Raw genomic sequence first — 57,671 nt, 5'->3', positions numbered from 1 at the left:
ACCACAGCTCCAGATCCTCGAATTCCTCATCCACTAGGGCGATAACCTTTTTTCCAGCAAGTCTTGACATCCAACCATCCTTTCGTGCGTCACATGATGACACCTCTGTTTTGTAATCTGTACTTTTACATCTTAAGAAAAAGAACGCTCGAAGTCCATTCCTTCGCAGATTCTTATGTTAGTAGTCTGCTCTTTGACAGCAATTGTCGTCATTTTCTGACCCTCCAAAGCTTTGGTAATTTGTTCATAGCTGCAATCTGTGGAAGGATTTGAGGTCCCATAGTCGAAATAAAACAAGGTATGATAGATCTAATGGAGTTAACAAATATTTATTAGACTAGTAAATAGATATATTTGGATTCTGATGAGATCCTCGTATAGTTTGATCCTACGTAATGAGGTGGTTAAATGCATAAGCAATGTCAATGTGGCAAACCGATGGGACTGGAACTGCGAAAGGTAATCTATGCGGACAAGGTTGAAATTTTGCACGTCCCTGTATTCTCATGCTCGTCATGCTTTTCCAGTGAGGTTTTGCAGCATGTGACAAAGGATATTAAGGCACTATTACAAAGTTTAGGGAGCAAACCTACGGCACGGAGAATATCTTTTGCTCGCAACAATGAACTGGCAGAAATAATTCGCAAGCTTGTATTGGAGGAAGCGGACAATCCCAATGTGGATTGGCAATCTGCTTTGGAGGAGCGCATGGAGCTTCGAATTAATCTCTTACTGGATCTTTATCGCTATGCGAGAAGTCTGGGAGACGAAGATTGGATGAATGATGTAGAGAAAAAATTGGTTCAATTATCCGGTTTTACCAGTGAATCGGTATTTACGAATACAAAAAACTAAAAAATATGAAAATTTTCATGGTCACCATTGGATTTTACATGTTCTTTTTGTTACGATGTGAATAGGCCATACGACAAGACACAGAAAGGAATGTATATCCAATGGCGACGATGACAAAAATGACTACTGTTCAACAATTAAATACGGCTCTGGAAGCGTCATCAGACAAGCCGGTGCTTCTCTTTAAACATAGCACACGTTGTCCGATAAGTGCAGGCGCATATCAGGAAGTGGAGTCCTATTTGCATGGCGCTCCTAACGAAAATATTGAATACGGTATCATTTATGTAGTAGAAGATCGGCCGGTGTCCAATGAAACCGCGGACAGGCTTCAGGTGAAGCATGAATCCCCGCAGGCCATTTTAATCAAGGGCGGAGAGGCTGTTTGGCATACATCCCATTCGAATATTACAGCCCGTGCACTCCACGATCATCTCACATAGATAGAATGTGTGCTGTCGTTGCATAAAGTAGTATTTTGTCGTATCATGGTTCTAATTAGTTGATCTAGGATTCGGTTGAAAATTTATTGGCAATGGAGAGAAGGAATGTGACGGTAACGATCTATGATGTAGCTCGCGAAGCTGGTGTCTCAATGGCCACAGTGTCCCGCGTAGTTAACAATAATCCTAATGTGAAACCTCAGACCCGCAAGAAAGTGTACGAAGCGATTGAACAATTGGGATATCGCCCAAATGCGGTTGCTAGAGGTCTGGCCAGCAAGAAGACAACGACCGTCGGCGTGGTTATACCGGATATATCGAACTCAATTTTTGCAGAAATTGCGCGCGGTATTGAGGATATAGCGAATATGTATCACTATAATATTATTTTGTGTAATGCCGACAAGCGAAAAGAAAAAGAGATTCGTGTCATCAACACATTGCTTGAAAAGCAAGTGGATGGTCTTCTGTTCATGGGTGGTACAGTAACGGACGAGCATATTCAGGCGTTCCATACAGCTGCGGTCCCTATCGTTCTATGTGCAACGAGTGATGAAAAAGGAAGCTATCCTTCGGTCGATATCGACCATGAAGCCGCTGCTTTTGATGCAGTAAACACGTTGATCCGCCATGGACACCGTCAAATCGCAATGATCAGTGGTACGCTTCAAGACCCTGCAAACGGCTATGCACGTTTCCAAGGTTACAAGAGAGCACTGGAAACAGCCGGGATTGATTATCAGGAGGATCTCGTGCGAATCGGGAACTACCGTTATGAATCCGGTGTCGAAGCAATGAAATATTTTCTCGGCCTGAAGAAGAAGCCAAGTGCGATTTTTGCTGCTACGGATGAAATGGCAATTGGTGCGATCCACAGTATTCAGGATGAGGGATTGAAAGTTCCTGATGATTTTTCGGTAATCAGTGTTGACAATATTCGTATGGCCTCTATGGTTCGTCCTCAGCTGACAACCGTCGCGCAACCGATGTACGATTTGGGTGCGGTAGCGATGCGTTTGCTGACCAAGCTGATGAAAAAGGAAAACGTGGAGAATCCTCGCGTTATTTTGCCGCATGAAACAATTTTGCGGTTGTCAGTTAATTATTTAGACTAGACGCAGTGCTGAATAGGATATACCTTCGATGAAAGCTCCTTTGATGGAGCTTTTTTCGCGGATATAAAGCTTCTTATGGACATCATCATCAAACCAAGAATAGAGGGATGCGTAATGAGCCGACTTTATGGATTAATGGGTGCTATGGATGAAGAAATTGAATTGCTGCTGGCAGCGATGACGGAAGCGAGCAAGACGGTCAAGGCTGGAATCACGTACACTACAGGAATCATTCACGGGCAAAGAGTCGTTGTCTGCAAATCCGGTGTAGGCAAGGTTAATGCTGCGGTAACAACACAAATCCTGATTGATCATTTTGGTGTAGAACAGATTATATTTACGGGAGTGGCAGGGGCAGTTCATCCCGATTTAAACATTGGGGATATTGTCATCTCATCAACATGTATGCAGCATGATATGGATGTAACGCCTTTGGGTTATGCCAGAGGGGTCATTCCTTATCAGGACACCTCAGAGTTTGTGGCTGATCCCGAGCTTGTAAGTCTAGCTGAGCAAGCCTGCAAATCGTTTGGCGATCGGTATATTGTCGGCAAGGTACTTTCTGGCGATCAATTTGTTGCAAATCGTGAGTTAGTGACTGCATTACATCAGGAAATGGACGGTGCTTGTACCGAAATGGAGGGTGCAGCTGTGGCTCAGACAGCTCATATGAACGCTGTGCCTTATGTTGTCCTACGATCTATGTCAGATAAGGCTGATGGATCGGCTCACGTTAATTATGCTGAATTTACGGTAGAAGCTTCACATCGTTCGCATCGTATTGTGGAGTTCATGCTCAAGCATTTGGGCTAAGGGTATAATTTTTTAATACATGAATCTTCGGACAAACCGGATATGGTCAAACTGCTCCTGTGATGCGAGGGGCACATCCTTTCCCATTCGTACCATCAGACAGTTAGCAGGATGTGAGCATATTTCAGGATCATCCGTGGCGTACCAGACCATATCTACAGTTTTCATCAGACGTTCCATCATGCGGCGGTATTCCCATACGGAGAGACCGCTGCCTTTTAAATCCCAATGCCAATAGTATTCGGTCGTAAAAATAATATAGGATTCAAGCTGTCCGTCCTCAAAGGCAATCCGAATCATTCGGCTACCCAGGCCCAGACCACGATAGTCATCGGCTACCTCAACAGCTCCAAGTTCCAGTAAATCCTTCATACCAGCTTCCGACCAGCGCTCCATCTCATCTGGGTAATGAAAAGTAACATATCCCAGAAGGGTATCCCCGTTGTGGGCAATGATAATTCTGCCTTCTGGCAGTTCCGAAATATCCACCAACGCGTCGAACTGTTCCTTTGGTTTGCGAAAGGCATCTAATTGCTTGTGCATTTGAAATGAACGCAGATGATCCGCGGATACGGGGCCTTCTACATAGATTGTTTGTCCCTTATGATCCAGCGTGTCCAAGTGGTACAGTTTTAAATGCTGCATGTGTACGCCCTCCTTGTTCGCCATGAGCTCGTTCCTCATATCCCCTACTTATAGCAAAAAAACAATTAAATGAAAAGGATGGTCGTCACATCCTGACCTATGATATACTGTTTTAGACATAAAATGTTCACAATTAAGTGCTTAAATCAACCAGTACACCAAAGGACTTCATCTGCTTTATTGATTTTGTAAGCGTTATCTTGTTCTGTGTGATTCTCATTAATCCATTGTGAGGAGGCTTAACGCATGAAGATTGAAGAACTCCAGACTGTAGTTCCCACATCCAACATGGGCCCGTATGAACAAGCTTACAACAACTTTCAGTGGGAGGATGCAGAGCGTCATTTTACGTGGTATGAAACAGGCAGGGTGAATATGGCACATGAAGCCATTGATCGACATGTACAGGAAGGACGAGGTGAGAAAGCGGCACTATTGTATTGTGACGCAAACCGTCACGAAACCTACACCTTCTCTCAGCTTCGTGCTAGCTCTAACAAGTTCGGAAATGTGCTGCGGAAATACGGTATTGGTAAAGGGGAGCGGGTATTTATTTTCATGCCACGTTCACCCGAGCTGGTTATTAGTTTACTTGGTGTTCTAAAGGTTGGGGCTGTTGTCGGTCCATTGTTTGAGGCGTTTATGGAAACTGCGGTTAAAGATCGATTGGAGGATAGTGGGGCGGTGGCATTAGTGACCACACCTGCGCTTCTGCCACGGGTAAAACGTGAGGAGCTTCCTGAGCTGCGACATATTTTTGTGGTTGGTGATATGGATGCACGTGAGCAGGGAATTATCGATTTCGAGACAGAAATGCTTATGTCCTCAGAGGAACTTGAGCCAGAATGGTTGAATCGTGAAGATGGATTAATTATTCACTATACATCAGGCTCAACAGGCAAGCCCAAAGGCGTGTATCATGTGCAAAATGCAATGATTCAGCATTACTATACTGGCAAAATGGTACTGGATTTGCGGGAAGATGATGTGTATTGGTGTACTGCTGATCCTGGCTGGGTCACGGGAACATCATACGGTATTTTTGCTCCATGGCTAAATGGAGCGACGAATGTCATTCGTGGGGGGCGTTTCAGCCCGGAAGACTGGTACCGCACGATTGAGCGTCACGAAGTGACCATATGGTATAGTGCTCCTACAGCGTTTCGAATGCTGATGAGCGCAGGGGAGCAGGTTGTTTCCAAATATGATCTCAGCAGCCTGCGGCATGTATTATCCGTCGGGGAACCGTTGAATCCAGAAGTGGTGCGATGGGGATGGCAAGTGTATACACAGCGCATTCATGATACTTGGTGGATGACGGAAACAGGAGCACAGTTGATCTGTAATTACCCTGAGCTGCCAATTAAGCCGGGTTCGATGGGAAAGCCACTCCCAGGTATTCAGGCTGCTATTTTGGACGACAGAGGGCAGGTGTTGCCTCCTAACCGGATGGGCCACTTGGCGATCCGTACACCATGGCCATCCATGATGAATCGTATATGGAACAATCCGAACAAGTTTCAGGAATATTTCCGCTTTCCCGGTTGGTATGTATCGGGTGATTCAGCTTACATGGATGAGGACGGATATTTCTGGTTTCAGGGTAGGATTGATGATGTCATTAACTCCTCCGGGGAGCGAATCGGCCCTTTTGAGGTGGAGAGCAAGCTTCTGGAGCATCCTGCTGTAGCGGAAGCCGGAGTCATTGGAAAACCAGATATCGTGCGGGGAGAGATTATCAAGGCTTTTGTTGCACTGCGTGAAGGCTATGCACCGTCTGAAGCTTTACAGCAGGACATCTATCGCTTCGTTAAGGAAGGGCTGTCTGCTCATGCTGCTCCACGCGAAATTGAGTTTAAGGAAAAGCTACCCAAAACCCGTTCCGGTAAAATTATGAGACGCGTGTTGAAAGCCTGGGAGCTTAACCTTCCTACAGGTGACTTATCTACCATAGAGGATTGAAGTGCTGTGCATATTAGAATTAAAAAAGGGAGTCTCCAAAGCCTTAACGGCTAAGGGGACTCCCTTTTTGTTAGGGTGAATCTCATATTCACCCAACCTATCACTTTCTGCTTTTGTCTTCAGTTATGGACGGACCGCTCCGGAAGGAGCCGATTCCCCCATGGCATTCATGGAGGTGACACGAAACCAGCCTTTTGGCTTTTTCCCCGACTTATATTCAAAGCTGGTAGATGCGGTAGAGCCTATGTTTGTAAAAGGCTCCGCACCGCTTTCGCTGTAATACACCTTATAGCCTGTAATAGCGTCCGCAGACTTACCTGCGCTCCATTGGAGCGCTACGGATGAGCCAGCGGCTTTAGCTTGGGGCTGTCCAGGGGCAGTAGGAACCTCTGTAGGCTGCACACCTGTTCCATCTCCCTCGCCCGGAACGTCTGGAGACTCAGAATCTGCAGGTGGCACCACAGGTGCTGCGCTTGCTTTCGGGCTTGGACCGGACTCATGGCCGCCTACATCAACGGCGGTCACGTAGTAGCTGGAGCTGCTGCCCCCAGGGCTGTCAGAGAACACCTTGGAGCCGTCAGCCATAACAACCTTGCCAAGCCGTTGGAAGCTACCCCCATCTGTAGAACGATACAGACGGTATCCTACGACGTCGCTGTTTCCGCTTGGGCTAAAGCTGATTATGGCTTTGCCGTCACTATAGCTTACGTTGACGCTAGATGGTGCGTTAGGGGCTACTCCATCGTCCTTGCGTGGATCAATCTGAGTAGGAGCTTCCTTATCTGCATCCTGAGGCAGATAGTAGGACAACGAATTATGTCGTCTCATCACCTTAAAAGCTTGCTGAAGCTCTTTAATCAATTCTGAGATGGGCTTTTCCCGTTTCCTAACGGTCCGTTCAAATAACATATCATCCGGTGTACCCTCACGTGGAATATAATTCACACCTTGATAGGTAATATATTTCGCACGGCTCACACCATTTTCACTGTTTTTAGGTGGATACTTACTGTTATAAATGTCCGAACCATACGCGGATGCTGTACGGCTTACAATGCCGTCAGGTCTCTTGAAGCTGTCCGTTTGGAACAGCTGAGCATCTTTAGCTGTTACTTCATTCATGATTAGAGCCCATAGGCGACGAGCCCGCTCTTTTTGGACTTTCGTTTCAAGCTTATTGACAGGTTGCTTGTAACCAACCCATACACCCAGCGTGACGTCAGGTGTAAAGCCCTCGAACCAAACATCAGTGTAGGATTGCGTAGTGCCTGTCTTGCCGGCAATCGGAATCTTGCCGGATTGATCAAAGTTCCGCTTCACCAGTCTGCCTGTGCCTTCCGACACGGCTGTACGCAACATATCTGTCATCAGGTAGGCGGTTTGCGGTGAGAAGGCCTGCACAGGATTAGCCTGATGCTTATATACAATATTGCCTTGCGAATCCACAATCTTTTCGATCATATAGGCGTCATTAAACACACCGCCGTTTGGAATGGCTCCATATGCATTCGTGAGTTCCTCGACGGTCACCCCATGGGCCAAGCCGCCAAGTACACCCGTTTGGGCGTTGTTATCACTGGATTCCAAGGTGGTGATACCCAGTTTTTTAGCAAAAGCCCAAGCATTGCTAATCCCTACTTTTTCGTTAAACAGCTTGAGTGCTATCGTATTTAGCGATTGATTCAGTGCATAACGCGCGGTAACCAATCCTTGATAGCGGTTGTTAGCATTTTTCGGAATATGATATCCATTACTGCCATCTTTCAAAATAATAGGGGCATCATCCACGATACTACCAGGCTGCACAAGACCGCTGTCCAATGCAGGGAGATAGGCAGCAATCGGTTTCATTGCCGAACCTGGTTGACGTACCATCTGCGTGGCATAATTCATCTGCTCCTTTTGGAAGTCCCGCCCTTCCATCATTCCAAGAATGGCGCCTGTTTTATGCTGAATCAGAATAGCCGCTGCTTGTTCGTCACCCTTGGTTTTACTAGTGGCAGAGAAGTTGTTTTTATTTTCTGCAATTTGACGCATAGATTTGTAGACGCTCTTATCAATGGTGGTGTACACCATATAACCGCCTGTGCGAAGCTGCTGTTCGGCTTCTTTGAGTAAATCGTTATCGTCCTTGGTCTTGGCATCTGCACTGGCATTAGCTGCTTGGCCCGGATTGGTGACAGACATGAGTGCCTGCGCAGCCTGTCGTTCTGTTTCCATCATAAGGTATGGATAGGTGTTATAAGCTTTAACAGTGCGTGGTGCGAGAGATTTTTTGATATCAAAAGCCATCGCTTCATCATACTGTGCTTTATTGATTTTGTTCTCCTCCAGCATTCGACTGAGCACCAGGTGCTGGCGGTTGATGGCTCTTTTAAAGCCAGCTTCATTAAACTCGCCCTTACCGTTGTAAGCAGAATAAGAAGAAGGAAGCTGTGGCAAACCTGCCAGATAGGCGGCCTGGGCTACATTAATCTCATTCAGATCATTCTCATTAAAAATACCTTTGGCCGCTGCTTTAATGCCAAAGACGTTGTAACCGCTTGAACCGTTACCAAAAGGTACTTTATTGAGATAGGCTGTAATAATTTGTTGCTTGCTCAGAAAGCGCTCAAGGCGCAGGGACAGCAAAATTTCTTTGACCTTGCGGTCATCCGTGCGATCGAGATTTAGAAAGACACGACGCGCAAGCTGCTGGGTGAGGGTACTCCCCCCGGTTTGTACGGATTCATGCAGCGCCTTTTGCTTCACAGCACGCAGCGTTCCCGACAGATCGACACCTTTATGCTCATAAAAATGATTATCTTCAATGGCAATGACTGCGTCAATGACGAGTTGTGGAATCTCCTTAAACGTGACAGGTCTTCGATCTTCTTCTGTTCGAAGTTGTCCGATGGGAGAGCCATCATTGAAATAAGCGAAGCCTGTAATTGCATTCTTATCTACTTCCTGTAAGATCATGGATCTGGAACGCACGGGTTCGCTTTTTACAATAGAAGCAACATAGCCGGCGGCGGCCCCTCCTGCAAATAGTGCCCCCATAAAACCGATGATGATGACCCACTTTATGACACGGCCGAGCCTTCGCATGGTTGTCCTCAAGCGGGAAGGCTTTGGCGCTGATACATTGTTTTTTTCTTCAACCATTAAGTCTTCCTCCTTTATAACAGCCATTATTATAGCATAAAATTACAAAATGAACCCATATGCTAAAAAGCCTGTCTTTTGATGTCGTTGACTACATAAAAGCAGTGTGTTATAAATAGGTCAAAGTAAATATCGTGAAAAGCAGAGAAAGACTTCAGTAGAAGGCGGAATCACGTTGTGCAGAGAGCCGATGGGTGGTGTGAATCGGTAGCGTCCCTCCTTTGAATTACCGTCTGGAGCTGTCTGGATGAATGGAAAGCATTTGCAGGTTTGCGAAGCTACCATAGTAATCCAGTACCGGGTGTAGGCCCGTTATAGGAATGAAGTGAAAGAAATGTCTGTCTTTGACATGCGTTTCTTTAATTAGGGTGGTAACGCGAGTAGCTCCTTCTCGTCCCTTGGGATGAAAGGGGCTTTTTGGTTTGTCTAATATGTAATATTTTGGATGAAAAATAGGAGGTATACAGGATGAAGTGGGAAGAATTGAAGCCGGAGCAACAGGTAGAGGTCGAGCGACAGCTAGAGGTGATACAGCGGGGTGTGGCGGAGATTGTACCGGAGGATGAGCTGAAGCGTAAGGTAATTAAGTCGGTCGTTAGCGGCGAGCCGCTCAAAATTAAGCTGGGTCTTGATCCATCTGCGCCAGACATTCACATCGGACATACGGTTGTTATGCACAAACTGCGCCAGTTCCAGGAATTAGGCCATCAAGTGCAACTGATTATCGGAGATTTTACAGGCAGAATTGGTGATCCGACAGGTAAATCGGAGACTCGTAAGCAACTGACTGAGGAAGATGTACAGCGTAATGCACAAACGTACAAGGAACAAATTTTTAAAATTCTCGATCCTGAAAAAACAAAGGTATTCTACAATTCCGAATGGTTAGGGCCAATGTCTTTTGCTGATGTAGTAACCCTGTCGGCCAAAGTAACGGTTGCCCGTATGTTGGAACGAGATGATTTTACAAAAAGGTACCAAAACGGATTGCCGATCAGCATCCATGAGTTCTTTTACCCGCTGATGCAGGGCATGGATTCCGTGGCTCTCCAAAGCGATATTGAATTGGGGGGGACGGATCAGAAGTTTAATCTGCTGATGGGCAGAACCCTGCAAAAAGAATACGGAGTTGAGCCGCAGGCTACTATTACATTACCATTGCTTGAAGGACTGGATGGCGTCCAGAAGATGAGCAAAAGTTTGGGGAACTACATTGGTGTTGATGAGGAGCCAAACGAAATATACGGGAAATCCATGTCCGTTCCTGACGAGCTGATGCTGAAATATTTTGAGCTTGCAACGGATATCAACAACGAGGAGCTGGCAGAGCTGGCGAAAGGTGTTAAGGACGGCTCAGTACATCCACGTGATGCCAAAATGAAGCTGGCTGGAACGTTAGTGCGCATGTACCACGGCGAAGAAGCAGAGGAAGCAGCGAAGCAGCATTTTGTGACCGTATTCCAGCAACGTGCGCTGCCTGACGATATTGAAGAGTTCACCTTGACGGCTGATCAGTTAGAAGAAGGTGGCATTCGTGTGATGCAGTTGCTGACTCATCTGGGCTTTGCAGCATCAAATGGTGAAGCCAAGCGCAGTATTCAGCAGGGTTCGGTCAAAATTAACGAAGAGAAATGGACCGATGTGAACGAAGCATACACGCCGAAGGAAGGCGACATTGTGCAGGTAGGTAAACGGAAATTTGCTAAAATCAAGCTTGGATAATGAAAATATATTCAAAAGCAGCACTGAGATTGTATCGATCTCAGCGTTGCTTTTTTATTTCTGCCAAGTGAAAAGTCATGGTAAACTTAGCACAAATAATCAAACATGTAGGTAAAGAGTTATACATAATGAAAACGTGGGTTGCACAATTTGGGTGTAGGATAGATAACCAAAACAATTACAAGTGCGGGGAAGGATTATATGGACTACTTTAAACGAATTCAGTGTGCGATTGAGTTTATTGAATTGAATCTCCGGGAGGATTTAAAAATTGCCGAGATTGCTTCACAGGCATGCTTTTCAGCTTTTCATTTCCAACGGGTTTTTCAGGCCATTTCGGGTTTTACGGTTCAACAATATATAAGAAGGAGAAGATTGTCCGAGGCGGCTGAACAGCTAAAACAATCCAATCAAAAAGTGTTGGACATTGCTATTGAGTATCAGTACAACTCACAAGAAGCTTTTACCCGCGCTTTTGAAAAGAACTTTGGGATCACTCCTGGGAAGTATCGTAACGGTAATATTGAGCTTCCTGCGCAAAGTAAAATCAATTTTCTAGATTACCAAAAAAATACGATGGGGGATTTGGATGTGAATAAGCCGGTGATATTGCAGCTCGAAACGGTCAAAATTGTAGGGTATGAATATAAAACAAATCTGAACAATGAGCAGCACTATAAAGAAATCCCAGGGTTTTATGAGCACTTTGGAGCAAATGAATATTTTATGTATATCCCGAACAAAATTGCACCGGGAATGTCATATGGGGTTGCCTGTCGATTTGAAGACAACGGTGCATTTTCATTTGTGGTGGGCGAGGCAGTTGAAAAAGAGTCAAAAGAACTGGCAGAGGGTTTTATATATATGGAGATTCCAGCAGGGAAGTATGCTGAGTTTGACGCTTCGGGTTCAGATGGACGGGTTCAGAATATACGAGATTTTATCTATGGCACATGGCTTCCTAATTCTAATTTTGAACGGAGGGAGGGGCCTGATTTTGAAATTACGGACGTGATGAATTCCTCCTATCCAGATCATTTGAGTATGAAGGTATACATCCCCATTGAATAATACCCTCAGGCTCGATGCATAGGGAATATAAAAAAGCACCCGAATAAATTCGGGTGCTTTTTGGTGCTAATGCAAGGATTAGCGGTTGTAGAATTCGACGATTTGTTTTTCATCGATATCTTGGGACAATTCGCCACGCTCAGGCAAACGAATGAATTTACCTTCCAGAGCTGCGTCATTGTACTCCAGGTAAGCTGCCAAGTGGTTGCGGTTTTCCAAAGCTTCTTTAATGGAAGACAGGGAACGACTTCTTTCACGAAGACCGATCACGTCGCCAAGACTTACTTGGTAAGAAGCGATGTCAACTTTTTTACCGTTCACAGTAACGTGACCGTGAGCTACCAATTGACGTGCGCCTGCACGGGAATTAGCAAAGCCAAGACGGAACACAAGGTTGTCCAGGCGGCTTTCCAGCAAGAACATAAAGTTTTCACCAGCGATACCGTGCATGTGTTGAGCTTTGTTGAACAGGGTACGGAATTGTTTTTCACCCAAGCCGTACATGTGACGCAGCTTTTGTTTCTCTTGAAGCTGCATACCGTAGTTGCTGATTTTTCTCCGTTGGTTTGCACCATGTTGTCCCGGAGGGAAAGGGCGTTTCAATTCTTTACCTGTGCCGCTCAGGGAAATACCGAGACGACGGCTCAATTTAAATTTAGGACCAGTGTAACGTGCCATTATAGAGTTAACTCCTTCATAATTAAAATTTGAGTTGGGGCTCTCTTTGCGCTCCAATTTGTTCGGCGCTACCAGTTAAGGTAAGACGCACTACTGACAGAAAAGTTCAGCCGCTGTCCTGTCAGCAACAAAAAAGATGAGGGTGACACAAACTGTTACGCCCAAAATTTAAGATCCGCACAGTAGATAGTTCTGCCGTACAGTCTTTTTCATTAATATATACTATATGTAAAAGTGGGTCAATGTCAAGAAAAGAAAAAGAATGAAAACGTCAGATTTTGTCGATAGGGCTTAAGAACTAAAAAAGTGGGACGAATTTCTGAAAAATGGATGCAAATTTCTAGAGTTGAGAGTAAAATAGATCATATTATGAGCTATAGTGGTGTATAGCCGCTGTCTTGGTACAGCTAATTTTGCTGTGAAGGAGCGCCTTAATATGTCGGAATTTTCAACAACGGATCAGCAAATGCTTGACAGTAAAACAGTCCAGGCTGGCGGTGCTCCGCTGTTTGATGATAAAGGATATACGTCTTTTGCCTGGCTCCAGAACATGGATATGACACCCTATGATTTCCCCTATATTAACCAGCTGCTTGTCCAAGGATATCGGAGTTGGTTACAGCAGAGCAATGGTATATCCTGGATTAACGAAGAATATACTGCTGTTTTTAATTTTATAGGTGTTCGTGTTGCTGGTAGGCAAGAAGATGATGACGAGGATTTGGATTTGGTCGAACGTTGTTGCATATCTAGAGAGATGGAAGTGAGTCAGCGCAAACTTCGTGATGGAAGCCTTGCGGTTGTATATATGGTTCCCATACTATGTCGTAATTACAAGAGGGAGCCCTTTGCCGCTCTTCGTTTTACACGGCCTGCTCAACATTCTATCTCAAATCAGGACACATTGTTAGCAGCTGCTTTACATTTTAAATCCTGCTTTTACTCGAAGTTTGAGTATATATTTATGGAAGATATCCTTGGGATGCAGAATCGAAGCGATCGTGAAGGTAGACGGCGTTCTATTTTATTTCAGATTGTAAAACGGATGCATGACAAAATTGACGTGGAAGGCGTGCTGGATGAGGTATTCGGGAGCATCGCCTATTTGTTTCCCCATGTAGATATCACCTTGTATATGAGTCAGGATCGACACAGTCGCAATCCGCAGGTCAAACCTTTGCTGCTGCATGAACGGGACGAAGATGTATGCGTCCGTGCATTTATGAAAGGGCAAATGGCTGTGAATGAGCCTGTCGGTGCACAAGATGAAATGACTGAAATTGCGATCCCATTACGTGGCAAGCAGGGTGTATACGGTGTTTTCCATATGATCCTTCCATCGGGTGCGGATAGTATGAAAAAAGTGGATGTAGAGCTGATTGCCATGATGGCGGATACGGCTGGCACTGCATTTGAAAATGCGAAGCTGCTTGAGCAATCGAATGTACTTATCCATGAATTGCGTCTCATTAATGAACTGGTTCAGCGCTTGAATCAGAGCCTGAAGTTAAATGAAATATTTGAATTTGCCGTGCAGGAGTTATTAAAAATGTTCATGGCGGACTTTTGTTGTATTGTACAGCTTGATCAGGATGGAGACTGTTTTAAGGTCATGTCGAGCAATGTGGAAAGCTTAAGATTGGAAAGTTACCCTCTTGAAGATGGATTTGCTGGACTGATACGCTTAACAGGAGAACCAGTGATTGTGTCGGACTATAGAAAGGATGGGAAGATAACCTCTCATTTTATGGATGCGACGGACTCCCAGTCTTTGATGGCTGTACCTATGAAGACCAGCGGTACTCCTAAAGGGGTTATACTATTGTCCAGCAAGCTTCCACACTTTTTCTCTTACGATAATTACAAAATGCTGCAAATGCTAGCCCCTCATATCGGGTTAGCGGTAACCAATGCTATGCTGCACGCTGAGGTGCGGCGGCTGGCTAATATGGATATGTTAACAGGTCTGTATGTACGTCATTATGTGGACCAAATCATTCAGCAACATCAGGAAAAGGATTTCTGTGGATCTCTTATTTTGGTTGATATTGATCAATTCAAACAGGTGAATGATACGCATGGGCATCAGACGGGCGACGAAATTTTGAAAAGCGTCAGCAATATTGTTCGTTCGGCGACTCGCGATGAGGATGTATGTGCCAGATGGGGCGGCGAGGAGCTTGCCATTTATTTACCGCAGCTGGGGGTGCAGCAGGCGCTCGGATATGCCGAAAAAATACGTTACCGTGTACAGCATGAAACCGAGCCTCAGGTGACTGTTTCTTGCGGGATTGCTGAATGGAACTGGCTGGACGAGCAGATCAGTATTGAATCTTTATTTTATAGGGCTGATATGGCCTTGTACGAAGCGAAAAATGAAGGACGCAATCGAATAGTTGTTGATCATGTAGCCAATGTGTAGAGAATATTCCTTAGGGAATGTTCTCTTTTTGTCTTGCATAACCCATTGCAGACAGGTAATCCTAAACGTAGCTATACATCGTGTGTATGATTGAACTATAGGGATAACACGATGAAGTGAACCAGGTAGCATAACTGCCTTAAAGCAGGATTTTGCTTATGAGTACAGTTATGTTCAGGATAGGATGGATGATGGGATGCATTGGAGAAAGCAATGGGTGATGCAGGTTTGTGGTGTGTTCCTTGTAATAGGTGTGTTAAGTGGTTGTGCACTGGATCGACAATATACTCCTGAACAGATTTTTAAGAGATCTGTTGCAGGAATGGCCGGCAAAGAGATGGTAATGTTTACTGGACGGACTGCAATTAGAGCTGACAGTGGTCTGCCAACGAATAAGCAGTTTGAATATCGCGGCAGGCTAAGAAATCACGATGAATTGATCATGGATTGGGGCTCTGCAGAAGCTTTTCGTAAGCAAGGTGGCTACGTAGCCCTGCAACAAGGTAAGTCCGAGCATGATGTTACACAAGAGCGTTTTCTTCGTCAGAGTGGAAAATGGGTTGCACTGACATCCGGTTACCCCCCTCTGGTTGGAAATGGTATGTTAAATCGCTTCAATCCGATTCAGGAGCTTGAGGAATTAAATACACTGAATAAGAGCATTCGAATGGAAACGGGAGCTGCCCGGGGAACTTGGGTATTGAGGATTGAACCGGAATCTGCTTCGGCAAAGCGCTGGTTGAAAGATCGTTTAATAAAAGAAATGAATACTATAAACCCTCAAATCGGGATATTAAAAACGCAGCATACAGGAACGAATCGAGAACTGCAAAAGAAGCTGACTCAAATATGGGCACAAAGTTGTGAGGATATGAGCAACCAGCTGGAGCAATCTATTGTGCGTACTGTGTATCATCTGACCATAGATCGCCAAACGGGTTTACCCTTAAAGCTTTCATCGGAATGCCGAATTTCCCGACAGGGAGTAAATGAAGAGCTACATCAAGAGGCTTTGATAACCCGAGTTACTTTTGAGGACTACAAGTAACGGAGCGGGCGTGATACAATGAATTTTGAATTAACCATTGTTCAAAAAGAATGAAATAAAGAAGGAGAGACACTACATGAAAGATCCTAGAATACTTAAGCTGGCGGAAAATTTGGTAGGTTACTCTGTTGAAGTGCAGCCTGGAGAAAATGTATTGATCGAAATGATCGGTACAGAGCGCGACTTGCTTAACGCCATCATTCATGAAGTTGGTAAAAAAGGTGGAAATGTTTTTGTGCAGCTTACAGACCGTAAGGTACAGAGCGCCATGCTTCGTCACGCGACAAAGGAGATGCTGGAGACCTGGGCTGAGATTGACCTTAACCGGATGAAGCAAATGCACTGCTACATCGGAATTCGTGCAGGTGAAAATGTAAATGATCTGTCAGATGTGCCGGAAGATAAAATGAAAATGTATAATTCCATTTATCAGCATGCGGTACATAGTGAACAACGGGTGAAACACACCAAATGGGTAGTGCTGCGTTATCCGAATGACAGCATGGCTCAATTGGCGAATATCAGCACAGAAGCATTCGAAGATTTTTATTTCGATGTGTGTAATCTGGATTATGCAAAAATGGACAAAGCTCAAGATGCATTGGCAGACCTGATGAATCGGACGGACAAGGTACGGATCAGCGGACCGGGTACGGATTTGAATTTCTCTATTAAGCAAATCGGAGCTATCAAGTGTTCAGGTCAATGCAATATCCCGGATGGCGAAGTATACAGCGCGCCTGTACGTGATTCCGTTAACGGAACTATCAGCTACAATGCACAAACCCTGTATAATGGCATTACTTTTGAAAATGTTAAATTCCGTTTTGAAAATGGTAAGATCGTGGAAGCGACGAGTAACGATACGAAGCGGCTGAATGATATTCTCGATTCTGACGAGGGAGCACGTTATATTGGCGAGTTTGCCATCGGGTTTAATCCGCACATTTTACATCCAATGAAGGATATTTTGTTTGACGAGAAAATCGCCGGCAGCTTACATTTTACACCAGGTCAAGCTTATGAAACAGCGGATAACGGTAATCGTTCATCCATCCACTGGGATTTGGTGTTGATTCAGCGTCCAGAATATGGCGGTGGTGAAATTTATTTTGACGATGTTTTGATTCGTAAAGACGGCATCTTTGTACTGCCTGAGCTGGAGCCATTAAACCCGGAAAATTTAAAATAACGATATCCGTTCTTGCTGAGAAAGCGATTTCAATGTATTATTATGGATGAGTAACGATACATGACAATTCAGTAAAGCGAGGGATCTCTATGTCCAATAATAACGCGGCTGTTGTTGAAATTGCACAGACGGCGAGCAAGTTCACCTCTTCCATCGTCCTTCATTCCGAAAATAAGTATATTGATGTGAAAAGTATACTGGGCTTGTTTACGACCCTAGTCAGCAGCCATAGCTATGAACTACACGTTCATGGACCAGATGCGGAGGAAGCTAAGAAAGCGATCATCGAGGTGTTCGAGAAGCACGGACTTCATATTTCAGTAGCCAGCTAACTTTATTCTTAAAGCAAAAGCATCCCTACCTGTAACTGTAGGGATGCTTTTTTTGTCAGGTTCTTGTATTAGCCTGCAATTTGGTCTAATATTAAGGATAGGACGTCTTGTGCGACATTGAGACATAGGGGGGAAGAATCCATGACTTCATCTGATTTGCAGGAACAATTGAATATCAAGGCTATTAATCTGCTTCAGGAAGATGCAGATAAAATAAAGAAGCTTATTGAAGTACAGATGGAGAATCTGGCAACCCGTTATTGCCCTCTCTATGAGGAAGTGCTGGATACTCAGATGTACGGATTTTCCAAGGAAGTGGATTTTGCGGTTCGCGCTGGACTTCTTCCGGAAATGGTAGGTAAACAGCTGGTCAGTGAGCTGGAACGCAATCTGGCTATTCTATATGAGGCCATGAATAATAAGGCCAATTAGGAAGACGGTTGAATTGATGAGAGCATGCGGAGTTTGAGAGCATGCTTTTTTTGATGCCTTTTTTTGAAAAAATGTTCTTTTAGGATGGTAAAAGCGCATCGTCCTTCCACCATCCTAACGCACATTTTAAAACCTTAAAAGCTACACAAGGAAGAAGGATACACCTAACAATACATACACTACCAGTAGCATGAGTCCCTCATACCAGTTGGTTGAGCCGTCCTGGGTGATGGATTTGGCGATAAATACAGCGACAGCAATGGCGACCAGCTCAATTGTGGTGAAAACAATATTCATCGTGTTTCCCATAAAGTAACTGACAAAAATCAGCACAGGGGCAACAAATAGTGCAATTTGTAAACTGCTGCCGATAGCTATTTCGACAGATGCACCGATTTTGTTCTTCATCGCCAGTAAAATAGCAGCGCTGTGTTCGGCTGCATTACCAATAATAGCGACGAGGAAGGCACCTACAAACAATTCGCTGAGCCCAAATTGGGTCGTAAATACCTCCAGTGTACCTACCAGCCATTCGCTGACAAAAGCGACCATGACAGTAGCGAGTACCAAATAGGCAATGGATTTGTTTCTGGACCACACAGGGGCATGCTCATGTGGCAATTCTTCATCTTTTTGTTCGGTCACATCAGCTAAATAGTCCTTATGCGTAATCATAGAAAAAATAAGCCACGCAATATACGCGACAATGAGCGTGCCTGCGACAATGAGGCTGAGCGTATCTGATTCGCCATCCGTGATAACGTGTGTGTTCAGAAAGACAGCTGGAACGAACAAGGCAATAACAGCCACAATCATCAGAGAACCACTTAATCCAGCCAGTGATATATTGAAGTTTTGCACTTTGTACTTCAAACCGCCAGCGAACAGACTTGCTCCGAGCACCAGCAGCAGATTACCGATGATGGAACCGGTAAGACTGGCCTTTACCATATCGTAAAGACCTTCTTTAACAAGAAAGATGGCGATGATCAGTTCGGCTGCGTTACCAAAGGTGGCATTTAAGAACCCACCTAAACGTTGGCCAGCATAATGCGCGACATTTTCGGTCGCCCTGCCGAGAAAACCGGCTACGAATACAACAGAAATTGCGCAAATGACAAATTGGGCTATAGCGTTCCAATGCGTGTAATGAGCGACTGCACTAAGAGCAAATGTCGCTATAAGCAAAGCGGGAGATAACCATTTTTTCAATGAAGAGCACCTCGATATCAATAGATGTGTACAAGTTTGTTGAAAGCTGTCACTTGTATGGATTTTCTAAATTAATATACCCAAAATGATATAGGTTGTAAACGAAAGTTGTTTTTCATACGTAGGGTTTGCATTTGGAGTGGCTGAGGCTTTACAATACAAATAAAGGATGGATGAAGGGGGACATAGGTCATGGCAGAGCAAATTCAACAACTGGAAGCAGGAAACATCAAGATTTCCAACGATGTCGTAGGTAAAATTGCCGGGATGGCCGCATTAGAGACACCGGGCATTGCTGCAATGTCAGGCGGTTTATCGGAAGGCTGGGCCAAAAGGCTGAGCGGTAAAAATGTGCAAAAAGGCGTATCAGTGGAGGTTGGACAGCTGGAAGCTGCCATTGATCTACGTATTATCGTGCTCTACGAAACACCTATTCATGAGGTGTCCCGAATTCTTCAGCAAAATGTGCGAGAAGCCGTCGAAAGTATGACGGGTTTGCGGGTCGTGGAAGTGAACGTAAAAGTGGAAGGTGTCGCGTTCAAGGACGACGCAGTGTAAAAGAATCAGGAACCGATAAATTGACGTTTTTCACCAATTGTATACACGCCGGGAATTCCGTGGGATAACCCGAATAAAAACACGAAAACTGGTGGTTATAGAATCGCCAGTTTTCGTTTTGTGAATCAACAGTATAGCCATTTTTGCAGAGGGTTCCCGTATTTTATACATAACCAAAAGAACTTCCAAAGCCACCGTTGTAAGTGGTCCATGGAAGTTCTTTTTTTAACGAAAACGGTTGGTTCTACGCGTTTGAAAGCGATTGGGTACTTCATTACGGACAGCTACCCCTGTGGTGCGTTCCTGCACCGCTTGTTTGGTGTTCTCACGTGAAATACTGAGCATAATGCCCATGGAAAACATCATGACAAGTAGGGAGGAGCCACCAAAGCTGATAAATGGAAGCGTTACGCCAGTGATTGGAATCGTTTGGGTTACACCGCCGATATTAATGAAGGCCTGAATGGCGATCAAACCCATGATGCCAGTGCCTACCAACGTTCCGAACGGATCATGGCAACGCAGAGCAATGATCATGCCTCGCCAAATGAAATACAAATATAGCATCAGGAATATGGCTGTTCCGACAAATCCGAATTCTTCACCAATTACAGAAAAGATAAAATCATTAAATGAATTAGGAAGATAGTGAAGCTTGATAATACCTTTACCAAATCCTGACCCGTTTAAGCCGCCTTCACCTATAGCTTGCAAGGACTGTACCAGATTGTATCCTGTTCCTTGTCTATATTTCTCGGGATTAAGAAAGGCTTGAAAGCGTCCGATTTTGTAATCTTGCTTGGCAGCAGCTTGTCCATCTGTGGTTCCAGAATCTCCTCCAAACAACGACCCAATGCCAAATACGATGGAAGCGCCTAGCACGAGCAGAACAATTGATGCTGTAATATGCTTTACACTGGCTCCACCGGCATAAATAATCAGACCACTTGTAGCAACCAAAATGAAGCAGGAGCCTAAATCAGGTTGAAGCATGATGAGTCCTGCAACACAGCCTACAATGACTGTTACAGGTATGTAGCCAGTCCGCAGATCTCTAAAGCGATCTCCTTTTTTGACAATAAGTGCGGATAAGTAAAGAATGATGGAAATTTTCGCAAGCTCCGTTGGCTGGAAGCCAACACTACCAAACCTGAGCCAACTTTTTGCACCGTTAAGTGAGCCTGTAAAAAGAACGATGATTAGCAGTAATATAGTTATGAAAAATAAAGGTACAAAAAGTTTTTTATATTTTTCCATCTTAATATTCATAGCTACCAACATAATAAAAAGTCCAAGTACAGCAAATGCAGATTGGCGCTTCACAAAATATAAAGAGTCAAAATTGTATTCTTTATTCAGCAGAGCTACGCTGGAGCTGGAGCTAAATACCATAATTACACCGAATCCAACCAGTAACAAAGTGAGGATCAGCAATTGGAAATCCGGTGTGCCTCTTCTTCGAGTCTCCGGCTTCGTATTTCTCATATCAGCTTCCCCCGGTATTCGCCACAAGGTATATTCCTCGCAGACGGTTATCATTTTATCGTTTATCCATTTTATCATATTATGTTTGTTGGGCTTCTGCAACCTCCCTGGAGCAACAGATATCGCAACAATTCCATATCTGCTACAATAGGATAAAAATGAAGACTTGAAAGCAGCGGTGCATACGTGGTGACGCTGCATGATTAATTCGGGAACTTGCCCGGTGCTTTAAAAGGAGAGGTGGAGCAGAATGACGCAACATGCGATAGATAAGATCTGGTTTGATCGTTTGCAAGAAAACATGGTGGAGTGGCGTAGACATTTACATAAGAATCCCGAAATTTCCTTTCAAGAAAGCAAAACCGCAGCTTTTGTAGCGGATAAGTTGGAGAGTTGGGGAATCGAGATTCGCCGTCAGGTAGGGGGACACGGTGTTGTAGGCACCATTCGTGGTGCTAAACCCGGGCCTGTCGTCATGTTACGCGCCGATATGGATGCTCTTCCTATTCAGGATGAAAAGGAATGTGAATATCGCTCCAGCGTGGACGGAGCCATGCATGCTTGCGGCCATGACGGACATACATCCGCGTTGCTTGGAACGGCTTACTATTTCAGTCTGAACCGGGACGAGCTGCAAGGAGAAATTCGGTTGTTGTTCCAACCTGCGGAGGAATTGCTACCTGGCGGAGCGGTCAGTGTAATAAAGGATGGTATATTGGAAGGTGTGGATGTCATTTATGGCATCCATTTATGGACACCTTTTCCGGTCGGGACGGCCGCGAGTTGCGCAGGTCCGTTGATGGCGGCGGCAGACGATTTTTATATTGAAATTACAGGTAAGGGTGGGCATGGTGGGATGCCCCAGTCCACTAATGATAGTGTCGTGGCGGGTTCAGCTCTTGTTATGCAACTGCAAAGTGTTGTAAGCCGTTCAGTCGACCCATTACGACCTGCCGTGCTGACGGTGGGAACCATCCAAGGGGGCTCTGCGCAAAATGTGATCGCAGAAACGTGTCGCTTGAGTGGAACGATTCGTACGTTTGATGAGGAGACACGAACGGTAATGAAGGAGCGACTGCATGAGGTGACCGAGCTTACAGCCGCAACATACGGTACAACAGCACAGGTTCGCTATATTATGGGATACCCACCAGTTGTCAATGACGCACATGAAGCATCTCGTTTCTTTAATGAAGCAAAATCTGTTTTCGGCGAGGAGAATGTACAGGAAGCGTCGAAGCTGATGCCTGCTGAAGATTTTGCGTATTATTTGGAACGTGTGCCAGGTTGCTTCATGTTCGTAGGAGCGGGTAACCCAGTTAAAGGAGCAGTTTATCCACACCATCATCCGAAATTTGATTTTGATGAGGATGCAATGATTAACGCGGTCCGTTTGTTTATTGCGATGTCTACGGGATACGCTGCGGAACGAAAAGCAGGGGCAATTAAGGGCTAAAATGAGTTGGATTGGGAACGGTTCAATCTGGAGTATGAGCTGAATGAAATGGGGTACCCTACTGTTGAAAAGGAGGGAGTACCCATGAAAAAGGTTCAGGAAGTTATGACTAAAAAATGCGTAACGGTTACCCCGCAGGACAATATTTATGAAATTGCGGTCAAAATGAAGGACAATGATACTGGTTTTATTCCGGTTGTGGAAAGCGAAGGCAGTGATAAGTTGATCGGTGTAGTAACGGACCGTGATCTTGTCGTTCGCGGTTATGCGGCTAAAAATTCGGGTTCGGGTTCGGTCGATACGGTTATGACGACAGGTATTCGTACAGCTAGTGCGGACATGTCGGTGGACCAAGCAGCTGAACTGATGGCAGAGCAGCAAATCCGTCGTTTGCCCGTAACGGAAGGAGACCGTCTGATCGGGATTGTCTCGATCGGTGATTTGGCTGTTCGTAATATTTTTGCAGACAACGCTGGAGAGGCGCTTAGTCATATTTCCGAGCAGGTCCACTAGAAGAATAATTAAGGTAGGCATTAGTTTGGGGAGGTCTTTACCCCGAGCTTCTAATCAGGAGTTCAACCCGAATATGGGTTGGGCTCCTTGCTATTCTGGTTGATATGCCAATAAACGGATAAGCTATTTATTATATAAGTTTAAAATGAGTATTGTTAGATTATCAGGAGGTAGTTATGAATCCAGATCACCCTTGTATTGTACAACGTGATTTTACCGTTCTGCTGGAAATGGGCTTGCCCGGTTCAGAATGGGCTCGTTCACAGTTGCAGATTTATGCGGAGCTGGTTAAAAGCCCGTCCGCTTTTCATACATACCACATCACTCCATTGTCTTTGTGGAACGCAGCTGCCCTCGGATGGAGTGCTGAGGAAATTCAAAATAGTTTGCACTCCATGTCCCGTTGGGATATTCCACGTGATTTGTTGAAGGATATTGAACAGCTCGTTTCTCGTTATGGGACGTTGACGCTTTCACGGGAGGGTACGGAAGAAAAGCGAACTTATAGCACAGATACGATTGGCGCATACCGTGCTGAGCATGAGCCAGACGGAGGTATAAAGACAGGGAAAGCCAACAGCTATACAATAGGTGATCGCTTGATCTTGGCAGCAGAGACCCCCGCTTTACTGGGTGAGCTACTGACCAAGCAAGAGCTCAAACAGCTTGGTTTACTTTGCGTTGATGAGGTAAGCGCATCGGTCCCGCCCGAAAATCGGGGCTTACTCAAGCAGGAATTAACGCGCTTGGGTTATCCCGTTGTGGATACGGCAGGCTATCTTGAAGGGAATCAGCTTAGTTTTACCTTGGGAAAGGGACAAACGAAGTTGCAGCTTCGTGATTATCAAGTAAAGGCCGCTGATGCGTTTGAAGGAGCGAACGGCTTAGGGGGGAGTGGTATACTGGTACTTCCATGCGGAGCCGGAAAAACAGTGATAGGTATGGCGGTAATGAATCGGTTTCAGTGCGAAGTGCTTATTTTAACTTCTAATACTACTTCTGTACGGCAATGGGTAGAAGAGTTAAAGCGAAAGACGGATATTCCTGCCGATTCCATAGGGGAATATAGCGGTCAGAAAAAAGAGGTGCGCCCGATTACGGTGGCAACCTACCAAATTTTGACACACCGTCGCACCAAAGATGGGGATTTTGAGCATATGAAACTACTGAGTGAGCGGAAGTGGGGACTCATTATATATGATGAGGTTCATTTGCTGCCCGCACCAGTATTCCGGGCGACGGCTGACATTCAGGCTACCCGTCGTTTGGGGTTAACAGCCACGCTGGTTCGAGAGGATGGTTGTGAACGAGATGTGTTCTCTTTAATTGGACCCAAACGGTATGATATGCCGTGGAAGGAACTGGAGCGACAGGGCTGGATCGCTCAGGTGGATTGTGTGGAGCTACGGCTTCCAATGACAGCTGAACTTTTGGAGCGCAGTATGCGTGCCGAGGGTAGACAGCAGTACCGAATTGCAGCCGAAAATCCGGTCAAACTGGAGGCGGTACGTAGTCTGATGCAGCAGCACAGCGGCTTGCCCACGCTTATTATTGGTCAATATTTGGACCAATTGCGTATATTGGCTCAGAAGCTCGGTGTCCCACTGATTACGGGTTCAATGAGCCAGACGGAGCGGGTGCGTTGGTTTGATGCGTTCCGCAAGGGTACAATTCGGACCCTATTGGTATCCAAGGTTGCAAACTTTGCGGTGGATCTGCCGGATGCTGCAGTAGCCATAGAGGTATCGGGTAGCTTTGGCTCTCGTCAGGAAGAAGCGCAGCGACTGGGCCGCATTTTGCGACCAAAGTCGGGCGAGAATAAAGCTTATTTTTATGCGCTAGTGACGGAGAATAGCAAGGAGACGGATTTTGCAGCTCGTCGTCAGCTGTTTCTGATTGAGCAAGGCTATGAATATGCGGTTCGCCGATTTAGTGTGACAGAGGCTATCGAAGGCCGGGATGATAAGCCTGGAGATCGTGGAAAGAAAAAGGAGGCCTAATCAAGAATGGGCGTAACGAACACGCAAGACAGCTGGAATGAGCTTTCATCAGATGAGCTGCTGGTGCTTAGACGATGCTTTATCCGGTGCGCGGGACAGCCCCTGAAGGAAGAAGAACTAATACAGCTTACCCGGGGAGTGTTAAGCGGAGTCGAAACGAAGCTGGCACTACGTGGATTACGTCTACGGGGCTGGCTGGAGGCTGTTACCAAATCGTGGGGCGAACGAATTTTATATATTCCGGTTCATCGGCTACCGGATTTGTACGATATGTTGTTAGAGCAAAATCCAATGAACATGATGCATTCGGATCATCCGATAACGGTACATGAATCAATGACAGGGCTGGAGTCGGAATTGCTGCATGCGTTGTCACGTATTGCGGTACAGGGCGTTCCTTTGACAGCCAAAGGAACTATACATAAGCGGTCATTGCAAAAATTGAATGAACTGACCCCCTTTCGCCCAGAGGACCTGATGGGTCTTGGGTTGCATTATGCGCATGCAGAGCTGTATCCAGTGCAAACGGTGGTAATGATGGATTTGCTACTCAGTTTGGGTCTGTTAGTGAAAGAAACTGTGTCTTTTCGCATTCAGGAAACGGAACTGGCGACTTGGATTCGTTTGTCTGCTTGGCAAATGCGCAAGCATATTTTTGCTACACTTATGGAAAGATACGGCAAGGCCGAAGCGTCTATGCAGCATTTTCGCTATATGCTGTGTGCCGTCTCCCAGTATGTAGGAACAGAAGGGTGGATATCTATCAAGTGTCTGCTGCAATGGATGCTTCAGGTAGGCCTAATCCAGCAGGAGAGTACGAGCGGAGCTGATTCCAAGAATGGTGCCCTTTTAGACCTTGTTCCTACAATCTCAAATACGGAAGGGTTTGTGGGAGAAACGGTATCTGATTTTAATTTCATTGGACCTTTCATGGAGGAATTTAAGGGTTGGCTGAAGGCCCTGACTGCTTTTGGAATGGGCGATTGGGGCCAGACTGCTTCGGGCGAACTGTGTTTTCGCTGGGATGTATCTGTGATAGATATGCTTCGTCCCAATAATTACGAGGATACACATCAAGAACAAGGTGCTTTTTATGTACAACCTGATTTTGAAATATTGGTTCCACCAGATGTGGCATATGATGTGCGCTGGCGACTGGAATGCTGCTGTGAACGTGTGACAGGAGATCGGATGGTAGTATACCGGATTACCAGAGAAAGTGTTACAGAGGCAATCGAGTTAGGAATAGAAGCCAAAGCAATTCCTGCTCTTCTGGACAAGTTCAGCCGGACAGGTGTGCCTGATCATGTACGTATGGCGGTAGAACAGTGGGCAGGCGATGTCGGACGGACGGCTTTTGCAACGGTAACACTTTTGCGATGTGGCACACAGGAGGATGCAGACATGGTTGCACACCATCCCGCGTTGGAAGGATTGCTGGAACGGCTCGGTGACAGGGACTTTATTATTCCGGCGAGCTCTGCTGTCAAAATACGAAAAACGCTTGCTGCAATTGGATTAGGTCCACGTCGTGAACTGGAAGGTGTGGACGATCCGACTCATCGTTATCCATTGATTTTGGAACCAGAGAACATAAGTTCAGGCAGCCCCAACAGTGAAATGGAATCCGACCCTACTCAAGCCCGTTCTATATTTTCCCAAGAGGGAAGAGCAGGTTTTGTTTATACTGGGCGCACGCTGCATTTTTACGAACAAGAGCACACGCTGCCTGATCCGTCTGACTATTTTCCAGAAAGATCTACAGTCCCCTCCTCATGGACAAAAGAATGGAGGAGTTACCATACTTCCACTGCCCGGCAGTTGATCGAGCAAGCGATTCGTTGGCAGGCTGCTGTGGGACTGCGAATCGGTGGAAAAGAGGTTAAATGGATACCGGAGGCGGTGGTTCCCGGTGCACCATGGAGTGTCACAGGCTGGTACGCCTCAGGAATGGATGACGAAGCACCTTCTCCTGCGACTTTACAGCCAAGTGAATGGTCAGACATGCGGCTGCTGGTTCCTTTTACATAGTAGAGCCAGGAAGTGCATGAAACTCCTTCTTCTCAAAAGAAGGATGTGGTATGATAAATGAGTCTACTTTTACAGGGTAGAACTTTATATAAAGTGAGATGAACATTCATGAGCGTAGCCGAATTGAATACGGTCAATATGGCAGAAGTGCTTATTAACGCCTATGAATTGGGCGATATGGTCAACCGATCCTTTGAGGTATCGGATTATTTATATTGGAAACAGCGTGTGGAATTGAACCCGTCTATTCAGGCGTGTGTACGCAAGCTGGATGCCAAAAAGGAGCTATTCGCGGAAACGGAGCGTTTTGGGCATTTTCATCCGAACTATCATGAAGCGAAGGATGCAGTGCAGGTCGTTGAGCTGGAACTGGAACAATTCGTGGATGTTAAGGAGTTCAAGCGAGCCGAAAAGGCGCTGGATGATATGCTTCATGCCATGTCTGAAACGATTGCATATTCCGTGTCCGAGACCATTAAGGTGCCGAGCAATGATCCGAATGTGAAAAAGGGTGGATGTGGCAGCGGAGGGAAATGCTCCTGTGGATAGGTCATAGGAATGATACCGAGTGGAGGGGAGATGAAGCGAATGTTTGCCGAGCGGACAGGGTACATCATTTGGGTAAGCGATATCAAGGCTGCCCGCAATCTGGAGAAATACGGAAATATCCACTTTATTTCAAAGCGTATGCATTATGTAGTTATATATATGAATGCGGATCGGGCAGAAGACACCGTTAAAAATATTCGCAGACTTTCCTATGTGCGTAAGGTCGAGCGCTCTTTTCGAAATGAGATTAGGACGGAGTACAACGACGATAAGGAAAAGATGAAAGAATATGAAATATAAGATTCAAATGTATATAAATGTAATATATTTTTAAAAGGTCAGCCTACGGGCTGACTTTTTTTTGTAAAGTCAGGACTTTTGCATAATGGTCTTAATGCTGTTAGACCTAAAAAATCATTAAAAATCACCCATAAACTTCAATTTTGTAACTTGTAGTCCCGGGTCTGTTGAGGTAACATATGAATATATTGGTAGATATAAAGACCTATCTGGTGGGGAGAGTGATCCCGTGCGTGACAAAGCAATGCAGCGATGGAGTACATACGAACCGTTCTACGTGGAGATGGGCGATAAAAAAGTCGCCGATATCGTGATTACAAATCATGCGAAAACTCGCTACTTAGATCGGATAGAGCAGAAACAGTCCGAGACGAATCATATCGCCGCCTGGCTTTGGGAATGCCTGAAGCAAAACAGGATGGAGTCCTACTATCATAACGAAGAGGATGTATATTTAATTGATGGTGATCTGGTCGTCGTGGCCGAATTTGGAGAGTTGCCTGGTGAGATGGATATTGCGGGGAATCCGCTGCACAAGATGATTGTCATTACCTTTTTGGGCCGGATGTCGGAGACCATTGAATTAAGGGATTTGAAGTCATACTATTCATGGCTACGCCATTCGCGGCGCATGACACTGATGAAAAGCACTCGTAAGCAAAAATAGACGGTGATTGGGCGGTCGGCCCTAGATGAAAAAATCTCCGAACTTATGATTACCGTCAACTTTAAGTAGAAAGTATGCAGTTATTAGCTGCATGCTTTTTTTATTTCCAATAATATAACTCTCCAATTCGGTAAGTTTACTTGGAAATGCTTCGACAGATGTTTTTCTTATGTTAAAATAGGGAGATCAGAGGGGAGAGGGCTGTCAGTATGAACTTTCATCAGTTGCACATTTTTTATACCGTAGCGGAGCGCGGAAGCTTCTCGGCGGCGGCACAAGCGCTGCATATGACACAACCTGCGGTGACGATGCAAATTCAGTCTTTGGAAGATTATTTCGGCACGAAGCTGCTGCAACGTTCGACTAAAAAAATCGAGCTTTCAGAGGCGGGAGCGACACTACTGCCTTTTGCGAAAAAAAGCATGCAACTGATCAGAGAAGCTGACGAGGCGATGTCTGCTTTTACTCACATGCTGGAGGGAAGATTGCATATTGGCGCCAGCCTAACGATTGGTGAGTATATTGTACCAAGAATGTTGGGGCCGTTTGGCCAGGAATACCCTCATATACGCATGGCGATGAATGTGATGAATACGACTCAAATTATGGATGATATACTAAAACATCAGTTGAATTTAGGACTGATTGAGGCCCCAATCCAGCATCCAGATATCGTGGTGGAACCTGTGATGCAGGACGAACTGAAACTGATTGTGCCTTCAGGACATGCGCTGGCCAAGGCTAAAAAAGTGGTTCTGGAAGATGTGTTTAAGCATCCTTTTGTAGCCAGAGAAAAGGGATCTGGTACACGTCAAGTGATAGAAGATGAGCTGAAAAGTCGTGGTGTGGATGCCTCCCGACTTGGTATTGTAATGGAGATGGGGAGCACTGGAGCGGTCAAATCGGCAGTGGAGGCTGGACTGGGTATTACCATGCTATCACCTTCTTCAGTGAAGCATGAAGTTGCGCTCGGTTTGTTGAAAATTGTAAACATTTCAGATATCACGTTCAAACGAGAATTTTATGCAATTCATTTGAAGTCGGCATTATTGCCGATTCCGGTAGTAACCTTCCTGTCTTACTTGCGTCGTCATGATCAGGGAACGGACGTGCAGAGGGACTCGCAGGACGAGCTTGCAAAGGTGAAAGAGAAGGAGGATGAACAATGAAGGAGCAGATTAACGTAAAACGATATGATTTACATACACACACCCAAGCATCTGACGGTATGCAGCCACCTGCAGATAATGTGCGCTGGGCCAAGGAAAAAGGATTGGCAGGTGTGGCCATTACAGATCATGATACGGTAGCTGGCCTGGAAGAAGCTCTGGAGGAGGGAAAACGCATAGGAATTACTGTGGTGCCAGGAGTGGAAATTAGTACTCGAGCTGGCGGTAAGGATATTCATATACTCGGTTATTTTATGGATTACCGCAATAAAGTGTTTTTGGAGCGGTTGGAAAAGCTTCGCCAGGCGCGGGATACCCGTAATGATTTGATTTTAAGTCAATTGCGTAGTCTGGGCGTGGAAATCACACTGGATGAAGTGGTGGCTACGATGGGCAGACCGCTGGCATCAGATGAAAGCATTGGACGTCCGCATATGGCGGATACGCTGGTTCAAAAGGGATATGCGAAGGATATGCGAGACGCGTTTGACCGTTACTTGGCGGAAGGAGCGCCCGGATATGTGTCTGTACCCCGTGTAGAGCCTGCGGAGGCCATAAACTGGATTCGTGAAGCAGGAGGGGCACCTGTGGTGGCCCACCCTGGCTTGTACGGAAATGATGAGCTGGTTCGCTCTATTATAGAGGAGGCGAAGCCTGTGGGCTTGGAGGTGCGACATTCGGACCATGATGCTGAGGCTGAGAGCCGATATGCTGTGATGGCGGCGGAATATGGGCTTATTGCAACTGGCGGCTCGGATTTTCACGGCGCACGCCAAGGTGTTATTTTCCACGGTGATCTGGGTAGCCGTAGTGTAGAAGGTCAAGTTGTCGAGGAATTGAGGAAGGCTGCTGTTGGACAAAAGTAAATAAAAAGCCCCTTGCCTTATGCATGGAACACAAGAAGTGTACCGTGCAAAGAACAAAGGGCTTTTTTGTGGTTTCAATAGGCTAGTGAGACTTAGCCATTTTTGATGCGATTCGGCAGCTTTTTGATCAGCTCCTCATCGGGTGTAATGAAGAGCGTACGCTGATGGTCGTAGATGACAAAGCCGGGTTTGGCTCCGCTGGGCTTACGTACATGCCGAATCAGGGTGGCGTCCACAGGTACGCTGCTGGATTGCTTGGCCTGGCTAAAATAGGCAGCGAGTTGAGCTGCTTCCTCCAGCGTCGTATCCCCGAATTGCTCAGCACGTATAACGACGTGTGACCCCGGAATATCCTTTGTGTGCAACCAGGTGTCATTTGGTCCGGCCAGTCGATTTGTCACATATTCATTTTGCAAGTTGTTTTTGCCGACTAGTAACTCAATACCTTCGGATGATGTATAGACGTGCAGGGTTGGACGGTCGTTTTTCTTCTTTTTCTTTCCTTTTTTGACCCGATCTCTGAGATAGCCCTGCTGAACCAGTTCTTCACGTATTTCCTCAATGTCATTCATAGAGGCATGGGCTAGCTGCTGAAGAAGATTGTCCATATAACGGATTTCTTCGTGCGTTTTCTCCAGTTGTTCATCAATGACAGCCAAGCTGTTTTTATATTTGTTGTATTTTTTAAAATACCGTTGTGCATTATCCGACGGGTTGAGTAGTGGGTCCAGTGGGATGGTTATTGGACGCTGTTCCTCATCATAAAAGTTGATGAGCGTCACTTCTTTGTCACCTTTTTTCACCTCATGCAGCGAAGCGAACAGCAACTCTCCATAAATACGAAATTGATCGGCATCTTCCGCCTCGGCCAAATCCTGATGGAGATAGTCGAGCTTTTTTAGGTTTTTACTCCGTTCGTTTTGCAGAAACCGCAGTAGGTCACTGACCTTTTGCTTAACCGTATCCCTTTCTGCTTTTTCACCGAAGAAGTCCTCCATACACTCACTGATAGTAGCATACTCCTTACGTCCTTCTTGGATTAACGTCAGTGGAATGGCTGAGAATATCACTTTATCTTGTGCGTTTAGTCCAGATACCGGCTGAAAACGATGATTCCTCACGTCATCCATGATGTGACTGAATGTACTCCATAGTGAACGATCACTATCACCAGATACTTCATTAGTTACTCGAGCTAATATCTCCTCAGCAATGAGGGGACTGAGTCCAGTAAAAGTGTTCACGATCCAGCGTTTGGGAGCTTCTTCGGCCTCGATCGCTGTTTGATACGAGGATATGAAGGCTGCCTCTTCCGTTTCTAGTGGATTCAGCTTGTTTTGTTCAGGAGGCTCCGTGTATTGAAAGCCAGGCATAATGACCCTATAGCTACTGATAGACGGTGTGACATGATGAATGCCATCCAGCATCACGCCTGTTTCCGGGTCAAGCAAAATAATGTTGCTGTGTCTACCCATCAGTTCAATGATAATTCGTTTGAGTGAAATATCTCCCAGTTCATCACGTTGACGTATATCCATGTGAATAATACGCTCCATGCCCACCTGCGTGATTTTCTCAATAACGCCTCCTTCGCAATGCTTGCGAAGTAGCATACAAAACATAGGGGCTTCTGTCGGATTAAGAAAGCTTTGTTCTGTAAAATGTACACGCGGGAAGGTCGGATTAGCCGACAGGAGCAGCTTTACGCTTCCGCCTTGTGCCCGCAGATTCAGCACGATATCGCGATCATTTGGCTGATGTATTTTATTAATGCGCCCGCCCCGGATGCCTTGCAGTTCGTGTACGATAGCGCGGGTTACGATTCCGTCCAATGCCATAATTATGTTCTCCTTTGAAGCAAATGTATTTTCGCCTTCCTTCTATGATACATAACTTTGGGACAAAACTTAAGCGGCTTTGTGATATTTCAGGTCCTGTCCGAATAGATTGAATCTAGAAAGTCTGTCCAGCTTATCAGCAATCGCGGCACAAAAATATAATAACGGGCAGCCATCCTACGCACAACCGACGGAAACGGACTATCTGACCGGGAGGGAATTGGGGAGAATGGAACAAGCACACTGGCACCAATTAAGCAATGAACAGCTTTCAACAAGTCTGGAAGTCGACCCGAAGCAGGGTCTTTCGGAGGAACAGCTTGCGGAACGAAGAGAAAGGTCAGGATGGAATGAGCTGAGTGAGGGGAAGCGAGTTTCGGCAATCTTGCTGCTGCTCAACCAGTTCAAGGATTTTATGATGCTCGTATTGATGGGAGCAACCCTGATATCCGGCCTGCTTGGCGAATATTTGGACGCGATTACCATTATTGCTATTGTTGTACTGAATGGAATTCTCGGCTTTGTACAGGAATTCAGAGCTGAGCGTTCATTGCGAGCTTTGAGACAACTGTCGGCTCCAACCGCCAAAGTGTTGCGGGGCGGCAAACGAATTCAAGTTCAGGCCAGAGAGCTGGTTCCGGGTGATATTGTGCTGCTGGAAAGTGGTGATCGCATTCCCGCAGATGTAAGGTGGTTGAGTACGAACGGCTGTGATGTAGAGGAGTCCGCCTTGACAGGTGAATCAGTTCCGGTGAGTAAGCATTCCCGTCCTATTCATGCCGCCGAAGTACCACTCGGGGATCAAAAAAACATCGGTTTTATGGGCACGATGATGACTAGAGGAACCGCACAAGGAATGGTTATACGTACAGGTATGAGTACCGAAATGGGTAAGATCGCAGACTTGATTGAAAATACGGAGTCGCAGGAGACACCGTTGCAGCACAGATTGGAGCAATTGGGCAAAATTTTGATTATCGTAGCGTTGGCGCTAACGGTGCTCGTTGTGGTAGCAGGCATTTTACATGGACAGCCAGCGATGAGCATGTTTTTGGCCGGAGTGAGCTTGGCTGTGGCGGCTATACCGGAAGGGTTGCCGGCTATTGTGACGATTGCGCTCGCATTGGGTGTGCAGCGTATGATTAAACGAAAGGCGATTGTGCGTAAGCTGCCTTCTGTTGAAACGCTCGGCTGTGCATCTATCATATGTTCCGACAAAACGGGCACCCTGACCCAAAATAAAATGACAGTCACCAAGCTGTGGCTGGACGGTCGCTTCTGGGGAGTTACGGGAGAGGGCTACGACCCACACGGGCATATTATGGATAGAGACCTTCCTGCTGACCTTAAAAACGGACAATCTCTGCGTAGACTGTTACAAGCCAGTGTACTTTGCAACAATGCTGAAATTGTTCAAGCTGATACAGAGGAGTTGCGTTCGAAAAAGAAGACTAAAGAGCCGACGCTGTCCGCCGTTTGGGAGTTGAAGGGTGACCCGACGGAAGGAGCACTGGTCACGTTAGCTGCCAAGGGCGGAGTCACGCGACAAGGGCTATATGAGCTGTACACAAGGGAGCGAGAATTCCCTTTTGACTCGGATCGAAAGCGAATGTCGGTACTCGTACGCCACCAGGGAGGACACATCGTCTTTGCCAAAGGTGCGCCGGATGTGCTGCTGGGTCAGTGCTCCTACATTTTATGGGAAGGAAATGTCGTTCCGTTAACGGGCACGCTGCGCCAAAAGGTACTGGCAGCTAACGAAGGAATGGCCTCGGAGGCGCTGCGTGTACTTGGTGTCGCTTACCGTGACATCCGCTCGCATGAGCGTGTCTCTACGGTTGAGGAGGCTGAAGCACAGCTGATCTTTATCGGGCTGACAGGCATGATTGATCCGCCACGTCGCGAGGTTCGCGAAGCCATTGGCAAGTGCCGTCGTGCTGGAATTCGCACTGTGATGATTACCGGAGATCACGGTACAACTGCAGAGGCCATTGCACAGCAGCTGGGCATTCTTCAGCGCGGCTCCCATGTGTTGACAGGACAGGAATTGTCTGTGATGGATGATGCGGCGCTGGACAAAGCCGTTGATACCGTCTCTGTGTATGCACGGGTTTCGCCGGAGCACAAGCTACGGATCGTCAAGTCACTGCAAAGACGCGGACATGTCGTAGCCATGACCGGAGATGGCGTCAATGATGCTCCGGCGATAAAGGCGTCGGACATCGGTATTGCGATGGGCATTACAGGGACGGACGTGACCAAAGAAGCGGCTGCGCTTGTACTGAGTGATGATAATTTCTCAACGATTGTAGCCGCAATTGAGGAAGGACGGAATATTTACGAGAATATCCGTAAATTTATCCGTTATCTACTCGCCTCCAATGTTGGTGAGATTTTGACGATGTTCTTTGCCATGATGGCCGGGCTACCATTACCTTTGTTACCGATTCAGATTTTATGGGTGAATCTGGTGACTGATGGCCTACCAGCGATGGCTCTGGGTGTGGACCAGCCAGAAAAGGATCTCATGGAGCACAAACCTCGTGGCGCAAAGGAAAATATTTTTGCTCGTCGACTGGGCTGGAAAATCATTAGTCGTGGCTTGTTGATTGGTTTATGTACGCTAGCGGCCTTCTGGCTGACATTACGTATTGCACCGGATGACGCAGGACAATTGATCAAAGCACAGTCCGTTGCCTTTGCTACGCTAGTTCTGGCACAGTTAATTCATGTATTTGATTGCCGTAGTTCCCGTTCTATTTTCCATCGTAATCCGTTTCAAAATAGTTATCTCGTGCTTGCCGTGCTCTCTTCCGTAGTGTTAATGCTAGTGGTTATGTACGTGCCTGTGCTGCAACCTATTTTCAAAACGGTACCGCTCGGTTTGCGTGAGTGGGCGCTATCCATTGTGGCAGCCGGGATTCCCACGTTTCTGATGGGAGCGGGAAGTGTATGGGGCGGTCGACGCAACCGTCGTCGCGGCGGAAATACACACTTTTCAGCGGGACGTACGAAGTTTTCAGCCTAGAAATCGGGTCATGTATACCGCATCGCTTTCCCACTATTGCCCTGTATGATATCATGGGATCAAAGCTTCATGAGGAACATGATATCAGCAGCAACGGCGGAGGTAAGCTATGGAATTCACAAAAATGAACGGTCTAGGTAATGATTTTATCGTTTGGTTTGGGCATCAGGATTTGCCGTCTGACGCCTCGAAATTAGCTGTTCGGCTATGTGATCGACATTTTGGTGTTGGTGCCGATGGGTTGGTATATATATTGCCGTCAGAAAAAGCGGATTTCTGCATGCGTATCATTAACTCGGACGGCTCGGAGGCCGAGCAATGCGGCAATGCTATCCGTTGTGCTGCTAAATACGTATATGACCGTAAGCATATCAACCGTGAACAGATCACGATCGAGACACTGGGTGCAGGGGTACAGCAGGTCGAACTAACTGTAGAGAACGGACTTGTTCGTATGGTGAAGGTGGATATGGGAGAGCCGATTCTTGAGGGCTTGAAGATTCCAACTACACTGGATCTGTCTAGCGTAATTAATGAGCCCATTGAAGCTGGCGGAAGTGGTTTTCGCTTTACGGCTGTATCTATGGGGAATCCGCACTGTGTCATTTATGTGGAGGATGCGCCAAGCTTTGATCTAGAAGCCTGGGGACCGAAGCTGGAATGCCATCCGCTGTTCCCTAAAAAAACAAATGTTGAGTTCGCCACGGTACGTAGCCGGAAGCATATAGATATGAGAGTATGGGAGAGGGGAGCCGGACAAACGCTAGCTTGTGGAACCGGAGCCTGTGCTACACTTGTTGCTTCTGTACTAAACGGGTACAGCGACCGCCACGCCATTGTAAGCCTGAAGGGCGGCAATCTGGATATCGAATGGAGCGAGGACGATAATCACATATATATGACGGGCCCGGCTGAGATCGTGTACGAAGGTCGTCTGTTCTAAATCATGTGAACTTTAAAAATAGCGTGCAACTGGCCTATGAATCGTATAGAAGTGAGTGAAAAGAAGACCTTAGTAGGTCTTCTTTTTTTGGACTTACATGCCACTATATACAAGGAATACGATGAACAAAGCAACATTCTGTCTTTTTTTGGCGCCTGAACGATGTATAATATAGAAAATGAGAAAACAATAAGGAGGCCGTTCATAGTGCGGAAATTTCGTTGGATTTCAGCAGTTACAGTCCTCATATTTGTAGCCACCGCGCTTCCGGTTCAGGCGGCGACCATTCCTGCTGGCGCGGAAACGACGGACAAGCAGGTTGGCTCGCTAACTCCGACAGTGGTAAGCCGTTTAGAAAAAGCGGTGCAAGAACTCATCGGTTCAAAGACAGCATTTCAATTTGACGATGTGACAGATATGGGGAAAACTTGGATTGTAGAGGGCGAACTGGAAGATGGAACTGCTACATTGCAGACAGAATATAATAAAGAAAAAAACAGAGTGGATTCTACAACCATACGATATAAAATAAGCAGCCTGGGAAAGGCGATGAATGCGCCACTCAAGACGAAAGTGCTAAACAGCGCCAAAGCGTTTGACAGCAAGCGTCCTTTGCAATTTGAAGCATTCTGGCGGGTCAAATCCCCTTATCAGTCCAACAAGCCTTCAAATTACTGGGTATTTTGGGGCGCAGGAGAACAAGCATCCTCGTTGTATGTGGATGTGGATCGAGGTAACGCTATTACCATCAACGCGGACTATTCGCTGAAGCAGGTGGACCCTCTGTTACTGAATCGTGCAATGAACACATTTAAGCGTGTGAGTGGACAGCGAATTAAGGTACAGCACGCTTCACGGTACAAGGATGAGACGAAGGGACTTTCATATTGGTCGTTCGAGGATGCAAACGAGGCGAGTGAGGTCAAAATTAGTGTGGTAACCGGCAAAGTGCTGGCCGTATCCACCTATGGGGTGGACTGGAATGATGACGCAGATTTCAAAAAAACATTTGCAAGCCCGAAATATACTCCCTCAGAAGCTTTGAAGCTAGTCAAGCCCAAGGTTCAGATGTTGTTTAATATCAATTTGTCGGGCTATAAAGTGAATGTTCAAGGGAATCAATATACGTTCTTCAAGCAGCAAAAGGGAACGGATTCTATTGTGGCTAAAGTGAATAAAAAAGGGACTTTTTACGCTTACTCTCTCCATTCTTCCGATGGGAAAATGTAGTAGAAAATAGAAAAGATAAATCAAGCCGCTACACTCCTGAGATCATATTGTCGGGGAGTGGGGCGGCTTTTTTTGTTTTTGGCTTATGTTTGTAGTCTCTTTATGTTACATTAGTATGAAAATAAAGAGCGGGGTGGAGCAGAGGACATGAAACCGGATTTGCGTACTGTGCTGAATCGTGAAATTATTGTCGGAGACGGCGCAATGGGGACTTTTTTATATCAGCTAGGATTTCCAGTAAATACGTCTTTCGAAGAACTGAACATCACTTCGCCTGACGTTATATCAGACGTGCATGGTCAATATTTAAGTGCAGGAGCTCGATTGCTGGAGACTAATACATTTTCTGCAAATGATTATAAGTTAGCCCGGTTTGGACTGGAATCTAAGGTAGAAGAGATCAATCGTGCCGGTGTGAGAATTGCCAGAGCTGCGGCCGGACCTGAACATTATGTGGTAGGTGCGGTGGGTTCCATATGTGGGGGCAAACGGCTTAACATATCAAAGCTGGAGCTGGCAAGAAACTATGAGCAGCAAATTGATGCCCTTCTCTCCGAAGGAGTCGACGGCATTTTGTGCGAAACGTTTTATTCACTGGATGAAATACGAATTGCGCTTCACAGTGTACGTAAATACAGTGACATTCCGGTAATTTGTCAGTTTGCAGTTGATCAGGTTGGTCGTACCCAGGATGGTTTTTTAGTTGCGGAAGCTTTTTCCGTGCTGCGTAATGAGGGGGCAGACATCCTTGGATTTAACTGTCACTCGGGTCCACAGGGAATTATGAGTGTAATGGAACAGCTGGATGGTCCTTTGTCTGTACCGCTGTCCGTATATCCGAATGCGGGACTAGCAGATTATGTGGACGGTCACTATGTATACGGTGCATCACCTGAATATTTTGGGGAATGTGCCAAGTCCTTTGTAGACCTGGGGACGAGGCTGCTCGGTGGTTGCTGCGGAACTACACCGGACCATATTGCAGCTATCTCAAAAGCTTTGAACCGCTTGCAACCGCCTCCGCTGGCTTCAAAAGAAGCTTTGTCGAAAGAGTCCTTTCAAGTGGCAGAGCAGATTGCAGATGAAGGGGAACGAGGAAATGGCAGACATACCAGCGAGCCCAATATTGTGGATCTGGTTAAGGAACGACATACGGTCATTGTAGAACTGGATCCTCCGCGCGATCTGGACATTACGAGGTTTATGCAAGGTGCTCATGCGTTGAAGAAAGCCGGGGCCGACGCACTTACACTGGCTGACAACTCGCTTGCAGTTACTCGCATGAGCAACATGGCGCTTGGACATTTGGTCAGTATTGAAACAGGCTTGCGCCCATTAATTCATATAGCATGTCGTGATCGCAATCTGATTGGTACTCAATCCCACATGATGGGTTTTGACGCGCTCGGTATTGACCATGTACTGGCGGTTACTGGAGATCCGGCGCGGTTCGGTGATTTGCCAGGCGCCAGTTCGGTGTATGATATGACCTCTTTTGAAATCATACGCATGATCAAGCAATTAAATGATGGTGTTGCATTTTCCGGTAAGCCACTGAAGCAGAAGGCTAATTTTGTGGTAGGTGCCGCATTTAATCCTAACGTCAAGCATTTGGGTAAAGCCGTGCAGCGATTAGAGAAGAAAATTGCCTCCGGAGCTGATTATGTTATGACTCAGCCCGTTTACGACCACGAGCTCATTGCAGCCATCGCGGAAGCGACACGACATTTGGAAGTACCGATTTTTATCGGTATTATGCCGCTGGCTAGTGGGCGCAATGCAGAATACTTGCACAATGAAGTACCAGGGATTCAGTTATCCGATGAGGTACGTGCACGTATGTCTGGTCTTGAGGGGCCGGAAGGACGAGCAATGGGCGTGTCTATTGCCAAGGAGTTACTCGATACGGCAATGGAACATTTTAATGGTATCTATTTTATGACTCCATTTATGTTCTATGAAATGACAGCTGAATTGACTTCTTACGTATGGCAAAAATCAGGCCGCGTACAGGCCCCCTTGTTTCGACTATAATAATCAATTACAATAGTATAATGGATGTGATGCCGATGTCATTGAGTATGACCGGATACGGTCAAGCCATCCTTCATTATGAGGGCTATAAAGTGCGCTTGGAATTGAAGTCGGTGAATCACCGCTATTGCGAAGTGATGATGAGAATTCCGCGCGAATGGACTCGTTACGAAGATGGCTTGAGAAGAACGGTTCAACAGCAGATTAAACGCGGTCGTATCGATGTCTTCATCCACAGAGAACGTGATGAAGAACAGATGCCCGCCGCGCGGTTGAATGACACTGTGGTGCAGGCTTACCTGCATGCAGCGGAGCAGCTGGCGGATCGTTATGGAGTAAAAGGAACGTTAGGGATAAGCGATATTCTTGCTTTGCCTGACGTTCTGGGTGAGCCTGGAGAGGCTTGCCATGGAGACGAAGAGGACTGGGAAGAGCAACTACAGCGAGCTTTGAATGAAGCTTTGCAAGGTTTACTGGAGATGAGAAGGCGAGAAGGCGGGCATTTGGCGCAAGATGTGGAATCCCGTATTTTACGTCTGGAATCCCTGCATCATGAAATGACGGTGCTGGCTCCTCATGTTGTGAGCGACTACCGTAACAGGCTGAAACACAGGCTTAAAGAGCTTCAGGACGGTTCATTTACGCTTGATGAACATAAGTTCGGAATGGAGATTGCGTTATTCGCGGATCGCAGCAATATTGATGAGGAACTTACCCGGCTTCAAAGTCACTTTGGGCAGTGCAAGGGGTTGCTGCTGTCGGACGAGCCGGCCGGTCGCAAATTAGATTTTTTAATCCAGGAAATGAACAGGGAAGTCAACACGATCGGCTCCAAGGCTAATCATCTCACATTGGTTAATTTGGTCGTTGAGATGAAAGCAGAGCTCGAGAAAATTCGTGAGCAGGCTGCAAATATTGAGTAGCTACCTGGTAGCGGCACGGCTGCAAGAGTCACATGTATAGGGGGAAAGACCTGAATATGGCAATCAAATTGATCAATATTGGTTTCGGCAATATCGTGTCGGCCAACCGAATTATCTCCATCGTCAGTCCGGAGTCTGCTCCGATCAAGCGGATTATACAGGAAGCCAGGGACCGTCATATGCTAATTGATGCTACCTATGGCCGCCGGACGCGGGCTGTTATTATTACAGACAGTGATCATGTAATCCTGTCTGCGGTGCAGCCGGAGACGGTCGCTCATCGCCTATCCACTAAAGATGATGACAATGACGAATAAAAATGGAGTGTACTATGGCTAAGGGATTATTATTTGTAATATCCGGACCTTCGGGTGTCGGTAAAGGGACGGTAGGCAACGCATTGCGTGACAAGCTACCAGAGATAACATACTCCGTTTCTGCTACAACTCGAACACCTCGTTCAGGTGAACAGGATGGAGTGACCTACTTTTTTAAAACGCGTGAAGAATTTTTGGGTATGATTGAACGAGACGAAATGCTGGAGTATGCTGAGTATGTAGGAAACTATTATGGTACTCCACGTGATTTTGTAGATCAGACGCTTGCGCAAGGAAAAGATATTTTTCTGGAGATTGAAGTTCAGGGAGCCTTAAAGGTTAAAGAAAAATTCCCAGAAGGCATATTCATTTTTCTGCTTCCGCCTTCGCTAGACGAATTAAAGGATAGAATCCGGGGACGGGGCACAGAAACTCAAGCGACCATAGACCACCGTATGTCGGTAGCTGTGGATGAAATGAATTTGTTACGTCACTATGATTATGCGGTCGTCAATGATGAGATTGATTTCGCTTGTAAACGAATAGAATCCATTATTATCGCCGAACATTGTAAGGTTCATCCTTAAACGAGGGCTTTACATATGCCAAGCGTACCTAAAGAGAAATAATACTGTATAAGCTGAGCTTGAAGGTGTACACTGGAGTTCAGCTTATACAGTCCCAAAACTACATGAAGAGGTGTCTATTCGTGCTGTATCCTTCCATTGATGAAATGATGAAAAAGGCAGATAGTAAGTATTCGTTGGTTGTAGCGGCTTCACGCCGTGCCAGACAGTTGCGCGAGGGTGAAAAGACGACTCTCAAGAATCCTAAATCCCACAAACAGGTTGGAGTGGCGTTGGAAGAGATTTACGCAGATCATCTGCGTCTTGAAAGCGGCGAAGACGAGTAAGAATTATACACAACTATTATAACCGGGCGCAATGCCAATTCCTTTGACAACCGCAAGGTTGTTATTTTTTTAGGTCAGGGGGAGTTAACGATGTTGAAGGGGAAAGTTATTATTCTTGGTATAACTGGCGGAATTGCTGCTTACAAAGGGGCTGCGCTGTGCAGCAGGTTGACGCAAAAGGGAGCCGATGTTCATGTGATTATGACGGCCTCTGCCAAGGAGTTTATTACCGAACTTACGTTGCAGTCGCTCTCTCGTAATCCGGTGTACAGTGACACATTTGATGAAAGAGAGCCGTCAGTCGTATCCCATATTCATCTGGCGGATGCGGCTGATTTGGTGCTTGTTGCTCCTGCAACTGCGAATATTATCGGGAAAATGGCGCATGGTCTAGCTGATGATATGCTGTCTACAACGCTGCTGGCTACAACAGCGCCTATTATGGTGGCCCCTGCGATGAACGTACATATGTACACTCATCCGGCAGTCATGCAAAATATGGAGACGCTTGTATCACGTGGCGTGAAGATGATTGAGCCTGGTGAAGGATTACTGGCTTGCGGTTACGTTGGCAAAGGACGTTTGGAAGAGCCGGACACAATTGTGCAAACCATAGAGCGCTTTTTTGATCAGCAAGCTCAGGAACAAGAAACCAACATCAAGTCTGAACCACGATGGTTTGGTGGCGAATCTATGGAGGCTCAAGTGCCTGAGTCACTTGTGAATGAGAATGAATCGGTGCTTTCAGGCAAAAAAATCATTGTAACGGCTGGAGGCACGATCGAGCGAATTGATCCAGTGCGTTATATCACAAATGATTCATCTGGCAAAATGGGCTTTGCTCTTGCAAAAGTGGCTCAGGAGATGGGGGCAGAGGTGCACTTGATTGCTGCCAATACTAGTGCGGAACCGCCTGCTGGTATTATGCTTGAAAGAGTCCAGTCAGCTGAAGACATGTACGCCGCTGTATTAAAACAATGGGAAACAAGCGATATGGTCGTTATGGCTGCTGCAGTTGCAGATTATCGACCACGTGAGATAGCACAGACCAAGATCAAGAAAAAAGATAGTGTATTTACACTAGAGCTAGTGAAGAACGTCGATATTCTAGAATCACTCGGGCGGAGTAAGAAACATCAATTTTTAATTGGCTTTGCAGCTGAAACCGAACATTTGGAGACGTATGCGATAGATAAATTAGAACGTAAAAATTGTGATTTGATCGCGGCAAACGATGTAACTGTGAATGGTGCTGGTTTTGGCGTCGATACGAATGCTGTTCAAATTTATGACCGAAGCGGGATCGTAGAGCGTATTCCTGTACAGTCAAAGGAAGAAGTTGCGCGTAAGTTGCTTACTATAGCTGCGGGACGCATGGGTGGGGTGCTGCATTAATGGAGACGGGCAATTTAGTTGCCAAGGTCATTGTCGATGTACCTGCCAAGGATACGGACCGCACCTTCGATTATCTGATACCAGACTCAATGAGACCTTGGATTGAGCCGGGTAGCCGGGTAGCTGTGCCATTTGGCAAGCGGACGGTGCAGGCTTTTGTCATCTCGGTAGTCCCAGCTGATGATCCACCGAAATACAGGATGAGAGCGATCCAAGAGTTACTGGATTTGGTACCACCCTTATCTGCTGACCTGGTCGAACTGGGCAAATGGATGAGCGAACGTTATGCTTGTAATCAAATTATGGCACTGCAAGTGATGATTCCTACCGCGCTCAAGGGGAAAGCAGAACGTTATATCTCAATTGCGGAGCAGCATGAGTTAACGCATCCACAGCGTACTATACAACCGAATCAGGGCGATGAACACGAATGGGCACTTCTGACCGACGATGGTATGAGTGATCCGACGGAACGTCGGATTGTTAGCTTCATTCAGGAGAAGGAGCAAGTCCCATTGCAGCAACTCAGTCGACGTTTCCCTGAGGAAGCAGAGGTTATTAAATCACTGTTACGCCGGGGTGTGCTTCAGGAAAGTCAAGTTATTAAAGACAAACTTGGCAAAAAGACCATGAAATCCGTTGATCTGGCTATCGGCATAGACGAGGCATCAACGGCGCTGGAGCAATTTTCTGCGAAAGCGCAGCGTCAGCGGGAGGTACTTGCTTTTTTGCTGGAACGTAGCGAGTTTCTGCCTCTGTCGCTGAAGGAAGTCATGACCTCACTGAGTGTGTCTGCTGCAACGGTTAAGGCGCTGGAAGATAAGGGTTATGTGTTGCTGGAGGATGTCGAAGTGTTCCGCGACCCGTACCGGGGCAGACACTTCAAGCCTACAGAGCCACTCCCTCTCACAGCAGAGCAGCAGTCGGTATATGAACGGATTATTCGCCAACTGGATACGCGTGAGCAGGGAGCTTATTTGTTGCATGGAGTCACAGGGAGCGGTAAGACGGAAATCTATCTGCAGACGATTCAGCGTTGTATTGAGCAGAATCGGCAGGCCATTGTGCTGGTACCTGAAATATCGTTAACCCCACAAATGGTTGAGCGTTTTAAAGGCCGGTTTGGCGATCAGGTAGCAGTGATGCACAGTAGGTTGTCCGGGGGAGAACGGTACGATGAGTGGCGCAAAATACGCGAAGGCCGTGTGAAAGTGGCGATTGGTGCTCGCTCGGCAGTATTTGCGCCTTTTCGTGAGTTAGGTCTCATTATTATGGATGAGGAGCACGAAACGTCCTATAAGCAGGAAGAGACACCTAAATACCATGCACGTGATGTTGCCATTCGCAGAGCCCATCAGCATGGGGCTGTCGTTATTCTCGGCTCTGCTACACCGTCGCTGGAAAGCTACTATGCGGCTCGCTCACAAAGCAACGACGAGTTTGCTCCGTTACTGCTTGAAATGCCAACTCGCGCATTGGGGAACATGTTACCCGAGGTACATATCATGGATATGCGTGAGGAACTGCGTGCTGGCAACCGCTCTATGTTCAGCCGTGCGTTGCATAATGGAATTGCAGAGCGGTTAGAGCGTAAGGAGCAGACGGTACTCCTGTTGAATCGGCGTGGGCACTCCACGTTCGTCATGTGCCGTAGCTGTGGCTATGTCGCGGGTTGTCCACATTGTGATATTTCGCTTACGTATCATCAGCGGTCGAACAATTTACGTTGCCATTACTGTGGTTATTCCGAGCCTGTGCCTCAGACTTGCCCTGAGTGCGGTAGTGAGCATATTCGCTATTTCGGTACAGGTACCCAGCGAGTGGAAGAAGAACTGGCGAAGCTATTCCCCGGTATACGTGTTGTTCGAATGGATGTTGATACAACGACAGAAAAAAATGCCCACGAAAAGCTTCTCAAGCAATTTCGTGATAAAAAAGCGGACGTGCTGCTCGGTACTCAAATGGTTGCCAAAGGCCTGGACTTTCCCGATGTGACACTGGTTGGTGTCATTACTGCGGATTCGGCTCTCAATTTACCGGATTTTCGGGCTGCGGAAAAGACATTTCAGCTGTTAACACAAGTAGCTGGACGGGCTGGGAGACATCAATTGCCAGGGGAAGTATTCGTACAAACCTATACTCCAGAGCATTATTCGGTGATTCACGCAAGTCGCCATGATTATGCTTCTTTCGTGAGGGAAGAATTGAAACACCGTCGCAATTTGCACTATCCACCATATTGTCGTCTTATTTTGGTGACCTTTTCTCATGAACAGCTCCCAGTGCTGGTTCGACTGGCTGAGAATTATTCAGCAACACTACAGGGACGGGCCAGACAACGGGGCTGGTTCGGGAATATGGATCGTCTTACATCGGATGTACTCGACATTTTGGGGCCAGTAGCTTCACCCATTTCGAGAATCAAGAATAGATACCGATTTCAATGTATGATAAAATGGCGTGGAAATATCGATGCGATTAGTTTGGCTCAGCAAGTAGCTGATGAAATGGCCGAATCCGCACAGGCACAAAAGTTGCTGATTAGTCTGGATGTTGATCCGCAAATGCTTATGTAGAGTGTTGCCACAAAAGTTATTATCACAATTAATGCGGACAAGCCGTCCGTACATAGGATAATGTAGCAGTCGCGTTTGTGATGAATACAGTTAAGCCTAAATGAAGCATAAAGAGGAAGGTGTTCTGTTGTCATGTCAATTAGAATTATAGTGTTGGAGCCGGATGACGTATTGCACAAAGTAGCAAAGGAAGTCACTAAAATTACGCCTAATGTGCAAAAGCTGCTCGACGATATGGCAGATACGATGTATGAAGCGGAGGGAGTAGGCCTTGCTGCTCCGCAAGTAGGTATTTTGAAACGTCTCATCGTTGTAGATGCTGGAGATGAGCATGGATTGATTAAAATGATCAATCCAGAAATTGTGGCCGAAGAAGGGGAGGAATTGGGTCCTGAAGGCTGCCTGAGTATACCAGGGTTGAATGGGGATGTGCGTCGTGCCGAGAAGGTTACAGTCAAGGGACTGGACCGCGAGGGTAAGGCCATTACCGTTACAGCGACTGGATTGCTCTCTCGTGCTTTTCAGCATGAAATTGACCATTTAAATGGAATTTTGTTCACGGATATTGCAGAAAAAGTATATGAGGTTGCGCTGGAACAGCCAGGACCGAACCGTCAGATAGGAGAGTGAGGTTCGATGACTCAAGACATTCGTATTATCTTTATGGGTACGCCTGAGTTTGCAGTGCCATCGCTGAACATGTTACTGGACAACGGTTATAACGTGGTCGGTGTGATTACACAGCCCGATAAGCCACAGGGACGGAAAAAAATATTGACACCTACACCAGTCAAGGAAGCAGCAGAGAAACGCGGATTACCTGTGCTGCAACCGACTCGCCTGCGCCAACCAGAAGCGGTGGCTCAGGTGGCGGAGCTGCGTCCTGATCTGATCGTAACCGCAGCTTATGGGCAAATTTTGCCTAAGTCCATACTAGACCTGCCTCGGTTCGGCTGTCTGAATGTGCATGGTTCGCTACTTCCCCGTTATCGGGGAGGTGCACCGATCCAGCGTGCAATTATTAACGGTGAAACCGTGACGGGTGTGACGCTGATGTATATGGCGGAAGGATTGGACACTGGCGATATGATATCGCGAGTTGAGGTTGCTATAGAGCCGGAGGATACCTCCGGTACGATTTTTGAGAAGCTAAGCGTAGCTGGGGCAAAGCTTTTGCAGGACGAGCTGCCTAAGTTGCTGACAGGGCAATCAGACCGTACGCCGCAAAACGAGGACGAGGCAACTTATGCCCCGAACCTGAACCGCGACGATGAGCGTATTTCGTGGAGTGACAATGCACAGCAGATATACAACCGGATTCGCGGCCTTGTTCCTTTTTCCGGCGCGTTTACGCTTTGGGAGGGAAATGTTTTTAAAATATGGGCTGCTGAGCAGCCTTTCATAAATAATGAAGTGAGTGGCTCAAATGCTCCAGTACCCGGGACGGTTCTTCAATTGACCGCTCGTGGCATTGAGGTGCAGACAGGCGAAGGAACTCTCTGGCTGACTCAGGTTCAACCGGCTGGCAAAAAAGTTATGGATGCCGGAACCTTTGCACGCGGCGGACAGATGAAGCCAGGCATGGTGCTCGGATGAGCGGGAGTCACTCCCGCCAGGGAGGCCAAGGCAAGGGAGTGGGTGCCAGAACCGGCAAGACTCGCAATCAGACGGCGCGGGAAGTTGCACTTGATGTGTTGATTGGTGTGGAGCAAGAGGGTGCGTATAGCAATCTTGAGCTAAATCGTCGGCTTCAGCAGGCAGGTTTATCTGCAAGTGACGCTGGTTTGGCGACGGAACTTGTATACGGTACAGTCGCACGCCGAAATACACTAGATTATTTTTTGAATAAATTTGTTCAAAAAGGAACGGCCAAGCTTCAGGCTTGGGTACGTTCGTTGCTGCGGATGAGTGTTTATCAGGTGGTGTATCTGGATCGAGTTCCGGATCATGCAGTCGTTAGTGAAGCGGTGACCATTGCCAAGCGGCGTGGGCATCAGGGGATTTCCGGTATGGTCAACGGTGTGCTCCGCAGCATGCTACGTGAGCCGGACAAGCTGCGTATTCCTGACGATTTGTCACCGGAGGAACGGATTTCATTAGAACATTCCCATCCACAGTGGCTGGTTAAGCGCTGGATTAAGCAATACGGTGCAGATACTGCTGAGGCCATCTGTCAGGCTAATAATGAACCCCCTGCGGTCAGCGTACGGGTGAATACGACAATGACCAGCCGTGATCAGCTGCTGGACGAGATGCGCTCAAAAGGGCTTGATGCCGTTCCTTCGGCAGTTAGTTCCTATGGGATTGTTGTTCGTAGCGGTGGAAATATGGCGCTTACCTCGTGGTATACGGACGGCTTGCTGTCCGTACAGGATGAAAGCTCCATGCTCGTTGCTGAAGCAGTCGCTCCTGAGCCTGGCATGCTGGTACTGGATTGCTGTGCCGCTCCAGGTGGCAAAACAGCTCATATGGCTGAGCTGATGAAGGATCACGGACGGATAGTTGCGAATGATCTGCATGCCCATAAGCATCAATTAATTCGTGAACAGGCTAATCGACTTGGCCTGGATGCCGTGGAAACAGTTACTGGTGATGCGCTAGAACTGAAGGAACGATATGCTCCAGCTTCTTTTGACCGTATTTTGCTGGATGCGCCATGCTCTGGCTTTGGAGTGATTCGTCGTAAACCGGACCTGCGTTGGAGCAAAACTGCGCAGGATGTTTGCGACATTACACAGCTTCAGCATGAGCTGCTGGATAGTGTGGCGGGACTGTTGAAGCCAGGTGGCATTCTGGTATACAGCACATGCACGATTGAACCGGACGAAAATGAAGGACAATTGACTCAATTTTTAAGCGAACATCCAGAGTATGAATTGGCGGAGGGTCATTCCTTCCCGGACGTGAGCCGCGAAAAGGATAGTATACAGGGAGGCTCGGTACAGCTGTTACCGCAGCATTTCCACAGCGACGGATTTTATATCGCGCGCCTGCGTCGGGTGAAATAGCACGGAAGAGAATTCCAGGCAGCTTTCCACCAGTATTTCCACATTCCGCCGGAACATTTCCGGCGGTTTTTTGCATGAAGACGAAAAATTTTTACCCCCTCAGGGATTTGTGCTAAAATAGGAAGAATGAAAAATACTATCTGCGATCAAACAGAACTTAATGAAGAAGGAACGGGTGCAAACATTGATGAAACCTTTTATATATGATTTAACTCTGGAGGAGCTTCAGGACTGGGCCAAGAACAATGGCGAGCCTGCTTTTCGTGGAGGACAAATTTTTGACTGGCTGTATGTGAAGCGGGTCAATGATTTCAGCGAGATGACGAATTTGTCCAAGGCGCTGAGAGAGAAGCTTGAGGAGCAATTTAGTTTTGTGACGCTTAGTGAAATTACAAAGTTGGAATCGAAGGATGGGACAGTAAAATTCCTGTTCGGCTTGCACGATGATCATGCCATTGAAACGGTCATTATGAGACACAATTACGGAAACAGCATTTGTGTAACAACTCAAGTGGGTTGCCGGATTGGTTGTACTTTCTGTGCTTCGACGCTTGGAGGCCTCAAACGGAACCTGACGGCTGGTGAAATTACTGCACAGGTGGTGCAGGCTCAGAAAATTTTGGATAAAACTAATGAACGAGTGAGCAGCATCGTGATCATGGGCTCGGGCGAGCCTTTTGAAAACTATGAAGCGACCATGACGTTTTTACGTACAATGGTTCATGAAAAAGGTCTGAACATTGGTCAACGTCATATCACAGTGTCGACCAGCGGTATTGTACCGAATATTTATAAATTTGCCGACGAGGATACCCAGATTAATCTGGCAATATCCATTCATGCGCCTAATGATGCGCTTCGTTCAAAGCTGATGCCTGTAAATCGGCGTTATCCCTTTAAGGATGTTATGGATTCTCTACGTTACTATCTTGCTAAGACGGGGCGGAGAATTTCGTTTGAATATGCCCTGATTGGTGGGGTAAACGATCAGGCAGAACATGCTGAAGAGCTAGCGGATGTGTTAAAGGACATGCTGTGTCACGTCAATTTGATTCCAGTCAATCATGTGCCTGAGCGCAAGTATGTACGCACATCACGCAGCGATATTTTTAATTTCCAACGTATTCTTGCCGAAAAAGGCGTCAATGTGACGATTCGGCGTGAACAGGGTCACGATATTGCCGCTGCTTGCGGTCAGTTGCGTGCAAAGCATATGGAGTTGGGGTGAAACCATTTGATCAAAACAGTTCATGTCAGCCATGTCGGACGTGTACGTTCGGTGAATGAGGATTCTGCCTGGATCAGGCACTTGGAGCAAGGCTATATTCTTGGGATTGTTGCCGATGGTATGGGGGGGCATTTGGCCGGTGATACGGCCAGCCGCCTTGCGGTAGAGACACTTGCCGCTGATTTGGCGACGCTGGAGAGCGGATTATCCGCACATTCTTTGACGGCGGCGCTCAGCGACGCTATTTTGCATGCCAATGAAGTCATCTTCCAGACGGCAGCACGCGATGAAAAGTATCATAATATGGGAACGACAGTTGTTGCGGTTTTATTAAACGACGCATCCGGAATTATCGGACATATCGGTGACAGTCGTGCTTATGTCATTTCTAAAGGAGCGGTACGTCAGCTTACAGAAGACCATACTTTGGTTAATGAGCTGTTCAAAAACGGTCAGATCAGTAAGGAAGAACGGGAGAACCATCCTCGTCGCAATGTACTGACACGGGCGCTGGGCACTGATTCCGAGGTGAAAGTGGATATTGACTCCATTGCGCTGGAAAAAGGCGATGTACTGTTACTGTGTAGTGACGGATTAAGCAATTTGGTAACGGAAGAACAAATCAGCAAAGTAGTAGGTGCCGCAGAGAATCCTTTGGAGGAGCGCGCGGATCGCCTGCTACATCTGGCGTTGCTTGCCGGAGGAGACGATAACATTACTGTAGCTTTGTTTGAATTGCCCGACGACACGGTTTCATTGAGTGAAAAGGGGTGTGACGCATGATCGGGCACCTGCTAGGGGGAAGATACGAAATTATTGAGCGTATCGGTGGCGGCGGTATGGCGCTGGTGTATAAGGCTCAAGACATTTTGCTGAATCGCAATGTCGCAGTTAAAGTGTTGCGCCAGCAATTTGTTCATGATGAGGAATTTATTCGCCGATTTCGGCGTGAGGCGCAGTCTGCGGCCTCGCTTTCGCATTCGAATGTGGTCAGTATTTATGATGTCGGCCAAGAGGATGAAATCCATTATATTGTAATGGAGTGCATCGAAGGTAAAAATTTGAATGAGATTATTAAAGAACGTGCGCCATTGCAAGTGGATGAAGCAGTACGGATTGCTTCCCAGATTTGTGATGCGCTGGAGCATGCCCATCAAAATCAGATCATTCACCGAGACATTAAGCCTCATAATATATTAATTGGACGTAATGGACGGGTTAAGGTAACTGATTTTGGGATTGCTAGAGCTGTTACGTCAACGACCATTACCCAGACGGGTTCTGTTGTGGGTTCTGTTCATTATTTTTCACCTGAGCATGCAAAGGGTGTCGTCACCGGCGAAAAATCGGACTTATATTCTTTAGGTATTGTCTTATATCAAATGCTGACGGCGCAGCTCCCTTTCCTGGGAGAAAGTCCAATTAGTGTAGCGCTCAAGCATTTGCAAGAGGAATTTGAGGAACCGCGTAAAATCAATCCGTTGATTCCGCAAAGTGTGGAAAATGTCATTCTAAAATCCATGCGCAAAAATCCAGAAGAGCGTTATCAATCGGCAGACGAAATGCTAAAAGATCTGGAAACCTGTTTGCTGCCGGGACGGCGTAATGAATCCAAGTTGGAGTTTACACATTTGGATGATGAGGATCAAACACGGGTTATTCCGGCTATTAAGCCTCAACAATTAGGGATGTCTTCTAGTGGCGATGATGTACCTGCCCAACCGCGTGAGTCTGAACAGCTTTCGAGCAAGCAATCGTCCAAAAAAAGTAGAAAAAAAGCGATCTTGTGGGTAACACTAGTATTGGTGTTACTTCTGTGCATGGGCGGAGTGGTGTACTATGTGCAAAGTGTACTCGTCGTGCCTGAGGTAAAAGTACCGAGCGTATTGACACAAACAGAAGACCAAGCGAAGGTTAATCTCAGTAAAGCGGGATTACTCATTGAGGAGCCAATCCAGCATGAGTACAAAGAAGGAATCGCGCCTGGAGTTGTATTTTATCAAAGCTATCCTGCAGATTCTTTAGTCAAGGAAGGAACCAAGATTAGTCTGAAAGTCGGGATTGCCAAGCCGCTCACCCCGATGCCTGATGTCAAAGGCCAAAGCTACGAGAATGCTGTTAAGCTGCTGACCGCCCAGCAAATTAAGGAAACGCAGATTCAGCAAAATGAGCAGTTTAGTGATCAGGCCGCAGGGACTGTCCTTAGTCAGACACCCGCTGCAAATGAGCCATTTGATAAGGATTCAGTCCAGGTTGTGCTCACAGTCAGCAAGGGCGCTGACACTGTTAAAATGCCAAGTCTCGTAGGGAAGACGCAGAATCAAGCGGAAAATGAGGTCAAAAAGGCAGGGCTGAAGGTTGGCTCGATTAAAGAAGAATTTAGCTATGAACAGGAAAAAGGAAGGGTAACCAAACAGTGGCCGTCAGAGGCAGGCAGTGAGTTGCCACCAAATACGGAAATTACGTTTTATGTAAGCACTGGTTATCCACCAGAAGCGATTACGCTGCCATTTAATGTGCCTGTTGCGCCGAAGGAAGAGGGTAAAAACAGCAAAATTCGTATCACTTATACGGATGCACGTGGAGAAAATCAGGAATGGGGAAGCCGTACAATTAATACGACACAGGTGTTCACTATCAACCTGTTAATGGCTCCGAACAAAGACAGTGTTGTCTCAGTATTTAGAGATGGTGACTTTATTGATACGTATCCAGTCTCTTATATTGAGGCGAAAAATGGAACGGTGACGATGCCTCAAATTGCTCCGCCTGCCGGAACTTCACCAACGGATACACCTGATGGTACTTCCTCGCAGAATGGAAGTGGAAACGGCGAGGAAGGTGATAGCGGGGGATCTTCTAATGGTAGTGGTAATAGTGGGGGCGACTCGAACAATCAGGAGGGCACAGGAGGTAATGGTGACCCTTCCGCCTTTGTTCCTGGAACGAATTCCACGGGGGGTACGCGCAGTGAGTTGGCGGTTAGTCATAAAAACAACCCAGGCCACGCTTCCCACAAAAAGAAGGAAAAAGTGATTGAGGCTGTTCAGCATCAGTAAACTTGCAATAGGAAGATGCTCAACCTGTTATACGCAATGAAACTTGAACATTATGAAGGAGGACATCTTACACATGCCTGAAGGTCTGATCGTCAAGGCGCTTAGCGGATATTATTATGTCTCCAGCCTGGATCAGGATGGGCGTCCGGTATCTGGCGAAGCTACGGTACAATGCAGAGCACGCGGCATTTTTAAGAAAAAAGAGATTACGCCTCTTGTCGGTGATCGGGTCGTTTACGAACTGACTGAGAACGGGGAAGGTATGGTCGAGGAGATTAGGAAGCGTACGACAGAGCTAATTCGTCCTCCGGTAGCTAATACCACGCTTGCCGTGCTACTGTTTTCCTTGCGTGAGCCGGATTTAAACCTGCCTTTACTGGACAAATTTTTAGTCCATATTGAGCACGCCGGGTTGGATACGATTATCTGTCTGACTAAGCGCGATTTGTATGAAGGCAGCCCTTCAGAGGATGACACCGTGCTGGCCGTTCAGGAAATGTACCGGAAGATCGGTTATGAGGTGCTGGTAACCAGTGCCCGTACCGGAGAAGGGACGGCTGAGCTTAAGAAGCTGTTGGCTGGTCAAATCAGCGTGTTTTCCGGGCAGTCAGGTGTAGGAAAGTCTTCCATGCTTAATGCTCTGGAGCCTGGGTTAACGCTGGAGACGAGCGCCATAAGCAATAAGCTGGGCCGAGGAAAACATACAACTCGTCATGTGGAGCTGATTCCTCTAGACAACGGAGGGTTTGTAGCAGATACACCAGGGTTTAGCCAGCTGGATTTTCTGGAGTTAGGTGTGGATGAGTTATCTCCCTGTTTTCGTGAATTCCAGCAGTATGCGGAAGGATGTAAATTCCGGGGGTGTACCCATATTCACGAGCCTAGCTGTAAAGTAAGAGAGGCCCTGGAAGAAGGCCATATTTCACAGGGAAGATATGATAGCTATTTGCAGTTCTATCAGGAATTAAAAGAAAAAAAGCGGAGGTACTGAGTATATGTTAAAAATAGCACCGTCGATTTTATCCGCTGATTTTGCTCGCTTGGGCAGTGAAGTTGCGGAAGCTGAGGCAGGAGGGGCAGACTGGATTCATGTGGATGTAATGGATGGACATTTTGTATCCAATATTACACTGGGCCCACCTATCGTTCAGGCTATTCGTCCGCATACGACTCTTCCCTTGGATGTTCATCTGATGATTGAGCATCCTGAACGCTATATTGGCGATTTCGTAAAAGCAGGAGCCAATATCATCACTGTTCATGCTGAGGCTTGTGTTCATTTGCATGGTGTCCTTCACTTGATCAAGCAGCAAGGCGCTCTGGCTGGAGTGGCTCTCAATCCGGGTACTTCACCATACGCGATCAAGGAAGTGCTGCCAAATGTGGATATGATTCTGGTGATGACGGTCAATCCTGGCTTTGGAGGTCAGTCCTTCATTCCAGAGACGTTAAATAAAATCAGACAAATCCGTGCTTGGCTGAACGAATTGGGTCGTCCAGACGTACATATCGAGGTAGACGGAGGTATTGCGGAGGAGACGGCACCAGCCGTATTTGAAGCGGGGGCTGACGTGTTGGTGGCTGGTAGTGCGGTATTCGGCAGAGCAGACCGCGCAGCGGCTATTGCTGCGATTCGGGACAGTGCAGCTCGTTTGTCCAAGTGAAGCTGACTGAAGCATTGTGGATGACTGTAGCGAGCATGGCGACGGGGTTGACCCTTAGCTGTTTCTCGCTAGTGAAGGCTCCTTGGAATGCCGTTCTTTCGCTTTTGGCTGTTCTAATTGTACTGTTTTATTTTCGAAAAAATGAACGGCGTGGTTTACGAATAGGTTTTGTGGTGTGCAGCGTACTTTATTATATCCTGTTTATTTTCATACTCTCAGCATATCTCTATGTTCGCGGACTTGTCTGATGGTATAGCCTGGGATGGTTGCGCATAAATATGGTTACATGAGCGGGATTCTCATGTAGCCTTTTTTTGTGGGGCAACAACCCTTGACAGGTTGCATAAACTACAGAGAACGGATGCAGGAGGATGATGGGGAGGGTGAGGCATGAAGTTTTACACAATCAAGCTGCCAAAATTTCTGGGTGGATTCGTTAAAGCCATTTTGAATACATTCCAGAAAAACTGAATTCAACGTAATGTAAACACAGGATGTAGGATGAAAGCTGGAGGTACACAGTACACAGGGCACGCTTCCCGGGCACAACAGATAGGTAGCTCGGCAGTAAAAGATAGGAACGCACGGGAAGGTGCCTGACATTTTGTTCTCCTGAACCAGATGGATATTACTTTTCGAATAACCAAAAAAGCACCCGTTTAAAACGAGGTGCCTTTTGTTTATAACGATATTTTTTTACGACTACACGCGAGTCACTTTACCGGCTTTCAATGCACGAGTGCTGACATAAACGCGTTTCGGTTTACCGTTAACGAGAATGCGAACTTTTTGTACGTTGACGCCCCAAGTACGGCGATTACGGTTGTTAGCGTGAGATACGTGGTTACCGCTGCCAGGCTTTTTGCCTGTTACAGAACATTTACGAGACATGATTCCACCTCCTATTCTGAAAATAACCAAATTCCATACGGAACGGGTCTCTCTTCAGGCCGACTGGGTCAGCCGGACTTTGTAAGTCACTAACCTGAACAAAACAATACTTAAATATAATATCATAGTCAAAAAAGCTCCGTCAACTGATTCAAAAACTTTATTTATTTCTCTTTCGCATTATAGTACAATATGGGATAGTTATTGCTGCGATTATTTTGTATTTAAATGGAATGTGAATTCTTATTCCAGTCATGCCGGCAGTTCAGAGGCGGGACTATAGTCATCATTCCAGCCGATGATTTATTGTTAGGCAGTTGACTGGTTTTTCATTTTATATGACCTGTAGAAGAACGACCAGACGTGAGTACAAAAGTGTGACATTCGTATTCGTCGTCTGGCTTTAGTATAATTCAATTGAACCTGTACGCACAGTTGAATAAGGTGTTGTGAAGGTTGATAGTAAAACAAGTGTATTAAGCTAGGAAGGGGAATTCTCTTGAGTAATCGTTCTTTGAATGGAACAGATTTTACCGCAATGGTTTTAGCCGGGGCGGAACAATTACAGCAGCATGCGGAACATGTCAATTCACTAAATGTATTCCCAGTGCCAGACGGTGATACGGGAACCAACATGAATTTGACGATGAGCGCGGGCGTAACGGAATTAAAGAGGGGGGACTCTTCCTCCATCGGTGTCATGTCCGGCATATTATCCAAAGGTTTGCTGATGGGAGCCCGCGGCAATTCAGGGGTTATCCTGTCTCAGTTGTTTCGTGGCTTCAGCCGTTACGCTGCCCCATACGAGGAATTGAATACCCTTCAGTTCGCATCGGCATTGCAGAGCGGGGTGGATGCGGCCTACAAGGCGGTTGTTAAGCCGGTGGAGGGTACAATTCTTACCGTGGCGAAGGAAGCGGCCAGGCATGCTGTGTTTTTCTCGCGCCGGACGAACGACATCACGGAACTGATGGAAGAAGTGCTTGCCAAAGCGAAGGAAACGCTTGCCATGACGCAGGACATGCTCCCTGTATTGAAGCAAGTAGGAGTTGTAGATTCGGGTGGGCAAGGTCTTGTGTACATTTATGAAGGTTTTATGCAGCATCTTGGAAGCGGCTTGGTGACGTCTTCAACTGCAAAAAGTGATAATGTACGCACGGTTTTTGCTCCTCACGTATCGGAGAGACCTACTGCTGCTGCAGTTGTTCCTTCCCCAGATGCGCCGATTTCTGCGCAAGCGAAGCTCGAAACGGATAATATTGAATTTTTGTATGATATGGAGTTTTTTATTAATCGACAATTGGGCGAAGCGCAAGGTACCGATTTTGATGAGGAAGCCTTCCGGAGAGTGTTATCAGTAGATGGTGATTCTATTATCGTAATTTCAGACGATGATGTCATCAAGGTTCACGTGCATTCTAAGGCTCCTGGTGAAGTGCTGAATTTGGCACTGCGCTACGGAGAAATTACACAGATTCGTATTTTAAATATGCGCGAGCAGCATCGTGATTTGTTGTCTGCGGGTATGGATGTTGCTCCTGAGCCTGAGTGGTTTGCTGAAATACCAACAGAGCCTGCACGTGAGGAAGAGCCGTCTGAGCCCCCCGCTCATGAACTGGCATCCTTTGGTTTTATAGCTGTGGCTTCCGGTGAAGGAATTGCTGATATTTTCAGAAGTTTAGGCGTCGATGTTGTCCTTTCTGGCGGCCAGACAATGAATCCGAGCACAGAGGACTTCGTTAATGCGGCGCGCTCGATTGCGGCTCAACATATTTTTATTCTTCCGAATAATTCCAATATTATTTTGGCGGCAGAACAAGCACGTGAACTGCTAGAGATGGAACGTATGGTGTCGGTTATTCCGAGCAAAACAATTCCTCAGGGGATTGCGGCGGCATTTGCCTTCCAGGAAGAAGAGGCTTTTGAGGTAAACCAGGACAA

General features: G+C 46.6%; 50 protein-coding genes and 1 other annotated feature (2 of these 51 cut by a window edge). Of the genes, 42 read left to right on the top strand and 8 right to left on the bottom strand.

The annotated features are described in order from the left end of the window. Positions 1-70, bottom strand: partial view of a type 1 glutamine amidotransferase domain-containing protein gene (locus KAI37_RS16390; protein ID WP_071641599.1) — the beginning only. Its footprint begins 467 nt before the window's first position; the window shows 70 of its 537 coding nt (coding positions 1-70); the start codon lies at positions 68-70; the stop codon falls past the left edge of the window. A 338-nt stretch (positions 71-408) separates the two neighbouring features. Here KAI37_RS16390 and KAI37_RS16385 point away from each other — a divergent pair, with 338 nt between their 5' ends. From KAI37_RS16385 to KAI37_RS16370, 4 genes are all read left to right on the top strand, one after another. Beyond that, a complete protein-coding gene (locus tag KAI37_RS16385; protein ID WP_029517653.1) occupies positions 409-855 on the top strand; it encodes a hypothetical protein in 447 nt (148 codons plus the stop codon). Between the two features lie 101 nt (positions 856-956). Then, the gene (gene ytxJ / locus KAI37_RS16380) at positions 957-1,298 is read left to right on the top strand and encodes a bacillithiol system redox-active protein YtxJ (RefSeq protein ID WP_220029835.1); all 342 of its coding nucleotides are present in this window, start codon (positions 957-959) and stop codon (positions 1,296-1,298) included. A 107-nt stretch (positions 1,299-1,405) separates the two neighbouring features. Beyond that, a complete protein-coding gene (ccpA, locus tag KAI37_RS16375) occupies positions 1,406-2,413 on the top strand; it encodes a catabolite control protein A (RefSeq protein ID WP_023989333.1) in 1,008 nt (335 codons plus the stop codon). A gap of 114 nt (positions 2,414-2,527) precedes the next feature. Further along, positions 2,528-3,226: a 5'-methylthioadenosine/adenosylhomocysteine nucleosidase gene (locus KAI37_RS16370; protein WP_025724019.1), complete on the top strand. Its 699-nt coding sequence runs from the start codon at positions 2,528-2,530 to the stop codon at positions 3,224-3,226. Between the two features lie 12 nt (positions 3,227-3,238). Here KAI37_RS16370 and KAI37_RS16365 read toward each other — a convergent pair whose 3' ends face one another. Further along, the gene (locus KAI37_RS16365; RefSeq protein WP_104496768.1) at positions 3,239-3,871 is read right to left on the bottom strand and encodes a GNAT family N-acetyltransferase; all 633 of its coding nucleotides are present in this window, start codon (positions 3,869-3,871) and stop codon (positions 3,239-3,241) included. Positions 3,872-4,117: 246 nt separating this feature from the next. Between KAI37_RS16365 and acsA the strand changes: the two genes are divergently transcribed. Then, complete coding sequence (acsA, locus tag KAI37_RS16360; protein ID WP_220029834.1) at positions 4,118-5,833, top strand: acetate--CoA ligase; 1,716 nt, start codon at positions 4,118-4,120, stop codon at positions 5,831-5,833. A 123-nt stretch (positions 5,834-5,956) separates the two neighbouring features. Here the strand turns inward: acsA and KAI37_RS16355 are convergent, their stop codons facing one another. Then, entirely contained in the window at positions 5,957-8,980 is a 3,024-nt protein-coding gene (locus KAI37_RS16355) for a penicillin-binding protein 1A (protein WP_220029833.1), read from the bottom strand. Positions 8,981-9,115: 135 nt separating this feature from the next. Continuing rightward, positions 9,116-9,382 (top strand) — a binding site (T-box leader). Positions 9,383-9,448: 66 nt separating this feature from the next. On the opposite strand from KAI37_RS16355, the gene tyrS reads away from it, so the two are divergent. Both tyrS and KAI37_RS16345 read left to right on the top strand, forming a co-directional pair. After that, a complete protein-coding gene (tyrS, locus tag KAI37_RS16350; RefSeq protein ID WP_071641593.1) occupies positions 9,449-10,702 on the top strand; it encodes a tyrosine--tRNA ligase in 1,254 nt (417 codons plus the stop codon). 201 nt (positions 10,703-10,903) lie between these two features. Beyond that, complete coding sequence (locus KAI37_RS16345; protein WP_071641592.1) at positions 10,904-11,773, top strand: AraC family transcriptional regulator; 870 nt, start codon at positions 10,904-10,906, stop codon at positions 11,771-11,773. Between the two features lie 78 nt (positions 11,774-11,851). Here the strand turns inward: KAI37_RS16345 and rpsD are convergent, their stop codons facing one another. Further along, positions 11,852-12,451, bottom strand: a complete 600-nt coding sequence (gene rpsD, locus KAI37_RS16340) for a 30S ribosomal protein S4 (protein WP_025723468.1) — start codon at positions 12,449-12,451, stop codon at positions 11,852-11,854. Positions 12,452-12,887: 436 nt separating this feature from the next. On the opposite strand from rpsD, the gene KAI37_RS16335 reads away from it, so the two are divergent. From KAI37_RS16335 to KAI37_RS16315, 5 genes are all read left to right on the top strand, one after another. Further along, a complete protein-coding gene (locus KAI37_RS16335) occupies positions 12,888-14,873 on the top strand; it encodes a sensor domain-containing diguanylate cyclase (protein ID WP_220029832.1) in 1,986 nt (661 codons plus the stop codon). Positions 14,874-15,069: 196 nt separating this feature from the next. Continuing rightward, the gene (locus KAI37_RS16330) at positions 15,070-15,921 is read left to right on the top strand and encodes a hypothetical protein (protein ID WP_481856549.1); all 852 of its coding nucleotides are present in this window, start codon (positions 15,070-15,072) and stop codon (positions 15,919-15,921) included. Positions 15,922-15,997: 76 nt separating this feature from the next. Then, positions 15,998-17,113: an aminopeptidase gene (locus KAI37_RS16325; RefSeq protein ID WP_013310916.1), complete on the top strand. Its 1,116-nt coding sequence runs from the start codon at positions 15,998-16,000 to the stop codon at positions 17,111-17,113. An 89-nt stretch (positions 17,114-17,202) separates the two neighbouring features. Beyond that, positions 17,203-17,445 (top strand): HPr family phosphocarrier protein, encoded by a 243-nt coding sequence (locus tag KAI37_RS16320; RefSeq protein ID WP_013310915.1) that lies wholly within the window; start codon positions 17,203-17,205, stop codon positions 17,443-17,445. Positions 17,446-17,586: 141 nt separating this feature from the next. Beyond that, positions 17,587-17,877 carry an Fpa/YlaN family protein gene (locus tag KAI37_RS16315; protein ID WP_007431028.1) on the top strand — a complete coding sequence of 97 codons (291 nt, stop codon included), beginning with the start codon at positions 17,587-17,589 and terminating at the stop codon, positions 17,875-17,877. Between the two features lie 141 nt (positions 17,878-18,018). On the opposite strand, the gene cax is transcribed toward KAI37_RS16315, so the two are convergent. Beyond that, complete coding sequence (cax, locus tag KAI37_RS16310) at positions 18,019-19,089, bottom strand: calcium/proton exchanger (RefSeq protein WP_220029831.1); 1,071 nt, start codon at positions 19,087-19,089, stop codon at positions 18,019-18,021. Positions 19,090-19,281: 192 nt separating this feature from the next. Between cax and KAI37_RS16305 the strand changes: the two genes are divergently transcribed. After that, positions 19,282-19,647 carry an Asp23/Gls24 family envelope stress response protein gene (locus KAI37_RS16305; RefSeq protein ID WP_013310912.1) on the top strand — a complete coding sequence of 122 codons (366 nt, stop codon included), beginning with the start codon at positions 19,282-19,284 and terminating at the stop codon, positions 19,645-19,647. Positions 19,648-19,872: 225 nt separating this feature from the next. On the opposite strand, the gene ftsW is transcribed toward KAI37_RS16305, so the two are convergent. After that, on the bottom strand, positions 19,873-21,132 hold the full coding sequence (gene ftsW, locus KAI37_RS16300; protein ID WP_025723472.1) for a putative lipid II flippase FtsW: 1,260 nt from the start codon (positions 21,130-21,132) through the stop codon (positions 19,873-19,875). A 250-nt stretch (positions 21,133-21,382) separates the two neighbouring features. Between ftsW and KAI37_RS16295 the strand changes: the two genes are divergently transcribed. The 9 genes from KAI37_RS16295 (at position 21,383) to KAI37_RS16255 (ending at position 30,683) form a co-directional block, all read left to right on the top strand. Next, positions 21,383-22,588 (top strand): M20 metallopeptidase family protein, encoded by a 1,206-nt coding sequence (locus KAI37_RS16295; RefSeq protein WP_220029830.1) that lies wholly within the window; start codon positions 21,383-21,385, stop codon positions 22,586-22,588. Between the two features lie 84 nt (positions 22,589-22,672). Then, positions 22,673-23,101, top strand: a complete 429-nt coding sequence (locus tag KAI37_RS16290) for a CBS domain-containing protein (RefSeq protein WP_023989320.1) — start codon at positions 22,673-22,675, stop codon at positions 23,099-23,101. Between the two features lie 176 nt (positions 23,102-23,277). After that, the gene (locus tag KAI37_RS16285; protein WP_220029829.1) at positions 23,278-25,101 is read left to right on the top strand and encodes a DNA repair helicase XPB; all 1,824 of its coding nucleotides are present in this window, start codon (positions 23,278-23,280) and stop codon (positions 25,099-25,101) included. A 6-nt stretch (positions 25,102-25,107) separates the two neighbouring features. Further along, the gene (locus tag KAI37_RS16280) at positions 25,108-27,132 is read left to right on the top strand and encodes a helicase-associated domain-containing protein (RefSeq protein ID WP_220029828.1); all 2,025 of its coding nucleotides are present in this window, start codon (positions 25,108-25,110) and stop codon (positions 27,130-27,132) included. A gap of 108 nt (positions 27,133-27,240) precedes the next feature. Continuing rightward, the gene (locus KAI37_RS16275; RefSeq protein ID WP_013310906.1) at positions 27,241-27,681 is read left to right on the top strand and encodes a YlbF/YmcA family competence regulator; all 441 of its coding nucleotides are present in this window, start codon (positions 27,241-27,243) and stop codon (positions 27,679-27,681) included. Between the two features lie 39 nt (positions 27,682-27,720). Next, a complete protein-coding gene (locus tag KAI37_RS16270; protein ID WP_071641580.1) occupies positions 27,721-27,981 on the top strand; it encodes a YlbG family protein in 261 nt (86 codons plus the stop codon). Between the two features lie 229 nt (positions 27,982-28,210). Continuing rightward, entirely contained in the window at positions 28,211-28,648 is a 438-nt protein-coding gene (locus KAI37_RS16265) for a hypothetical protein (protein ID WP_023989315.1), read from the top strand. A gap of 209 nt (positions 28,649-28,857) precedes the next feature. After that, complete coding sequence (locus KAI37_RS16260) at positions 28,858-29,817, top strand: selenium metabolism-associated LysR family transcriptional regulator (RefSeq protein ID WP_076292969.1); 960 nt, start codon at positions 28,858-28,860, stop codon at positions 29,815-29,817. Continuing rightward, positions 29,814-30,683, top strand: coding sequence for a PHP domain-containing protein (locus KAI37_RS16255; RefSeq protein ID WP_220029827.1), 870 nt, complete (start codon positions 29,814-29,816; stop codon positions 30,681-30,683). The genes KAI37_RS16260 and KAI37_RS16255 overlap by 4 nt, the downstream gene beginning before the upstream one ends. A 92-nt stretch (positions 30,684-30,775) precedes the next feature. Here the strand turns inward: KAI37_RS16255 and KAI37_RS16250 are convergent, their stop codons facing one another. After that, a complete protein-coding gene (locus tag KAI37_RS16250; protein ID WP_104496780.1) occupies positions 30,776-32,521 on the bottom strand; it encodes an Rqc2 family fibronectin-binding protein in 1,746 nt (581 codons plus the stop codon). Positions 32,522-32,750: 229 nt separating this feature from the next. On the opposite strand from KAI37_RS16250, the gene KAI37_RS16245 reads away from it, so the two are divergent. From KAI37_RS16245 to spoVM, 19 genes are all read left to right on the top strand, one after another. Further along, complete coding sequence (locus KAI37_RS16245) at positions 32,751-35,549, top strand: calcium-translocating P-type ATPase, SERCA-type (protein WP_071641572.1); 2,799 nt, start codon at positions 32,751-32,753, stop codon at positions 35,547-35,549. 109 nt (positions 35,550-35,658) lie between these two features. Then, a complete protein-coding gene (gene dapF / locus KAI37_RS16240; protein ID WP_220029826.1) occupies positions 35,659-36,492 on the top strand; it encodes a diaminopimelate epimerase in 834 nt (277 codons plus the stop codon). Between the two features lie 207 nt (positions 36,493-36,699). Further along, complete coding sequence (locus KAI37_RS16235) at positions 36,700-37,722, top strand: hypothetical protein (RefSeq protein ID WP_220029825.1); 1,023 nt, start codon at positions 36,700-36,702, stop codon at positions 37,720-37,722. 147 nt (positions 37,723-37,869) lie between these two features. Further along, complete coding sequence (locus tag KAI37_RS16230; RefSeq protein WP_028540559.1) at positions 37,870-39,756, top strand: bifunctional homocysteine S-methyltransferase/methylenetetrahydrofolate reductase; 1,887 nt, start codon at positions 37,870-37,872, stop codon at positions 39,754-39,756. Between the two features lie 35 nt (positions 39,757-39,791). Then, the gene (locus KAI37_RS16225; RefSeq protein WP_013310895.1) at positions 39,792-40,679 is read left to right on the top strand and encodes a YicC/YloC family endoribonuclease; all 888 of its coding nucleotides are present in this window, start codon (positions 39,792-39,794) and stop codon (positions 40,677-40,679) included. Positions 40,680-40,735: 56 nt separating this feature from the next. Continuing rightward, positions 40,736-40,996: an extracellular matrix/biofilm regulator RemA gene (gene remA / locus KAI37_RS16220; protein WP_005548256.1), complete on the top strand. Its 261-nt coding sequence runs from the start codon at positions 40,736-40,738 to the stop codon at positions 40,994-40,996. Between the two features lie 14 nt (positions 40,997-41,010). Beyond that, a complete protein-coding gene (gmk, locus tag KAI37_RS16215; protein WP_013310894.1) occupies positions 41,011-41,583 on the top strand; it encodes a guanylate kinase in 573 nt (190 codons plus the stop codon). A gap of 122 nt (positions 41,584-41,705) precedes the next feature. Then, positions 41,706-41,909: a DNA-directed RNA polymerase subunit omega gene (gene rpoZ, locus KAI37_RS16210; RefSeq protein WP_013310893.1), complete on the top strand. Its 204-nt coding sequence runs from the start codon at positions 41,706-41,708 to the stop codon at positions 41,907-41,909. Between the two features lie 90 nt (positions 41,910-41,999). Next, positions 42,000-43,304, top strand: a complete 1,305-nt coding sequence (gene coaBC / locus KAI37_RS16205; RefSeq protein WP_220029824.1) for a bifunctional phosphopantothenoylcysteine decarboxylase/phosphopantothenate--cysteine ligase CoaBC — start codon at positions 42,000-42,002, stop codon at positions 43,302-43,304. After that, positions 43,304-45,880: a primosomal protein N' gene (gene priA, locus KAI37_RS16200; RefSeq protein ID WP_076292976.1), complete on the top strand. Its 2,577-nt coding sequence runs from the start codon at positions 43,304-43,306 to the stop codon at positions 45,878-45,880. Before coaBC ends, priA begins: the two co-directional genes overlap by 1 nt. 132 nt (positions 45,881-46,012) lie before the next feature. Continuing rightward, positions 46,013-46,510, top strand: coding sequence for a peptide deformylase (gene def / locus KAI37_RS16195; RefSeq protein WP_013310890.1), 498 nt, complete (start codon positions 46,013-46,015; stop codon positions 46,508-46,510). 6 nt (positions 46,511-46,516) lie between these two features. Continuing rightward, on the top strand, positions 46,517-47,476 hold the full coding sequence (fmt, locus tag KAI37_RS16190; protein ID WP_220029823.1) for a methionyl-tRNA formyltransferase: 960 nt from the start codon (positions 46,517-46,519) through the stop codon (positions 47,474-47,476). Next, complete coding sequence (rsmB, locus tag KAI37_RS16185; protein WP_071641560.1) at positions 47,473-48,888, top strand: 16S rRNA (cytosine(967)-C(5))-methyltransferase RsmB; 1,416 nt, start codon at positions 47,473-47,475, stop codon at positions 48,886-48,888. Before fmt ends, rsmB begins: the two co-directional genes overlap by 4 nt. A 187-nt stretch (positions 48,889-49,075) precedes the next feature. Then, a complete protein-coding gene (gene rlmN, locus KAI37_RS16180; RefSeq protein WP_013310887.1) occupies positions 49,076-50,116 on the top strand; it encodes a dual-specificity RNA methyltransferase RlmN in 1,041 nt (346 codons plus the stop codon). Between the two features lie 6 nt (positions 50,117-50,122). Then, positions 50,123-50,899, top strand: coding sequence for a Stp1/IreP family PP2C-type Ser/Thr phosphatase (locus tag KAI37_RS16175; protein ID WP_025723490.1), 777 nt, complete (start codon positions 50,123-50,125; stop codon positions 50,897-50,899). Continuing rightward, a complete protein-coding gene (gene pknB / locus KAI37_RS16170; RefSeq protein WP_071641558.1) occupies positions 50,896-53,175 on the top strand; it encodes a Stk1 family PASTA domain-containing Ser/Thr kinase in 2,280 nt (759 codons plus the stop codon). Before KAI37_RS16175 ends, pknB begins: the two co-directional genes overlap by 4 nt. Before the next feature lie 73 nt (positions 53,176-53,248). After that, positions 53,249-54,166 carry a ribosome small subunit-dependent GTPase A gene (gene rsgA / locus KAI37_RS16165; protein WP_023989300.1) on the top strand — a complete coding sequence of 306 codons (918 nt, stop codon included), beginning with the start codon at positions 53,249-53,251 and terminating at the stop codon, positions 54,164-54,166. A 4-nt stretch (positions 54,167-54,170) separates the two neighbouring features. Next, positions 54,171-54,839 carry a ribulose-phosphate 3-epimerase gene (rpe, locus tag KAI37_RS16160; RefSeq protein WP_023989299.1) on the top strand — a complete coding sequence of 223 codons (669 nt, stop codon included), beginning with the start codon at positions 54,171-54,173 and terminating at the stop codon, positions 54,837-54,839. A gap of 390 nt (positions 54,840-55,229) precedes the next feature. Continuing rightward, positions 55,230-55,310, top strand: a complete 81-nt coding sequence (gene spoVM, locus KAI37_RS16155; RefSeq protein WP_010345573.1) for a stage V sporulation protein SpoVM — start codon at positions 55,230-55,232, stop codon at positions 55,308-55,310. Between the two features lie 231 nt (positions 55,311-55,541). On the opposite strand, the gene rpmB is transcribed toward spoVM, so the two are convergent. Further along, positions 55,542-55,730, bottom strand: coding sequence for a 50S ribosomal protein L28 (gene rpmB / locus KAI37_RS16150; protein WP_013310881.1), 189 nt, complete (start codon positions 55,728-55,730; stop codon positions 55,542-55,544). Positions 55,731-56,229: 499 nt separating this feature from the next. Here rpmB and KAI37_RS16145 point away from each other — a divergent pair, with 499 nt between their 5' ends. Further along, on the top strand, positions 56,230-57,671 hold the 5' portion of the coding sequence (locus tag KAI37_RS16145; protein WP_220029822.1) for a DAK2 domain-containing protein. It continues 343 nt past the right edge of the window; the window shows 1,442 of its 1,785 coding nt (coding positions 1-1,442); it begins with the start codon at positions 56,230-56,232; the stop codon falls past the right edge of the window.

It is taken from the genome of Paenibacillus sp. S25, from assembly GCF_019454085.1.
In the GTDB taxonomy this organism is placed as follows: Bacteria; Bacillota; Bacilli; order Paenibacillales; family Paenibacillaceae; genus Paenibacillus; species Paenibacillus polymyxa_B.
This window is presented reverse-complemented; position numbering and strand designations above follow the sequence as displayed.

Coding starts and splice junctions, on each gene's coding strand:
- KAI37_RS16385 (WP_029517653.1), top strand. CDS start 409: ATGCATAAGCAATGTCAATGTGGCAAACCGATGGGACTGGAACTGCGA.
- ytxJ (WP_220029835.1), top strand. CDS start 957: ATGGCGACGATGACAAAAATGACTACTGTTCAACAATTAAATACGGCT.
- KAI37_RS16370 (WP_025724019.1), top strand. CDS start 2,528: ATGAGCCGACTTTATGGATTAATGGGTGCTATGGATGAAGAAATTGAA.
- KAI37_RS16365 (WP_104496768.1), bottom strand. CDS start 3,871: ATGCAGCATTTAAAACTGTACCACTTGGACACGCTGGATCATAAGGGA.
- acsA (WP_220029834.1), top strand. CDS start 4,118: ATGAAGATTGAAGAACTCCAGACTGTAGTTCCCACATCCAACATGGGC.
- KAI37_RS16355 (WP_220029833.1), bottom strand. CDS start 8,980: ATGGTTGAAGAAAAAAACAATGTATCAGCGCCAAAGCCTTCCCGCTTG.
- tyrS (WP_071641593.1), top strand. CDS start 9,449: ATGAAGTGGGAAGAATTGAAGCCGGAGCAACAGGTAGAGGTCGAGCGA.
- KAI37_RS16345 (WP_071641592.1), top strand. CDS start 10,904: ATGGACTACTTTAAACGAATTCAGTGTGCGATTGAGTTTATTGAATTG.
- rpsD (WP_025723468.1), bottom strand. CDS start 12,451: ATGGCACGTTACACTGGTCCTAAATTTAAATTGAGCCGTCGTCTCGGT.
- KAI37_RS16335 (WP_220029832.1), top strand. CDS start 12,888: ATGTCGGAATTTTCAACAACGGATCAGCAAATGCTTGACAGTAAAACA.
- KAI37_RS16330 (WP_481856549.1), top strand. CDS start 15,070: ATGCATTGGAGAAAGCAATGGGTGATGCAGGTTTGTGGTGTGTTCCTT.
- KAI37_RS16325 (WP_013310916.1), top strand. CDS start 15,998: ATGAAAGATCCTAGAATACTTAAGCTGGCGGAAAATTTGGTAGGTTAC.
- KAI37_RS16320 (WP_013310915.1), top strand. CDS start 17,203: ATGTCCAATAATAACGCGGCTGTTGTTGAAATTGCACAGACGGCGAGC.
- KAI37_RS16315 (WP_007431028.1), top strand. CDS start 17,587: ATGACTTCATCTGATTTGCAGGAACAATTGAATATCAAGGCTATTAAT.
- KAI37_RS16305 (WP_013310912.1), top strand. CDS start 19,282: ATGGCAGAGCAAATTCAACAACTGGAAGCAGGAAACATCAAGATTTCC.
- ftsW (WP_025723472.1), bottom strand. CDS start 21,132: ATGAGAAATACGAAGCCGGAGACTCGAAGAAGAGGCACACCGGATTTC.
- KAI37_RS16295 (WP_220029830.1), top strand. CDS start 21,383: ATGACGCAACATGCGATAGATAAGATCTGGTTTGATCGTTTGCAAGAA.
- KAI37_RS16290 (WP_023989320.1), top strand. CDS start 22,673: ATGAAAAAGGTTCAGGAAGTTATGACTAAAAAATGCGTAACGGTTACC.
- KAI37_RS16285 (WP_220029829.1), top strand. CDS start 23,278: ATGAATCCAGATCACCCTTGTATTGTACAACGTGATTTTACCGTTCTG.
- KAI37_RS16280 (WP_220029828.1), top strand. CDS start 25,108: ATGGGCGTAACGAACACGCAAGACAGCTGGAATGAGCTTTCATCAGAT.
- KAI37_RS16275 (WP_013310906.1), top strand. CDS start 27,241: ATGAGCGTAGCCGAATTGAATACGGTCAATATGGCAGAAGTGCTTATT.
- KAI37_RS16270 (WP_071641580.1), top strand. CDS start 27,721: ATGTTTGCCGAGCGGACAGGGTACATCATTTGGGTAAGCGATATCAAG.
- KAI37_RS16260 (WP_076292969.1), top strand. CDS start 28,858: ATGAACTTTCATCAGTTGCACATTTTTTATACCGTAGCGGAGCGCGGA.
- KAI37_RS16255 (WP_220029827.1), top strand. CDS start 29,814: ATGAAGGAGCAGATTAACGTAAAACGATATGATTTACATACACACACC.
- KAI37_RS16250 (WP_104496780.1), bottom strand. CDS start 32,521: ATGGCATTGGACGGAATCGTAACCCGCGCTATCGTACACGAACTGCAA.
- KAI37_RS16245 (WP_071641572.1), top strand. CDS start 32,751: ATGGAACAAGCACACTGGCACCAATTAAGCAATGAACAGCTTTCAACA.
- dapF (WP_220029826.1), top strand. CDS start 35,659: ATGGAATTCACAAAAATGAACGGTCTAGGTAATGATTTTATCGTTTGG.
- KAI37_RS16230 (WP_028540559.1), top strand. CDS start 37,870: ATGAAACCGGATTTGCGTACTGTGCTGAATCGTGAAATTATTGTCGGA.
- KAI37_RS16225 (WP_013310895.1), top strand. CDS start 39,792: ATGTCATTGAGTATGACCGGATACGGTCAAGCCATCCTTCATTATGAG.
- remA (WP_005548256.1), top strand. CDS start 40,736: ATGGCAATCAAATTGATCAATATTGGTTTCGGCAATATCGTGTCGGCC.
- gmk (WP_013310894.1), top strand. CDS start 41,011: ATGGCTAAGGGATTATTATTTGTAATATCCGGACCTTCGGGTGTCGGT.
- coaBC (WP_220029824.1), top strand. CDS start 42,000: ATGTTGAAGGGGAAAGTTATTATTCTTGGTATAACTGGCGGAATTGCT.
- priA (WP_076292976.1), top strand. CDS start 43,304: ATGGAGACGGGCAATTTAGTTGCCAAGGTCATTGTCGATGTACCTGCC.
- def (WP_013310890.1), top strand. CDS start 46,013: ATGTCAATTAGAATTATAGTGTTGGAGCCGGATGACGTATTGCACAAA.
- fmt (WP_220029823.1), top strand. CDS start 46,517: ATGACTCAAGACATTCGTATTATCTTTATGGGTACGCCTGAGTTTGCA.
- rsmB (WP_071641560.1), top strand. CDS start 47,473: ATGAGCGGGAGTCACTCCCGCCAGGGAGGCCAAGGCAAGGGAGTGGGT.
- rlmN (WP_013310887.1), top strand. CDS start 49,076: ATGAAACCTTTTATATATGATTTAACTCTGGAGGAGCTTCAGGACTGG.
- pknB (WP_071641558.1), top strand. CDS start 50,896: ATGATCGGGCACCTGCTAGGGGGAAGATACGAAATTATTGAGCGTATC.
- rsgA (WP_023989300.1), top strand. CDS start 53,249: ATGCCTGAAGGTCTGATCGTCAAGGCGCTTAGCGGATATTATTATGTC.
- rpe (WP_023989299.1), top strand. CDS start 54,171: ATGTTAAAAATAGCACCGTCGATTTTATCCGCTGATTTTGCTCGCTTG.
- spoVM (WP_010345573.1), top strand. CDS start 55,230: ATGAAGTTTTACACAATCAAGCTGCCAAAATTTCTGGGTGGATTCGTT.
- rpmB (WP_013310881.1), bottom strand. CDS start 55,730: ATGTCTCGTAAATGTTCTGTAACAGGCAAAAAGCCTGGCAGCGGTAAC.